Raw genomic sequence first — 56588 nt, 5'->3', positions numbered from 1 at the left:
GCGATGAATACCCCATCAAAACCTTCCATCTGCGTCAACAATTCATTGACTTGACTGACCTCCCAACTGGTATGCGCTTGTCGGCGATCACGCAAGAAACTATCGGCCTCATCGAGTACCAATACGGCTCCATCGGATTCGGCTTGTTGGAACATCAAGGCAAGGCGCTGCTCAGATTCACCGACCAAGGATCTAAGCAGATCCGAAGCACGTTTGACGAGCAGTGGCCGTTGAAGCTCATGGGCAACATGAGCCCCAAATGCGCTTTTGCCGGTACCAGGCGGCCCGTAGAGACAGAGACGTCCACGCGGATCTCGGCGCAAGCCCTGCACCAAAGCGTTCAAGTCTTGATCGGCATTCAGACACTCGGGGCGATAGGTCATGACATCCGCCACCGCTTGCGGCGGTATCGGTTCGCGCCCCATAGCCTTCAGTGTGCTGTTGAGCAGCGTTTCCAGAGCCGCCTCGACAGTCTTGGGGTCGCGATACTGAATCGACGCAACATTCTTGACGGCCTGACTCAGCAAGGCGGGCGACAGATCCGGGTGACTGGCCGCGCGCTGTTTCCAGGAGCTTGAAACCGGCAGACGGCGAGTGTAACTCTGGATAATACGTTTTCGTGTCGACAAGGGTGGAATGCCGACCTCGATGACCTGGGTGAATCGGCGCAGATAGGCTTCGTCAAATCCATCGAGGCGATTGCACACCCATAAAGTCGGAAGCGGGTTGTCTTCCAGTGTCGAGTTGATCCATCCCTTGTTCATTTCAGCATTGCCGAAGTGAATGCTCATTGGATGCGGAAAAACGTCTTCCACCTCGTCGAACAACAGCAAGGCTTGGCCGCGCCTTGCCAGTACGGTTTGGGCGAGACGATAACAGCCCAAACGTTGCGCGCTCGACAGCGGCTCGCCGGATTCATCGGCGGTTGGAACAGAGTACAGAGTCACGCCCAGTTGCTTGGCAACGGCACGCGCCAGTTCCGTTTTGCCCGTCCCGGCACGGCCGTACAGCAAGACATTGATACCCTTCCCCTGGAATCGCAGCTCTTGGGCAAGCTTGCGCTGCATCTGATTGATCTCTTGGTGCAGATGCGGATAGTCCGCAAATCGCAGATGAGCGGCCGGAGCCTCGATGATCCAGCGTTCGAGGAATCCCTCGATCTCAGCGCGACTGAAACATAAAGCATCGACCAGACCATCCATCAAGACGAATTTTTGAGGGAGGCATTGACGAGACTTGCGATCGATACTGAGAAGACCGGATCGTACAAGTAGACTGCTCGAAGCAACAGCCTTACGAATCACTGATTCAGATTCGCCGATCAGCTTGGCACTGATCTGGACCAGATGGAGGAAATCCAGCTCACCGAGTGCTCTTGACGCCAGCTTGGCGAGACAGGCATGGGCTTTGAGTGTGGTCGCTAGCCCCAAGACATGGCGCTCGACCGTTGACAGGCCGAGGATATTTGCCAGGTATTGCAAGCCATCGTCTAGCGTGATTCCAAAATGGCCATCGAAGGAGCCGAGTTGTGCATGGCGTGCTTTGAGCGCCTGAATGAGATTCGAGGCGTCGCCATCTGTTTTCAAAAGCGCCTCGTCCAACCCCAGCATCCGCAACATTCGTGCAGCGGATGCGCTGTTCTGGAAGGCATACAAAGCGCCCGATAGACCGTCGAGATCCAGTAGAAGGCTCAGTCCAAAGCGGGCAACGGTCGCGTCATCAAGGGCGGGTGAAGGCAGAAAAGGGGTTTGGTCCGCATCGTAGAAGCTGGCCATGTCGTGCTCCTGAAAGGTTGGGGGGTTAGGCCCGCACCTTCCGGCACGAGCCGACTATGTCATGTAATTCATTGTTTCTAATCGTTTAATAATGGAATGCGGAATTTGTATTATTTGGATCGCTGAGATCCTATGATTTGCAGCTTAGATCAGCGGTGTCGTGGTGCTCCTTGAGGTGGATTGGTGTGCAGCATAGCCACCCAAGCCGTTTATCGTAAGGGAAGGTTGGGGGAAATCTGCCGAAAACTCTCCCCTGACAACTACCGGCGTGGCTCGATGCAGCGTTGGTACAGGGATGACATGTGCCGTAAATCTCGGAATGAGCCGCCGTAAATTACGGAATCAAAGCCCGTAAATCACGGAACGAAGGCCAGCAATCCTTGACGATGAGATCTTGAACGCCAATGGTCAGCGCAGCGTCGTCTCCGCTTCCTGGATCAATCGCGGCAGTTCGATGACGAACCGGCTGCCCCGCCCCTGCGCGCTGTCGAGCTGGATGTGTCCGCCGAGCTTGCCGACCAGGCCATGGATGACCGACAGCCCCAACCCGCTTCCCTTGCCGGGCGCCTTGGTGGTGAAGAAGGGATCGAAGACCCGCTCCCGAACCTCGGGCGTCATGCCCTCGCCATCGTCGCTCACGCTCAAGCAGATCCAGGCCGGTGTCTCGTCCGCCGCGTCGTCGGGACGCCGAACACATTCGATCTCGATCTCGATATGCCCCTGCGCCTCACCGATGGCATCGGCGGCATTGATGCAGAGGTTCATGACGATCTGCTGGATCTGGCTCGGCTCGGCCAGCACCCAGGCTTCGTCGACCCTGGGCGTGAATCCGACCCTCACCCCCACCGGCAGGGTGGCGCGCAGCAGGGCCAGGGTCTCGCGCACCAGCCCCACGACCTCGACCGGAACCGGCGAGTCGGCCAGATCGCGCGCAAAGGTCAGCATACGCGCGATCAGATCGCGGGCGCGAAAACTCGCCTGCTGAATGTAGGCCAGATGCTGTTTTCCGGACGACTCCGGCGCCAGCTCGTCCTCCAGCAATTCGCTGAAGCCGAGGATGGCGCCCAGGATGTTGTTGAAGTCGTGCGCGATCCCGGCGGCGAGCGTGCCGACGGCCTCCAGCCGGCGTGACTGCTCCAGACGGGCATTGACCAGGGTCGTGGCGCGGTGTTCGAGCTGCTCGCGAAAGGCGAGACTATAGGCCATGGTCGCCTCCATCAGGGGCGCGGTGATGCGCGCGGCGACCTGACTCAGCGGCAGCTCCGGATTGGCGCGCGACAGACGCATCAGGGCGTCGTGATGGAGTTCGCCCACCTCTTCGAGCGGGATCTCCAGCGCGATCAGATCGCGCCCGAGATCCGAGGCTTCAGTCAGCGCCATCTCCAGCGCCAGCGCATCCCGGGCGAAGACCGCCCGTTGCAGCACCTCGGCATAGAGCCGCGCGATGTCATTGCTGGACGAGGCTGTGGTATCGGTCGATTCAGGCATGGCGATAGAGCAGCAGACCGGCGTCGTCGTGATCACAGGCCCAGTCGTTGAGCAGTCGCTCGGCAAGTGCGTCCGACGGCCAGACGTCGCCCAGGGCCTCGGCCAGATCGGCGTTCTCGGGCAGACCATCGGAGAACAGCAGCAGCCAGTCGCCCGGCGCGATCGGCAGACGCTCCGGGCGCAGTCCGTCGAACCCGGCGCCGACGATCCCGCGCGCACCGCCGAGACGCTTGGTGCCCGAGCCCTGGATCAGCAGGGTGCGGATGTTGCCGACGGCCGCCTGCACGATGACCGACTCGGCCGGCAGGATGTCGACCACGGACAGCGCCACGCCACGGGTGTCGAGCAGGGCCCGGTCGCAACGGGCGAAGAGTTCGGCCAGAGGCGCTTCGTCATCGTCGCCGGCGATCTGGCGCATGGCGGTGGCCGAGGCGACATGGGCCTCGGCGCCATGACCGAGTCCGTCGGCCAGGGCCAAACGCCAGCGGTCGGGACACATCCACCAGCCGATCTGGTCGCCGCAGAGTGTCTCGCCCGGCATGGCACGCAGCGCCTGACCGATCCGTTCCTGGATCCCGGCCGGTGGTTTGCACGCCGTCAGGCCGCTCGTCAGCGCCATTTGACCGCCCTGACCCGGGTGCCGCCGGGGCGCGTTTCCAGACTGAACTCATCCATCAGACGCTTCACGCCCGGCAGCCCGCAGCCGAGTCCCTTGCCGGTGCTGTAGCCCTCGGTCAGCGCCAGTTCCGGATCCGGGATGCCCGGTCCTTCGTCCTCGGCCAGCAGTTCCAGCCCGATGACGGCGAGCTCCGGATGATCATGCCGCGCGCTTGCCCGCAGCCGGCCGCCGCCGGCATGGGTCAGCACATTGTTGGCCAGCTCGGAGGCCGCCGTGGCGATGTGGTAGGCCGAACTCCGGGAGAACCCCAGACGTTCGGCCAGCAGACGCGCCTGACGGCTGGCCGACATGACATCGGATTCCGAGACGATCAGCACCTCGATCGTCTCCACCGCGAGTCGTGTCGGTTCCAGGGTGTCGCTATCGTTCACGGACACATCCGGCCTCAGCGACGCTTGATCAGCGCAATCGTGACCCGCGTCGATCCGGGCGCCGATTCGATCTGGAACTCGTCGACCAGACGGCGTGTGCCCGGCAGTCCGGCGCCGAGTCCGCCGCTGGTGCTGTAACCGTCGGTCAGCGCCTGTTGCAGATCGCGAATGCCCGGCCCCTGATCCTCGATACGCACCCGGATGCAGCGTTGCCGGTCGTCCGAGCCGTCCTCGATCAGACAGCGGCCCTCACCGGCATACTGGATGACGTTGCGCGCCAGTTCCGAGACGGCGGTGGCCAGCCGGGTCTGATCGGCCTTGCCGAATCCGAGCCGCTCGCAGAGTTCGCGCGCGGCATGGCGCGCCGTGACGACGTCGAGCGTGGAACGGATCGGCAGACATTCGGGATCGAGCGGCTCAGACATCCTCGTCCCCGACGAAGCGGGTGTCGCCGCGCTTGGCGATCCGGCCCTTGAGCATCTCCAGCGCCTGGCCGAGGTTGAAGGCGCAGTCGGCGCCGAGCAGTCCGCGGCCCATCTCGATCAGGGTCAGGGCCACGAACGGTTGGATGCCGCAGATGACGACCTCGGCCCCGAGCAGCCGCACCATGTTGGCCGTGTCGTTGATGACGCGCGCCATGTAGGAGTCGACCACGTCGAGCGCCGTGATGTCGATGGCCACGCCCAGCGCCTCGATCGCGGCCACGCGCTCGACCAGATCGGACTGGAACTGCATGGCGTCGTTGTCGGTGAGATCGACCTGGATCGAGACCAGGAGGATGCGATCGAGTTGCAGGATGGGGATTCTCATGATGGGCGTGCCTCGTCGATCGGGGCGATGCGGCGGTCGATCAGCAGCAGGGCCTCGGCGAGACCGGCGCGCAGGGTGGCGCGGCTGATGACATCGGCGAAGCGGATGCCGAGCTTGGTCAGCGTCTGAGCGCCCTCGGGGCTGATGCCGGTCATGACGACCCGGCTGCCGAGCAGGCGCGCCGCGTCGATGGTCTTCATCAGATGCTGGGCCACGCTGGTGTCGAGCACCGGCACCCCGGTCAGATCCAGGATGGTGACGCGCGCCTCGTGCAGGGCGATGGCCTCCAGCAGACGCTCGGTGATCTGACGCGCGCGCTGGGTGTCGATGACGCCGACCAGAGGCAGCAGCAGCACCTGACTCCAGACCCGGAGCACGGGCGTGGAGAGTTCGAGCAGCGACAGGCTCTGTTCGGCGATGAGCCGTTCGCGGATGTCGACGAAGGACTTGAAGGCGAACAGCGACAGGCCGTCGAACACCCGATCCAGCCACAGCAGATCCTCGATCACCGGCGTTTGCGGATTCGTGTCGATCAGGGCGCGCGCCACGAGCTGTTTGAGCGCGAGCAGGGCGCCGATGGTATCGGACGGATTGGCGAGCTGCCGGGCCTGTTCGGCGATGAGCCGATTCAGGTGTCGCGCCAGATCGGTCTCCGGATCGAGTCTGAAGTCGTCCTCGGGCGCGCCGCTGGTCAGCGTGTTGAGGAGCGCGTCGAAGAGCACCTCGCGCTGGACGTCGAGGCTCGGTGGATGGGGATGATGACGGTCGAAGGTGGCGGCCAGATGCTGCTGCCAGGCGGCGAGGAGTTCGCCGCGCCGGTCGCGTTGGAGGCGTTGGAAGGCTGTGTTCATCAGTGGGCTGTATTCCTTGCCGAAGCGATCGGATCGCCCGGCCAAGTCGCGCGGTTCACCGCATGTATGACTGCCATGTTAGACCATTGTGTCGGAGTGCGTATCCGGCATCCGACTCCGATCGGCGGCTTGTCCCGGCGATCAGAACAGCTCGATGCTGGGCGGCCCGGAGCCGGCCGAGGGACTCGACCCCAGGGCCGGGCGCGCGTGCCGCGACTCGTCCTCCAGATAGTCGACATGCAACTGACTCAGCGCATCGGCCAGTTGCATCAGACTGTCGGAGGGAGCGCCCGCTGCAACCAGCAGGTCGGCGCGCTGGCGCATGGCCGACTGGAGCCGGGAGAGCCGCTGACCGACCACGTCCTGATACTGCAAGAGTCCGAGCATGTCGCCGATCTGCTCGGCCAGGCTGGTGTTGTGCTGGGTGACGACCGAGAACAGCGTCTTGTAGAACTGGCGCATGTCCTCGTAGTTGTCGCGCAGACGATGCACCGAGGCGACCACATGGGTCGCCTGTTCGAGCTGTTGGTCGGAGTCGTGGAGGAAATTGAGCTCCATGCTGCGCTCGGCCGCGCCGAGGGCCTGGTTGAGTCCGGCCTCGATGGTGTCGGCGGCGGCCGTGGCGCGGCTGGCCAGGGCGCGCACCTCGCCAGCGACCACGGCGAAGCCGCGTCCGGCCTCGCCGGCGCGCGCGGCCTCGATGGCGGCATTGAGCGCCAGCAGATTGGTCTGTTTGCTGATGTCCTTGATCGAGGTCGCCAGCCCCTCCAGCTGGCCGATGTCCTTGACGATCGCCTGGATGGCGGCCATGTCGTTGCGGATCTTGGCCGGCAACTCCTGGACGAAGCGCGCGATCTCGCTGATGTCGTCGACGCCGTGGGTGATGTCCTGCTCCATGGCGTTGGCATCCATGTTGGAATGGCGCAGATAGCCGAGCAATGTGCTCGCCGCGTCATTCAGACGGCTGGCGCGCTCGACGACCTCGAGCGCGGAGGTCTCGCTGTCGTGGATGGCCTCGCTGATGCGTTCGTCGAAGGCCTGGTCGAGCGTGGCCGTCTGCAGGAGCGCGGCGCAGCCCGCCTGATGCATCTGCTCGTTGTGCTTGAGCTCGGCGTCGAAGCCGTCGAGCGCCTGACTCATGGCGCCCGTGGTGCGGAAATTGAGCCTGAACACGAACCAGCCGACCAGGAAGTTGGTGATCAGCAGGGTTCCGCCGACCAGGAGCGCCTCCAGCAGCCCCTCGTCGATGCCCCGTCGCACGGCCTCGAAGGCGATCCAGTCGTGCGTCTGATAGACCAGGAGCGAGAGCACCAGCGTGCCGATGAGGGTCAGGGCCGCCATGACCCGGCGCAGTGCGCGCGACTGCGCCAGGGTCGCCTCGACCAGTGAGTGACGCGGTTTGACGAAGGGCATCGGGGCGCGATCCTCAGGCGCCCGGCAGCACTTGCTTGATGACCTTGACCAGATCCGTGCCACCCACCGGCTTGACCAGCCAGCCGGTGGCGCCGAGCTTCTTGGCCTCGTCGCGCTTGGTCTGCTGGCTCTCTGTGGTCAGCGCCAGGATGGGCGTGAAACGCAGTCCGGGCAGGGCGCGCGCGTTGCGGATGAAGTCCATCCCGCCCATGTTGGGCATGTTGATGTCGGTGATGATCAGATCCGGCTTGACGCCGGACTTGAGCTTGGTGAGCGCCTGCACGCCGTCGCCGGCGGTCTCGACCTTGAAGCCGGCCATCTCCAGGCTGGCCTTGAGGCTCATCACCATGGTCGCTGAATCGTCAACCACCAGAATCGTCTTGGACATGGGTCGTGTCTTCCTGAATCAATGCCGCCCGCAGCCAGTCGGCGAGGGCGTCGCGACTCGGCCAGGCGGCGATCTTGGGTCGGGCCGCCATCAGCACCTGGAGATTGGCGGCGTGTAAATGGGTGCAGTCGGTCAGGTCGAGCCGACCGCGCGGATGCTGGATCAGCCAGTCGAGCAGGCTCTCGGCGTCCTCGACGCTGAGCAACTCCCGCACCACGAGCTGATTGTCACTGACTTCGATCGGCATCGGACGGTCCTCCCGCTCAGAGCAGTTCGCGTGGATTGAGGATCAGCAGCACCGAGCCGTCCCCGAGCAGGGCCGAACCGGAATAGCCGGTGAGGTCGCCGAGAAAACCGGCCAGCGGCTTGAGGATGATGTCGATCGTCTCGCGGCAGTCGTCGACGATGATACCCAAGTATTCCTTCTCGATCCGCACCACGAGCACCGCCAGCTCGTCGTCGTCGTTGGCGAGCTGGGGCGCATCGAGCGCCAGCAGGTCGTTGAGCGCCACCAGGGGCACCAGCCGTCCGCGCAGCACCGTGGTCAGACGTTTTTTGATGACGCGGATGTCGCGCCGCGCCACCCGGACCGTCTCGGCTACGGCGTCCATGGGCACGCCGAAGCGCTGTCCGGCCGACTCGATGATCATGACGTTGGTGACGGCCATCGACAAGGGCAGCGAGAGGCGCAGGCGCGTGCCCTCGCCGACGCGACTGCGCAGGTCGATCGAGCCATGCACGCGCGCGATGGCGTTGCGCACCACGTCCATGCCCACGCCGCGCCCGGACAGGTCGCTGATCTGTTCGGCGGTCGAGAAGCCGGCGGCGAAGACCAGATTGACCGCTTCCTGATCGTTGAGCCGTTCGAGCGCGGCCTCGTCGATGATCCCTTTTTCATACGCCTTGCGCCGGATCACATCGGGGTCGATGCCGCGTCCGTCGTCGCTGATCTCGATCAGGACGCGGTCGGATTCCTGACGGGCGCTGATGGTCAGACGACCCTCGGGCGGCTTGCCGGCGGCGCGTCGTTCGGCGGGCGACTCCAGGCCATGATCGAGACTGTTGCGCACGATGTGGATGAGCGGATCGGCGAGCGACTCGATGATGTTCTTGTCGGCCTCGGTCGACTCGCCCTCCATGATCAGGCGCACTTCCTTGCCGAGCTTGTGCGCGATGTCGCGCACCAGGCGCGGGAAGCGCTGGAAGACGAAGGACACCGGCAGCATCCGTACCTGCATGATGGCGTCCTGCATCTCCTCGGCGATGCGGTTGATGACGCCGTACTGGGTCTTGATCTCGCGCGAGAGTTCGCGCACGCCGTACAGATCCTCGGCGCGCGCGGCCAGATAGGGCAGGGCGTTCTTGGCCACCACCATCTCGCCGATCAGGTTCATGAGCCGGTCGATCTTGGCCTGATCGACCTTGAGCGTGCGCAGGTTGGCGAGCTGGTCCTCGGCTCGGCGGCCGAACTTGACCGGCTCATTGACCGCTTCGTCGGGCGTGCTCGCGGCGGTCGGAGCGCTCGCGGTCGTCGTCGGATGGGATGGGGCGGGCGTCACGATCGCCGCGCGCACCGGCTCGGGCGCAGCGGGTTTGGCCTCGGGCCAGGTCTGATGATCGAGCCAGCGCACCAAATAGGTGCCCGAGTCGGTGGCAAGTGCCGCTTCCAGCGCCGTCCCCAGTCCGCTCGTCGCCGGATCTCGGCCCAGACTGGTCAGGATCGCCGCCAGGGTCGAACCGACCGCGCGCAGACGTCCGCCGAGCCAGGCCGGGCTGTCGCCCAGGGTCAGGATCTCGCGTTGAGCCTCCAGCGCCAGACGGATGGATTCGAGCGCTTCAGGGCTGAGTCCGGCCCAAGGTGGCGGCGGCTCGGATTCATCGGAGTCGGGTTCGGTCGCCGTCGATACGCTGGTATCCAGCATCGACGCCGACAGTGGCTGGATTTCGACCTGATCCGGGACATAACGGAAATGCTCGATGAGCGTCTCGACGTCCGTGCTCAGGATCAGCTCGAACTCCAGCACACAGCGATAGGCGTCCAGCTCGGCCAGTCGCGGCCAGTCCTCGCGTGCGCCGACCCGGCGCCAGATCGGTTCGGGAAGCTGGGTGAGCTGGAAGAAGGGATCTTCGCCTTTGAAGAAGCATTCCTCCTCGGGGCGATAGAGCAGCCGGCACAACGACTCGCCGGAGGCAAGAAGGTTCTGGAGATCATCGCGCACGGACTCGGGCAGATCGTCCAGCCAGCCGCCCGTTTCGGACGCGGAACCCGAATCGGCGCCGTTCGAGGCCGAAGCCGCGTCCGGCTGATCGCCAGCATCCGGCGTCTGGATACTCTCGGCCATCAGACCACGCAACGCCTCGCCGAGCCGCACCGCCTCCCGAGCATGACCGCTGGTGCTCGGCGGTTGACCGTCCCCGCTCGCCTCGGCGATCTCGTCGATCAGGAGCGACACGAAGTCCATCGCCTCCAGCAGATGATCGGCCAGATCGCGGCTGAACTCGACCCGTCCGTCGCGCACCGCGTCCATCAGATCCTCGGCCGCATGCAGCACGCGCGTCATCTCGGGGATGTCGAACAGCCCCGAATTGCCCTTGAGCGTGTGCACCAGCCGGAACAGCTCGACCATCAGCGGCCCCTGCTCGGGCTCGGACGCACGTTCGAGTTCGAGCAGCTTGGCGCCGATGGCTTCGAGGAAGTCCCGTCCCTCGGTCAGGAATTGGTTCAGCAAGGCACTCATGACGGATGTCTCTCGCCGAGCAGGGTCTGGACGTGCGCCAGCAACTGGGCCGGTTTGGCCGGCTTGATCAGATAGAGATTGGCCCCGCAGGCATAGGCGAGACGCTGGTCGTTGTCCTCGGCCTCGGTCGAGACCATGATCGCCGGCGCCTGGGGGATGTCCTTGGCGCGCAGCTCGCGCAGAAAGCCATAGCCGTCGAGCTTGGGCATGTTGATGTCGACCAGATAGAGGTCGAATGGTCCCTCGGCGAGGCGCTCCAGTGCCTCCAGCCCATTGACCGCCTCGCTGACCTCGAAGCCGGCCGACTCCAGGATGCCACGGTGATAGAGCCGCACCGTGGCCGCGTCGTCGATGACCAGGATCCGTTTCATCGCGCCTCCCAGGGTTTCTGATAGACGATGGCCTCGGGGAACTTGCGCACCCGGAACAGCGACGAGATCCGGCTCATGGACTCGGAGTGCCCGAGACAGACGAATCCGCCCGGATTGAGCGCGTCATAGAAGGACTCGGCGGTGCGCTTGCGCGAGAGATCGTCGAAATAGATCAACAGATTGCGACAGAAGATGACATCGAAATGGCGGTGCAGGCGCATGTCGGCCGGGTCCGTGACATTGGCGCGGGTGAAGTGCACCGCCTCGCGCAGACTGTCGTCGATCTGGTAGAACTCGCCGACCCGGACGAAATATTTCTTCAGCAGCGGCGCCGGCAGATGCTGGATGGCGCGCGGACTGTAGCGCCCGCGCCGTGCCTGGGCCAGGATGTCGGTGTCGATGTCGGAGGAGACGATCTCGACGTCGAGTTCGTTGATGCGCGGCCAGTGTTCGAGCAGATAGATGGCGATGCCGTAGGGCTCCTCACCCGAGGACGAGGGCACCGACCAGATGCGGATCGGCGTCGAGGTGTTCGCGCGCCGTGCCACCAGCTCCTCCAGCATCGAGTTGACCAGACATTCGAACTGATACTCCTCGCGGAAGAAGTAGGTCTCGTTGACCGTCATCGCGTTGATGAGCGCCTGGAGCTCCTCGCCCGAGGCCTGGAAGCGCAGCATGGTGAAATAGCTGCGGAAGTTCTCGCTGCCGGTGGCCTCCATGCGGTCGAGCAGACGCTTGTCGACGAAATAGCGCTTGCTGTCCTCGAACAGGATGCCGGTCTTGCGATAGAAGAACTCGCGGAATTTCTGGAAATCCTCGTCGCTGATCTGGCACGGCTCGCTCATGGTGTCAGTCCGCGCTGATCCGTTTGAGCGCCAGATCGGCGGCGAATTGGATGTACGGCTCGTCGGCGAAGCGCTGTTTGAGCGCGAGCAGGGCGGGCGTGGCACGTTCCGATCCGACCTCGCCGAGCAGGTCGACCGCCGTGGCGCAGACGTTGACGTGGGCATCCTGGGTGATGACGCGGATCAGCCATTCCTCGACCTGGGGGTGACGCAGGGATTCGAGCACATCGACGGCGAAGATGCGCACGTCGGGGTCCGGGTCTTCAAGCAGACGCCCCATCCAGGGCGCGACCTCCTCGGGCAGTTGCTTCATGGCCTCGATGGCCGCGTTGCGCAGCATCGCATCTTCGCTGCGCAGACACTCGGTCAGGCCCGCGACCGCGATCTCGTCGCCGATCAGGGTGAGACTGGTCAGGATCACGGCGGTCACGCTCGGCTCGGTCTCGCGGCCCAGCCGTTCGACCAGCGCGTGCGAGGACTCGGGATACTGCGCCAGATCGCGCGCCGCCCAGCGCCGCGCCAGTGGATCTGGGTCGTCGAGCGCGGTCAGCAATCCGGGCAGGTCGCGCGGCAGACGTCGCTCGTCCGGGCCGGCGGTCGGTGCGTCGTGAGATTTCTTCAGCCCCATGCGGTCATGACTCCTGGTTAGGAACGCTCGACCCAGATCTGGATCTGATCGGCGATGCGTTCGGCGGGCAGCACCAGATTGGCCCCGCCACGCTCGATCAGCTCCGCCGGCATCCCGAAGACCACGGCGGTCTCCTCGGACTCCGCGATGGTGCGCGCGCCGCGCTTTTTCAACTCAGCGAAGGAATCCGCTCCATCGTGCCCCATGCCGGTGAGTATCACGCCGATGACGTTGGCCGGATCGCAGTGTTCCAGGGCCGAGCGTCCGAGCAGCTCGACCGATGGATGCCAGAGAAAATCCGGATTCTCGGGCCGGGGCAGGGCGGTCAGCTTGCCGACACGCCGCGCCAGCACCATGTCCGCGCCGCCCTTGCCGATGTAGATATGACCCGGCTCGACCGGCGTGGGCCGGCTGACCTCAGAGACTTCCAGCGCGCACAGCCCGTTCATGCGCTCGGCGAAGGGCTTGGTGAAGCTCGGCGGCATGTGCTGCGCGACCAGCACCGGCCAGGGAAAGTCCGCCGGCAGTACGGGCAGGATGTCTTCCAAGGTCCGCGGACCGCCGGTCGAGACCCCGATCAGCACCACGCCATCGCCGCGCGTACCGGCACGGCGGATGGTCGAACGTCTCGGCTCGACCTGGGTCTTGGGTCGGCTCGGCGATACTTCGCCGCGAATGCGCGCCGCCAGCCCGCGCGCGGTCTTGAGTCGCGCCCGCGCCGCCGCGCGCACCTTGGCGATGACCTCGGCCTCGATCTCGACCATCGACAGCGAGATGGTGCCTCCGGGCTTGGGGATGTAGTCCACCGCGCCGAGATTGAGCGCCTCCAGCGTGGCCATGGCCCCCTTCTCGGTGAGCGAGGAGACCATGACCACGGGCACCGGACGCTGCGCCATCAGCAGCGAGAGCGCAGTCAGGCCGTCCATCTCGGGCATGTTGATGTCGAGCGTGATGACGTCCGGCTCGAAGGCCAGATTCTCCTCGACCGCCTCGCGCCCGTTGCGCGCGAGACGGATCTCGAAGTCGCCCTCGGCCTGGAAGATGGCGTTGAGCTGGCGGCGCATCAACGCCGAGTCGTCGACGATCAGTAGCTTGATCAAGGCGAATCAATCCTCTGCCAACGCCGCCAGTTCCTCGCGCTGCTCTTCGGCGATCAGGCGTGAGGTGTCGATGAGCTGGATCATGCGCTTCTGCTGCTCCAGATTGGCCACGCGCGCGATCAGACGCGCCTGCTCCAGCGACAGCCGAGGCGAGCGCTCGATGGCCGTCTTGGGGATCTTGAGCACCTCGGCCACCGAATCGACGATGAAGCCGGTGCGCACCCCGTCGAGCAGGAACACCATGATGCGTTGACGGTCGTTGCGCGGGACCGTGGCCATGCCGAGCCGGCGGCGCTGGTCGATGACCGGCAGCACCGAGCCGCGCAGATTGATCACGCCCTCGACGAATGCCGGCGCCTTGGGCACATGGGTCAGCTCCTCGGGTACGCGCACGATCTCCTGCACGCTCTCGATCGGCACGCCGAATTCCTCCTTGTCGAGCCGGAACACCACCACCTGTTCCTCGTCGTCGTTGTCCTCGTCGTTCACGTCGGTCTCGTCGTCGAGCCGGTCGTCCTCGCGCAGCTGGTCCACGTTGGTCAGGGCCTCCCGGATGGTCGAATGACGGAAGAGATTGTCGGTCGAGATGATCGAGACCAGACGCCGGCCCTCGTCGAGCCGGCAGATCTCGGCGATCTCGGACAGGTCGCCGTGACGCGCCAGCAGTTTGGGCATGGCGTCGACGGCGGACTTGGGCACCCGCAGCACCTCGTTGACGCTGTCGACCACCAGACCGACGGCCATGTCGCCGAGTCGGATGACCAGGATGCGACTGCGCTCGTCGGCCGCGCGCGCGTCCAGATCGAACAGACAGCGCAGCGAGACCAGCGGCAACAGCCGGTTGCGCAGCGTCATCACGCCCAGCACATGGGCCTCGGAACGCGGCACATGCACCACCTGCTCGGGGAACTGCACGATCTCCTGCACGTTCTCGATCGGGATGGCGTATTCCTGCTCGGCGACCTCGAAGCTGACCAGTTGCAGCTCGTCGCTGATGGCCTCCTCGTCGTCGTGCTCGTCCTCGTGCTCCAGACCGCCGAGCGCGCCGGACGCCGTGGAGCGCGCCAGATGGGCGATGGCGGCGAACTCGTTGCGGATGAGCTGCTCGAAGTCGAGCACCATCACCATCGGGAAGCCGCCGACCTCCTTGAGCAGACCGGCCAGCAGCTCGGTCTTGACCGTGGTGGTCAGGGCGCCGACGTCCTCGATGCGGCCCGGCTCCACGCCCACCACGCTGCTGACCCGATCGACGACGAAGCCGAGCGGTTGGCCCAGGTCGATGACCAGGGCGCGCGTGGCGTCGTCGTCCTCACGCTCGGGGAAGCCGAACAGTCGGCGCAGACTGATGATCGGCAGTACCTTGCCGCGCAGATTGGCCAGTCCCTCCAGGGTGGCTGGGGCCAGCGGCACCCGCACCACCTCCGGCACACGGATGATCTCCTGCACCGGGGCCATGTCGACGGCGAAGACCTCGCTGCCGCAGATGAAGATCACGAATTGACGGATGTCGCTCTCGCGCCCGGCGAGGGCGTCGTCCGCACCGGCGTCGCCCGCAGACGCCGCGACGGCGTTGGGTTCGACGTCCAGTGGCTCGACCTGTTCGTTGGTCATGGTGTTCTCCCGCTCGCTGGCGTTCGGACTCAGGCGCTCTGCAACTCATCGGCGAGCGAGGCGATCTCCTCGATGGCGGCGGCCAGTTCCTCGGCGCCCTGCGCCTGCTGCTTGGCGGCGGAGGCGGCCTCGGTGGACGCCTTCTCGGCCTCTTGGGCGGCCGCCGAGATCTGATCGACGCCGGTCTTGACCTGCGCGACGGCCGAGGCGATCTCGCTGGCAGCGGCCAGGATCTCGGTCGTGCTCTTCTCGACCACGCCGATGTCGGCCTCGATGGTGTCGAGTCCGGTTGTGATGGCCTTGGCCTTCTCGGCCTCGGTGGTGGCCGAGGACATGATCTCTTCCAGATCGCGACCGACCACGCCGATCTGATCCTGGACCGCCTTCACCAAGTCCTTGATACGGTCGGCGTTCTCGGCGGAATCATGGGCGAGGTTGCGGATATCGGTGGCCACGACCACGAAGCCCTTGCCGAACTCGCCGGCGCGCGCCGCTTCGATCGAGCCGTTGACGGCCAGCATGTTGGTCTGGATCGAGACCGTGGTGATGGCATCGACGATCTTGTCGATGCGCCGCGAGACCAGTTCCAGATCCTTGATCTGCTTGAGGCTGGAACGCGAGGACGTGACCGAGTCGGCGACCCCTTCGATGAGCGATTCGACGCTCTGCTTGTTGGTGCCGAGCAGCGCGCTGATGGCCTTGACCTTCTCGCCGGCGAGCTGGGCGCGTTGCAGCGCCACTTCCAGCCCCTTCTCGATCTGGGCGATGGCGGCGGCGGATTCCTCGGTGGCCGAGGCCTGAACCTGGGCGCTCTTGCGAATCTGCTCGACGGCGGCCATGACCTGGGCGCCGGAGCGGTTGATCTCCTGCACCGCCGAGGACAGTTCTTCAGCGGCCGAGGCGACTTCCTCGGCGCTCTTGGCGATGTCGGTCGAGTTCTTCAATTCCTCGGCCAGTTCGGACAGGTTCTGCGCCGCCTGTTCGCATTCGGCCAGCGCCTGGGTCTGCTCGGCGACGGTCTTGGCCGTTTCCTCGGACGCGGCCGACTGCTCCTCGGCGGCGGCGGCGATCTCCTCGGTGCCCTTGAGCGCCTGGAGTGCGGCGGCGCTCGACTGCTGAGCGCCGGCGGCGACCTCCTGGATGCCGCGCGTGATCTCGATCGCGTCGATCCGGATCTGTTCGAGCTGGGTGTTGATGGTCTTGCCGTTCTCGACCTCGGTCTTGACCTTCTCGGCCGAGTCGTTGATGCCGTCCGAGATGGTCTTGACCTCGGTCTGGATCTGGCCGACCAGATCCTGGATCTGCTTGGCGCTCTTCTCAGAGGTCTCGGCCAGGGTGCGCACCTCGTCGGCGACCACCGCGAAGCCCTTGCCGTGCTTGCCGGCGCGCGCGGCCTCGATGGCGGCGTTGAGGGCGAGCAGGTTGGTCTGATCGGCGATGCGGGCCACGGCCTTGACGATGTCGCCGATGTTGGCCGCCTGCTGTTCGAGTTCGGCGACCATCTTGACCGAATCGGCCTGACGCTGGGCCGCCACGCCGACGTTGCCGATCAGCCCGGCGACGTCATCACCGACACGCTGAATGAGCGTCTGCGAGGCCTCGACCTTGATCTGCGCGTTCTTGGCACTGTCGAGCTGACGCGCGAGCGCGGTATTGACCTGCTTGAAGGCGGCCAGCGATTCCTGCGCCGCGCCCGAGGCTTCCTCGGCGCCGGTGGCGATCTGGTCGGCCGAGCGCTTCAGCTCTTCGGCGGCGGAAGCGGCCTCATTGATGCCTGAGGCCAGCTGCGCCGTGGCCGAGGCCACGCGCTCGGCGGCCTGCTGCTGCTTGGCCAGGGTGCGCGCCCGCTTGCGCTGGGCCTCGGCCTCGCGCGCGGTGGCCGCGCTGGAGCGAGTCTCGCCGGTCGCGGCGGCGGCGGAAGAACTGGAGGTCTTTTTCACGAGTGCCATGGCAATGTCCTTCGGTGCAGGTCGAGTGGATGGCCCTGGAGGCCAACGGTGCTTTGGATCGCAAGGCGTTCGAGCCGACTGTATGGATGATCTTAAAACCGTGCAGCGACAGGTGGACTGATGCGCGTCAAGTGTGCATGAGTTTTTTGCCTTGACAAGCCAATTATTTTGAGTGCAAGCCTGCCAAGGCAGAGTCCGGCAGCGGACGGGCGATGCCGCTCTCGGCGTCGTACCACATGCAGCGGTTGCGTCCGGCGTCCTTGGCCGTGTAGAGCGCCAGATCCGCCTGAGCGACCAGGATGTAGCAGAGCTGCTCATCGGTCGGAATCATGGCGGCGATGCCGATACTGACACTGACCCGGCCGATGCTGCGGGCGGCGGGGTGGGGGAGGGCGAGTTGTTCGACGGCCAGACGCAGCCGCTCGGCGACCGCGCAGGCGGCGGTGAGATCCGCGTCGGACAGCAGCAGTGCGAACTCCTCGCCGCCATAGCGCGAGACCCGGTCGCCATCGCGTCTCAAGACATCCCGCAGTGTTTGAGCCACCCGGATCAGACAGGCGTCGCCGCCCTGATGGCCGAAATGGTCGTTGTAGGCCTTGAAGCTGTCGACGTCGATCATGAGCATGGCGATCGGACGCTTTTTGTCCTTGGCCTGTCTGAAACGCTGCGCCAGATCCTGATCGAAGCGCCGACGGTTGCCGACACCCGTGAGCGCATCCTGGTAGCTGGTTTCGATCAACTGGTTCGACTGGGCGCGCAGACGCCGCTCGCGGCGCAGGGCGGCCGTCATGTCATGGATCTGGATCAGACAGGCGCAGTGCTCATGACGGAGCGGACTGACATAGATGAGCTGCTGCATACGCTGGTCGCGCTGGCGATCTCCCGGGCGATGATAGAGCGGCAGCAGGCTTGGATTGAGGCTCGGCGCGAGCATGGCCGAGAGCTTGAAGCGCAGCGTATCCGAGATGCTGGATTCGAGACGGCTGCCGCTCACCTCGGGGAAGAGCTCTTCGAGCCGCCGTCCGGCGACATCGGCGAGCGTCAGACCGCTGTGGCGCTTCATCCAGCCGTTCCAGGACACCACCTGCCCCCGGTGATCGAGCAGAATCAGGCCGATTCGCAGGCTGTCGATCAGCTGCGCGCCGAGTGCGATGTCCATCAGCGCATCCCGATACGATCGAGATAGGCATCGAGACAGTCGCGCAGATCCTGCAGCGAGCCGACGCTCAGCAGGAAGATCAGATGTCCCTCAACCAGTTGCTGGCGCATGGTGAGCCGGATCTGGAGCAGGAGGACCAGTCGGTCGGCGTCACCCTCGGCGAAGATCGGCAGCGAGTCGGTGTCGCTGAAATAATGCTCGGGCAGACCGCCGTGCAACTGGATGCCGAACTCATCGGCGAGTGCGCTCATGCAGGCGTTGAGGATGACGTTGCCGATCTCGCACATCGCCTCCTGCTCGAACTCCGCGACCTCCTCGGGCGTCAGTTCCGGATCGAGCATGTTGCTGAGGATGGCGAGCGCATTGCGTTCGGGGAACAGCAGGATGGCCTTGGAGACGAACGGACCCTCGAAGTCGATCGTCACCATGCTCAGCTCCTTGAACTCCGAGCCGATCAGGGTCGCGGTCACTTCGTGGGCATGGATCAGATCGACGAAGGGCGCCGACAGCTCGATCTCGTCGCGCACCATCTGACTGAGGCTGTGTGCCGCGCGCCCCACCCCCAGGTTGAAGAGTTCACCGAGTGCATCGCGATGGAGCTCGCTGAGTTCGGACACCGATTCATTCCTCGAAGAAGGCCACCATGCGCGCCACGGACTCGGGCGTGATCGGCTTGGAGACAAAGTGCACGCCGGCCTTCTCGGCCGCCTGGCGCACATAGTCCTGGATGTTCGCGGTGCAGATGACGACCCGGATGTCGGGGCTGTGGAGCCGGATGCGCCCGGCCGTCTCCAGTCCGCTCATGCCGGGCATGTTGACGTCCAGACTGACCAGGGTCGGCGGATCGCGTTCGATCATCTCCAGGGCTTCGGCCCCGCTCGCCGCCTCGGTGATGCGCCAGTCGGGACGCAGATCCGCGATCAGGCGGTTCAGCATCATGCGAGACATCCGGCTGTCGTCAACGATGAGTAGTGAGTGGTTGTGTGTGCCCATGGTTCTACAAAGTGCGTCGAAGTGTCTTCTTAATATAACCCAGACCAGTGGTTGGAATGGTCGCATGGTCGCGCCGGGTACGCCAGACGGTTTCGCTCGGCGTATGGGCTTCAAGGCGCGGGGCGAATCCCGATCACTTCGATGTGACCGGCCTCCAGGCGCCAGCGGATGTCGAACTCCATGAGACGCAGACCGAATTCGCGTCGTTCCGGATAGCGGTCCATGTAGCCGGGGCGCGGGTCTTGTTCCAGAACCTGGGTGACGAGCGTGCGCAGGGCACGGGCGCCGTCGGGGTCGAAGCGTTCCAGGTCGGCGTCGGCCGTCGGGCTGAAGCGCACCTCGCGCGGGTCCGGCGGCGGCGCGACGGCGAATCCGCCGCGCGCCTCGGGGATCGCGTCGGCATAGGGCACATAGGGCTTGATGTCGAGCACGGGCGTGCCGTCGAGCATGTCGACGCCGCGCAGGCGTAGTGCCAGTCCTCGCTCGTCCCGGATCAGCCCCAGATGCTCGACGGCGGAGAGTCCGATCGGGTTGGGCCGATAGGGGGCGCGGCTGGCGAAGACCCCGACCGATTCGCGTCCACCGAGTCGTGGTGGCCGAACCGTCGGATTCCAACCGGCCTCCAGACAATCCTGATGGAAGACGAAGAGGATCCAGACGTGCGAGAAGCCGTCGAGCGCCTTGAAGGCTTCCTCACGCGCGAACTCGGGCCGGAGTTCCAGCCGCGCCTCGGCGGCCGTCACCAGTCCGGGCTGACGCGGGATGCCGAACTTGTCCGTGTAGGGCGAGCGGATATGGCCGATGGGTTGGAAATGCATGGCGGATGGAGATCGGTCGTGGCCGCTCGCACGTAGGTTCACACTCAGGGGCCGAGCAGGAAGGCGATCAGCTCGGCGAGTTGCTGATCGTTCAGGGTGCTCTTGGGCATCTGGGAGCTGGGGATGATCGACTGTGGGTGACGCAGATAGGCGTCGATCCAGGCCGCGTCGCGCTTGGCGGCGAGTCCGTCGAGCGATCCGCCGACATGGGCCATGGGACCGGATGCGCCGTCACGGGTATGACAGAGGTTGCACATCTGCTCGGCGTAGATGGTTTGGCCGCGCTCGCGCATGGCCTCGTCGGCCTCGGCCGCCCGCAGTCCGGTCACCAGCGTCAGCAGGCTCGCCGACAGCAGGATCGCACCGTAACGGTCGATGATCGTATTCATGGCTTCGACTCCTCGGCGCCCGCTGGCGCCGTCGATTCGCGGACCTCGGCGGCGCCGGCGTCCGTCGTCCCAGGCGGTGAGAGACGCGCGAGCAGATCCCGATGTCCGACGTGGATGTGACAGGTCACGCACTGCATCCGGGTTCCCGTCTCCAGGCCCGCGAAATAGGTCTGATGTCCGAAGAGCGCCTCCGGCGTCTGATCGATCGCCCGTTCGAGGTGCTTGTGGCACGTGAGACAGCCCGAATCATACACATAGGATTCACGCTGTGAGAGTCGGCCGATCCAGTCCGGTTCCCGGAAGAAGGCAACCGGCTCGGCCAGCAGATCCTTGATCCCGGTCTCGGCCTTGGCGACCAGATAGACCCAGGGGCTGTCGTGCGGCAGATGGCAGTCGGCGCACGCGGCACTCACCCCGCCTGGATTGCGCCCGCCATGCACGTCCAGCGCATGGGTCTCGGCGAAGGGCCGCATCGAATGGCAGAGGCCGCAGAAGGTCTCGTCCGAGGTGGCCTGGATGACGCGCTCGGTGAGGCTCCAGGAACCGGCCATCACCACGACCAGCACGGCGACGGCTCCAAACCCGATCAGCGACCACTTGAGTGTTTTCATGGCAGAACCTCCGTCCGGGTCAGAGATCATAGAGACTCAGCATGATGGCCGCGCGCGTGATCTCGCCGACGACACGCCCATCCTCCATCACCGGCAGGACGCCGACATCGGCGCGGGTCATGAGTCGCAACGCCTCGCGCGTGGTGCGCTCCGGTGTGACCACCTCCAGATCGCGTCGCATCAGGGCGCTGACCGGATGCTCCCAACCGGCGTCGTCCCTGACCTTGGCCAACTGTTCCTCGCCGAGCGCCCCGAGCACGCCGCCCTGGTCGTCGAGCACCAGCAGGACCGAGCGATGGCTGTCGCGCAGACGCCCGGCCGCCACGCGCAGGCTGTCCTGGGGCGCGAGCGCCAGTCGCACCGGCGACATCAGGTCGCTCACCCGCTGGCTCTCGGGTTCGGCCTCGGCGATGAGCTGGCGTACCCGAGCGCGTGCCTCCTCAGCCGGCATCTTGAGCGCCGCCGAGCCGGCGCCCGGATGTCCGCCGCCGCCGAGCTGGCGCACCAGGGCGCCGACGTCGAACAGGCGCGGATTGCCGCGTCCGACCACCACCGTCTTGTTGGCGGTGATGGGGAAGATGCCGAAGGCCACGTCCAGCCCCTTGATCTCCTGGAACTTGCTGACGACGCGCGCGAGGTTGTTGAGTCCCTTGTCGGCGTCCTGCACACAGAGTCCCAGGTGGACGCCCTCGATCGCGAACTGCTCGGAGTCCGACAGCATCCGGTTGAAGAGTTCGAGATGACGCTCGTCGAGGGCGCTGTCCAGATAGGCGGCCACCACGTTCAGGTCCGCACCGTTCTCCAGCAGATAGGCCGTCATGCGCGCATCACGGGCCGTGGTGGACGGATAGGTCAGACCGCCGGTGTCGTCATAGATTCCGAGCAGGAACAGGGTGGCGTGCATGGGGGCGAAGGCGCGATCCGCTTCCTGGATGCACTCCAGGAGCAGGGTGACGGTCGCGCCGACCTCCTCGCGATGCAGTTCGCCGGCCTGGATCGAGCCGGGGGCCATGTGATGATCCCAGACGATGGTCTCCAGGTCCGTCCGTTCGGCGAGCATGCGCAGATCGTCGAGGCGCTCCCAACTGCCGGTGTCGGTGACGATCAGCCGGTCGACGGCCGCCGGATCGATGGCGCGGCGCGGTTTGAGCTGGAGCAGATCCCAGTGCACGGTCAGGAACTCGCGCACCGCCGGCTGGACCTGACTCGGCACCATCCGCGTCACGCCCGGATAGAGGAAGGAGGCCGCCACCATGGAGGCCAGGGCGTCGAAATCCGAATTGATATGGGTCGTGACGATCTGCATGACGATTCCCGATCCTCATGGTCGCTGTCATATCCGCCGTGATTCCGTGGCGCGGCGGGGGCCTGGGCCGAGAATGGCGGAAGGGTGCGGGAGTCGAACCCACCCGGGAGCGTCTGACACCCCCAACCGGGTTTGAAGCCCGGCCGCCCCACCGGAGACGATGCCCTTCCAATCAGGGAGCGATCTTAACCCCTGGAGCGGCCAGCGGGCTATCGGGACGGACCCGATGGACGTCCTTGAGGCGGCGGGTGAAGCCGAGACGGTCGAAATGTTCCAGGATCTGGATGGCGCGCTTGCGCCCGAGTCCGGTGCGGTCGCGGAAGTCGGCCGCGCGCGCGCCGTCCTGTTCGCGCTCCAGATCGCGCACCACCTCGACGAATTGGTCCAGGGTCTCGGGCAGGAAGAACAGATCGCGCACGACCTGGAACACCTGCCCCTGACCGCCCAGACGGCGCAGCAGCTGCCGCACCTCCGATTCCTCGCGCTCCAGCGTCCGGGCGATGTCGCGCACCCAGGGCGGCTCCAGCGGTGAGGCGTGCAGCAGGCTCAGGATCCGCTCGGCGACGGCCTGTTCGGCGGGTGTCAGGCGCAGATCATGCTCCGGGCGGTGCAGCCAGGCGCCGGTGCGCTTGAGTGCGCCGCGTTCGATCAGTCCGGCGACCAGGGGCTCGAAGACCGGCGGCGGGAGTCGCGGCAGCCAGCGCCGGCGCGCGCGGGCGGCGTCCGGTCCCAGCTCGTCCGGGGACTGGACGTGATGTTCGGCCAGACCGTCCAGCAGGCGTCGTTCCAGCGCTTCCCAAGCCGCAAGGGTCAGGACTCGAGTCTCTCCGCCGGACCGGATCAGGCGACAGTCGGCGGGTAGAGGCGTGCGCAGGTCCGGCTGGTTCCAGGCGCGTTCCAGCTCATCCAGGTCGATCCCGAACTCGGCCTGCTCCAGGAGGCGCGCCAGACGTTCAGCCGGCTCGGGACAGGCGAGCGCGGCCAGTTCGGCGAGCCGCTCGGGCGTTCGGCGTCGGCGCGCGGGCGCCCGGATGTCGAGCACCCGGCCGCCGCCGAGCGTCTGGCGTGCCTCGGCGTCGCGCAGGATGAAACGATCGCCGTAGAGCGCACCGAGCGGGCGCTCTGGCACCAGTTGCACCCAGCCGCGCTCGCCCGGTGCGAGCTGGTCGCTGTCCAGGCGCACCAGATGCGCCATCCGGTGCGCCGCGCCCAGATGCAGGTGGACCGGCGTCCACTGGCGCAGTGGTCGCGGGGCCTGGGGCGAGAGGGTCAGGCAGGCGTCGAAGCGTTCGACCGGAAGCGCCAGCGCCGGGTCGACGATCCAGTCGCCGCGCGCGATCGCGTCCTTGTCGATCCCGGCCAGATTGAGCGCGCAGCGCTGACCGGCTCGGCCCCGCTCGGCCGGTCGGTTCTGGGCGTGCAGTCCGCGCACCCGCACCCGCTGGCCGCCGGGCAGTAGACAGACCTCGTCGCCGACCCGCACCTCACCGGCGAACACGGTCCCCGTGACCAGGGTGCCGGCGCCGTGCAGGGTGAAGCAGCGGTCGACCGCCAGCCGGAAGCGTCCCTGGGTCGCGCGCGGCGGGAAGGCGGTTCCGACCGTGTGCAGATGCCGGCGCAGTGGCTCGATGCCGGTGCCGTCGAGCGCCGAGACCGGGAAGATGGGCAGGCCGGCGAGCGGGCCGGTCGCGAGCAGGGCAGCGATGTCGGCGCTCACCGCCGCGACCCGGTCCGCGTCGACCCTATCGATCTTGGTCAGGGCGACCGCGCCGCGCGCGAGCCCCAAGAGTTCCGCGATCCGCAGATGCTCATGGGTCTGGGGCATGAGCCCGTCGTCGGCGGCCACCACCAGGAGCAGGAAGTCGATCCCGGCCGCCCCGGCCAGCATGGTGTGCACCAGACGCTCGTGGCCGGGCACGTCGATGAAGCCCAGCACCTCGCCGTTGGGCAGGGGCTGGTAGGCATAGCCCAGCTCGATGGTGATGCCGCGCGCCTTTTCTTCTTTGAGCCGGTCGGTGTCCACGCCCGTGAGCGCCTGGACCAGCGCGGTCTTGCCGTGGTCGATGTGTCCGGCGGTGCCGATGATCATGCGGTCGTCAGTGATTGGAGTTGGCGGATGAAGTCGGGCTCGGCCTCGACCGGCAGACAGCGCAGATCCAGACGCAGGGCGCCGTCGGCGAGCCGGCCGATGACCGGCGTGGGCAGGGCGCGCAGGTCCGCTTCCAGTCGGTTGAGTCCGCCGCCGCGCTTGGTCCGGGGGCGGATCACCAGGGAATGACTGGGCAGGCGGTCGACCGGCAGTGAGCCGCTGCCGATCTGCGACAGCGCCGGTTCGGTGTCGACCTCCAGCGGCCGGCCGGCGAGCGCGCGCCGGACGTGCGGCAGCAGCCGCTCGGCCTGGGCGCGGATGTCAGACTCGGGGCGGGTGAGCAGACGCAGGGTCGCCAGACGCTCGTCGAGCCGGTCCGGGTCGCGATAGAGCCGCAGAACGGCCTCCAGCCCCGCCAGGGTCAGCTTGCCGACCCGTAGCGCGCGCTTGAGCGGGTTCTTCTTGAGTCGCCGGATCAGGTCAGCGCGCCCGACCAGGAGGCCGGCCTGGGGGCCGCCGAGCAGCTTGTCGCCGCTGAATGTGACCAGATCGGCCCCGGCGGCGATGGACTCCTGGGGTGTGGGTTCGTGCGGCAGACCATAGCGCGCCAGATCGACCAGGGTGCCGCTGCCCAGATCCACGACGAAGGGCCGGTCGTGACGGTGGGCGAGCGCCGCCAGTTCCGCTTCGGGCACCGAGGTGGTGAAGCCCTGGATGGCGTAGTTGCTGGTGTGGACCTTCATCAGCAACGCCGTGCGCGGCCCGATCGCGTCTTCGAAGTCGCGCAAATGGGTGCGGTTGGTGGTTCCGACCTCGCGCAGTTTGGCGCCGGCGCGGCTCATGATGTCGGGCACCCGGAAGGCGCCGCCGATCTCGACCAGCTCACCGCGCGAGACCAGCACCTCCTTGCGCGAGGCCAGTGTATTGAGCAACAGGAAGACCGCCGCCGCGTTGTTGTTGACCAGGGTCGCGGCCTCGGCGCCGGTCAGCTCGCGCAACAGGGACTCGACGACGTCGTCGCGGTCGCCGCGTCCGCCGCTCTCCAGGTCGTATTCCAGCGCGCAGGGGTGGCGCGCGGCGGTGATCAGCGCCGCGATCGCTTCATCCGGCAGGGGCGCGCGGCCCAGGTTGGTATGCAGCACGGTGCCGGTGAGGTTGTGGACCGGGCGCAGACATGGGCGGGCCTGCTCGGCCAGCCGCGCGTTCAGTTGGGCGATCAGGGCCGGTTCGGTCAGGGTCGTGGGGTCGCATGCGCCGGCGCCGATGGCCTGACGCCGCTCGGCGAGCAGATCGCGGATGGCGGCGGTGGTCGCCTGTCGTCCGTGCTCGGCGAGCATGGGTGCGACCGCCGGATGGCTCAGCAGACGTTCGACCGAGGGCAGGCGGGCGAATGGACTGGAGGCGGCGGGCGTGTCGTCGGTCATTTCAGCCCTGCAACAGCATCAGGTTCACACCGCTGCGCCCGTAGCCTTCCTCGCTCATCAGCCAGTCGAGCGCCAGTGAGGCCAGATCGTCGGCCGTCGGTTCCAGGTCCGGGTTCAGGGTCTGGTAGAGGATCTTGAGATAGGTCCGGCACTCGGGACAGGATTCGGCGCGGATGGCCGAGTCCGGATTCTCGACCGTGTGATAGCCGATGGCGCGCATGTTGTCGCAGTTGCTGCATTTGGTTCGCTCCAGATACCAATGCGAGGCGCACAGCGAGCAGACCAGATAACGCAGTCCGTCGCTCGCTCCGCCCGTGCGGACCGCGGAGACGCTGGGGTGTGAGCCGCAGATCGGGCAGAGGTGGCGCTCGGTCGGCTGGATGGCGAGTCGGGATGGATCGAGCGTCCGGGCCAGTGCCGTCCACTGGACCTGGAGCACGGCGGCGAGGATGGCCGAGGCGGCGATGTCGACCTGGTCCAGATCGAGCGCGAGCAGGGCCTCGGCCTGGGTCTCCAGCCAGTCGTCGCTGCCGGCGCGCAAGCGTTCCAGCACGGCTTGCGCCTGGACGGGTGCGGTTGGGGCGAGCCGTTCGGCCAGGGCGCGGACCTGATTACGCCAGCCCGGATCGCGGATCAGGCCCTGGGGCGCGAGCGGCGGAACATCCCGCTCGGCACAGTGTGCCAAGTGCGCCGCTTCCAGCTTAGGAGTGCGGTCGACCGACGTCGCCAGTGCTTCCTGCTGCCAGTCGGCGATGGCGGCGACGAAGGTCAGGTAATCGCCGAGACTGTGCCCAGGCGCGATCCGGCGCAGACGCTCGGCGCGGGTCGCGAAGATTTGAGCGTCCGGCAGCAGCAGACGCGGAATCTCGGCAGAGAAGGACTCGATCTCGCCGGGTTGCAGGATGCGGGTGGATGACATGGCTGGTCCTGGTGTCGGTCTTGATGCAGTGTCGATCAGACATCGCGACCCTTGGTTTCGTCGACGTCGGACAAGGCGTGGCGTTCATCGATCGCAGCGCGCTCGCGTTCGATCTCGCGGCAGAGTTCCTCTTCGCTCGGCAGTACCGGACGGCATGTACCGCTGGCGGGCCTCCGATCCATCGATCCGCGGCATCAGGCGGTAATGGGGCCGGCTCAATTCGTGACGCAGTGCGTCACAATTTGGGAAACCTCAAATAACGCCTTGGATGTCGGTTTTAGAGAAATCTTGCCCAACAAACAGCAAGCGGCATTCATACTGCTTGGCGACCGCGTAAGCAAAGCAGTCGCCGTAATTCAAAGACGCAGGATGATTTCCCTTGCCCCAGCACTCATAGGCAAGCGCGACGCGCCGAGCAGCGTTTGCCGTGACCGGGACGACATCGAAACCCAGCCCATCGATCAGCTCAGCCATGGCCCCGCCGACATGACGACGTTCCGCCACAATCAGAGCTTCGGCGACAGTAGCGGCGGAAATCAGCAATTCATCCTCGGTTTCGAGCGCCGTCATACAAGCCTCAGCTTCCGGCTCATTCAGCAGAATCGACATCAGGGCCGAGGTATCGACAACGATCATTCGGGCAGACCATCTTCACCGTAGAGGAAGTCCTGACTATGCGCGGCGCTCGGTCCTTCCGTAGGGATCGCCGATGCACGCAGACGCTCCATCAGTACTCTTCGGCTCCGAGCATCCGGTGTGGATTTGATTGGAACCAGACGCACTTTGGCCTGACCGTAGCGGGTCAGAATCACATCGTCTCCAGCCTCGGCGCGACGCACCAGTTCCGTCAGTTGTCCCTTGGCTTCGGTCACTGAAATCTGCATCGGATGCTCCTGAAGCGGTAGCGCTCGAATTGAGTCGGATGTGATCCTAGACCATCCAATGGTCCGTTACAATCGCATCTGCGCTACTCCCTGATCGACGAGGGGGCGTATGGGCCGGAGCAGCGGGCGGAGTGCTCATCAGTCTTGCGCGAGAAACCCCGTCCTTGACTGGCGGGGAGGAATAGCGCACCGCGCGTAGCGCGGTTAGGTGTTGCGGCCCGCCTCGCGTCCTCCGTTACAGGTTTGGTGTGAATGGTGTAGCCATAGCCGTCGGCGCGTTGCAGCACACGGCAATAGCGATGCGACAGGCCCTCGACCGTGCCGCCGGGCGTCTGGACGTTGAACGATCCGGTGCGCCGGATGGCCACGCGCCCGACATGCACGCCGGCTTTCTTGCCCTTGAGCACCTCGGCGCGCACCCAATCGCCGGTCTGGAAGCCCTGGACGCGCTTGTGGCGGATAAGATAGCCACGCGGGAAGCCGTTGTTGAACGTGCGCGTGCGGCTATAAGCGCCGCGTCCGGTGGCGCGGATGCTCAGGACCGGGCGGTTCCAGTCGCGCACTTGATCGACGGCGCCGACACAGGCGGCATCGAGGGCATGGGTTTTGGGGATGTCCAGGCGCGTGCGATTGAACTTGGTGCGCCCGCCCGAGGCGGTCTCGACCGGCAGGCCCGTGGTCTTGAGCGCGTTCAACAGCGCCCAGCGCGTAGCATTGACGGCGGTGGCGTCCTTGAGCGGCGCTCGGGCCTGGGCTTGGATCTGGTGCAGGAGCGCCGGTTGGCGTTGCAGAAAGTCCTCGATGGACTGGTTCGCCTTGCGCTGATTGCAGGCTCGGCAGGCGAGCGTCAGGTTCGAGACCCGATCCGAGCCGCCCCGCGCGCGTGGAACGATGTGCTCGATCTCCAGCGGCACGTGCATCGCGCCGCAATAGGCACAGGTCCGGCGCCACTTCTCCAGCAGGTATTCACGCACCTCGTAACCGGCCAGTTCGCCCTGTTGGTACTCCACACCGGAGATCTCCGGGTTCTGGAGCGCCTGAGTATCGAACCGCACCAGTTCCTGACTGAGGGCGGTGATCGGGGCGAGCCGGCGCAGGCGCTGCACCCAGTTGACGGTGGTGTCGAGCCGATGCTGTAACGATGGCGGCAACCAGCCCTCACGGCGGGGGCGATTCAAAAAACGCGGCGCCCGGTAGCGCGTCTTCCGAGACCGGCGTGCCCGGCGATAGTGACGCCGACGCGTCAGCGCCTCCCGGATCGCCTGACCGCGATGCACGAGTTCCCCAAACCACAGACCATGCTCCAGGCGCTCGACCGCGCCCGTATCCGCATCGCAGGTTTCGGATTCGCGCACCAGGGCCAGTCCGGTCACGCGACTGCCTGGATCAAGCTTCAAGCGCAGTGGTTGCAGCGCTCCGCCGATCCGATCCTTCAGGCGAATCGTGAACGGGGCCAGACGCACCACCACCGCGCGCCCACGCTCCAGTAACAGCCGCGCGCGTTTCTCCGTGCACGGCATCAGCGGACGTTTCTGTTTGTCGAGAACGAATACCGCCATCGGTCTGTTCCAAAATCTGCCCTTACGGGCCTGGTGACGGAGCCTCGCGGCTCGCTCCCCTCGGGAATGTCTGCAACCGGCTCCCGCCTCGCGGCGGCGATCGGAACCTTCGGCGCTTTACCTTTCGCCTGCATGATTCCGACCTTCCAGGGTCCGGGACTGAGGAAGCATCCCGGAGTGGGTCTCAGCGACCTGGTGCAAACGGAGCGGATGTTCACCGCTGTCCCTGGTCAACCCGGCTTGCGAGTCGCCTCACAAGCCCTCGCCTTCAGGCGGGGGTAGTTGACGCAAACCACCTAGACCTTGAACTGACCCACCAGGGCACTGAGGTTGCGGCCCAGTTCGGTCACTTCGTGCGCGGTATCGGCTGAACTTCTGGCGGCGTGCTCGGAGTGATCCGCGATGTCGGAGATGTGAGTGACATTGCGATTGATCTCTTCGGCGACTGCGCCCTGTTCCTCGGCGGCGGTCGCGATCTGCGAGTTCATCGCCGTGATGGTCCCGACCGCCTCGGAGATGGCGCGCAGGCTGTCGCCCGCTCGCTGCGCGACCTCGACCGCCTGCTTGGTCTGCTCCGCGCTGAGGTTCATCATCTCGACCGTGGCCTTGGTGCCGTTCTGCAGGCGCACTGTCATGTCCTGGATCTCCAGGGTCGACTGTTGCGTGCGGCTCGCCAGGGTGCGCACCTCGTCGGCGACCACCGCGAACCCGCGTCCCTGCTCACCGGCGCGGGCCGCCTCGATCGCGGCGTTCAAGGCGAGCAGGTTGGTCTGATCGGCAATGCCGCGAATCACGTCCAGCACCGAGCCGATACTCGCACTCTCGGCGGCGAGACGCTGCGCCAGCTCGGCCGCGTCGTCCGACAGTCGCGCCAGTTCACCGATGCAGGCGATGGTGCCGTCCACGGTCGAGATGCCTTCCTGCACGCGCCCGTCAGCCATATGCGCCGCCTGGGCCGCATCGGCGGCGTTGCGCGCCACCTCCTGAACGGTCGCGGTCATCTGGTTGATGGCGACGGCGATCTGATCGGTCCCCTGCCGCTGTCCGCGCGCGGACGTGTTGGCCTGGTTGGCGTTCTCGAGCATCCGTTCGGCGGCGGCGATCAGGCGTCCGGTGGCCGCGTCGACGCTTTGGATGATGCCATGGATCTTGCCGACGAACGTGTTGAATCCGGCCGAGAGCTTGCCGACCTCGTCGGCGCTGTCCGCGACGAGACGCCGGGTCAGGTCGCCATCGCCATCGGCGATCTCGAGCAGGGCGTCGGAGGTGTGCGCCAGGGGACGGCTGATGCGGCGCGAGAGCCAGACGCTCGCCACCGTGGACAGGGCGATAAGCAGACCCGCCATCAGTGCCGCCGCGAGGATCCGGGAGGTGATCTCCGCATCGACCTCTCTGGAGATCCGGGCGATCGTCTGGTCGATGTCATCGATATAGAAGCCCGTGCCGACCACCCATTGCCATTTGTCCAGCGCCTCCACATAGCTCAACTTGTCCACCAGGTCGGCTGTCGAGGGCTTGTCCCATTTATACCTGTAGCTGCCTCCGCCGGCCTGCGCCGTTTGGATCAGCGACCGGATCAGGGGTTTTCCGTCCTTGTCCTGCATGTCGATGACATTCTTGCCTTCCAGCTCGGGTTTCGGGCCGAGCACTTCGCAGGTGCCGTCGTAGCGATAGACGAAGATGTAGCCGTCCTGGCCGTAATCGAGTTGACGCAGGATGGTCCGGGCGCGCTCCTGGGCGTCGGCATCGTTGGGACCGGCGGGGTCATAGAGTGTCTTGATCGAGCTGATGGCCAGTTCGACATAGTGCTTCAACTGCGCCTCTTTCTCGGCCATCAGGAGCGCGCGTGTATTCTCGATCCGTTCGGCCCCGGCCTGCCGTTGGCTGGTGATCGTCTGCGTCAGGAGGACACCGACGACGGCGAGTATCGGGGTGATCGAAACCAGCAAGATCTTGGATCTGATCGAGAGTGTTTTCATCAGCATGTTCCTGCGCCTTTTGTGCATCGATCATTGACACGGGTGGCTCGGTCTCGCTCGAACCGAGGCCGTTGACAGGAGGGACTCCAGGAGTCGGGCCGGGAGACCGGCGACCATCGAAGTCTACGCGAATGGAGTGCAAAAAGGAGCCACAGCCATCACCTGCGCTGTGGCTCCTGTGAGAAGGACTCGATCTCGCCGGGTTGCAGGGTGTGCGTGGATGACATGCATGGTCCCGGTTGGAGTGATTGCAAGCATCGGTTACTTCAGCCTGATCGAGACGGTTTCGACCCCAAGGCGAGTGAAGTCCTGTGTGTTATTGGTGATAACGGTCAAGCCGTTTACCAGGGCAGTTACAGCGATGATGGCGTCGGGTGTTTTGCTCTTGAACCGCTGTCTTAGTGAAATGGCTTGCTCGGCAATCGTCTCAGTAAGGCCCATGATCGTGGCATACACCATGAATTCGCGTGCCTGAGCATGAAGTTTGCGATCCTCGGAAAACTTCCCCCATCCCAGAAATTCAATTTTGGTGATGATCGATACGTTGAAGCTCTCGGCGAACCGAGTATGGAGGGTTTCATCATCCGTCAGGCCGTTGAAATAATAGATGACGACATTTGTATCGATCAGGTATCCCATCAATTCCAGCCCTCTCGCAAACCTGCCAGATACTCATCGATGTCTAGACGCGGCTCGCGGGCTGCCCCGAAGAATCGACGCGGATCGAACCCTTCACTAGAGCGCGAAATTTCTCCTGATGCAAGACCTTCTTCTTTTTCTATCTGCTCCAGAACAAAACGCACCAAAAGGAATTTTTCAGAGTGGGGCAGTGCGGCTATGGATGGCAGTAGATCATTTATTCTTTTATTCATATTCCCTTATGTCTCCGGTCAACCCCATTTTTTCTCGAACAAACAAAGATAAAGATTCTATGTCTTGGCGTTCTTTTTCTGGCCCCAAACAAACTCGATAGTAGACAGCGTTGTTGATTAAGGCTTTTTCAACAAAGGCTTTGAATCCGGAATGTTTAATTTGTTGCTCCATTTTTTTTGCGCGCTCGCGATCAGTAAAGCTTGCAACCTGGAGTATCCAGCCGTTTTTTGTCGGAAAATCTAACTCATCAAGGTAGCGCGCAGAAACCCAACCAATAACTCCAGCGTAACTTACTTTGCACCACCTGCTATTGCTTGAGATATAAATGCATTCGTTTAAATGAACTTGTGATAAGTGCGGTATTTTAGAAATAATTTGCCCTTTTGCTGTGCTTGGACTGGTTCGCAAAGCAAGAAAACCATCCCCTGGCGAGTTGATAAAAGCAACTTTTAATTCTACGGATTCAGCTTCGGGATTGACCGCATTATTATCTTGTTTTTCTGGTGGTTGAGGCGCAAAGGATTCTCCAAATACAAAAACACCTCGGCTAGTCGAAAGATGCCAAGGCTCAAGTTTCGCGAGTACATTTTGCCCTAAAAGCAAAGGACTTTCTATAGAGCCGACGGATGCCTCTACATTATGAATTGATTTTTCGCCAATCCGAATATTGCGCAAATTAAATCTCATATTTTCAACGATCGAGCCATCTGCTGTCTTGTAAGACTGCTCTCCCAAGAAATCGGAATCTGAAATAGTGCCAGCTCTCATAAGCGTCAAAGCAACATCTATTGGAATATGTACAGTGCTAGCTCCTGTATCTATAATAAAATTAAGTTCGATAGATTGGTTGATTTTTACAGGTAGATGATAAACCCCTCCTTCCTTAAAAATTTTTATTTCTTCAGCCAGGGTTGATGAGCACATACAGAGAAAAGACAAAAACATCCAAAGTAATGATTTTAGATTCAATTTGACCATGTTGTGATCCTTTAATGCTCAACGCGCGACGACGGACCACAGTGTCCGTCGTCTTGTCTCACCCAAGCGATGCTACGGCTTGGTCACTTCCTCATACCAGGTCCGATGATGCTGCTTGGCCCAGGCGCGGGTGACGGTACCGTACCACATGGCGCGGATGGTGCCCGTGACCCAGATGGCGGCATACACATGCACGAAGATCAGACAGATCATGACCACGGCGGTCGCCGAATGCACCACGGCCGCCCAGCGCACCCACTCGACCGGGAAGTCAAAATAGGCACGCCACAGGACGACCCCCGAGGGAATCAGCAGCAGCATGCAGATCAGCAGCAGCCAGAACAGCAGCTTCTGCCCGCCGTTGTACTTGCCCTGTGCCGGCATCGTCTCGTCGCTGCCGTTGACCATCTCGCCGATGCGCCCGATCCACTGCCAGTCGACCCGACGCATCAGGTTGTAGCGGGTGAAGCGGATCACCATGACCACGAAGGCGAGCGCCATCACCACGCCGATGATGGGATGCAGGATGCGCGTCCAGGCGCCGCCCCCGAACAGCAGGCTGAACGGATAGAAGGCCGGATGGAACAGCGCCAGCCCCGACATCCCGAGCAGGATGAAGCTGATGCCGACGATCCAGTGCACGGCACGCTGGCCGGCGGTGTAGCGGACCAGATCTCGCGGGTCGCGTCTCATGCCTGTTCCTCCTCTTCGTGCTCGGTCTCTTTCTCGATCTCGCGCGAGACCGCGTTCGGACCCTTGGTGACATAGTGGAAGAGACTGGCCAGACCGACCAGCGCCATGGTTGCGATCGCCAGCGGCTTGGCCGCACCCTTCCATAGCTCGACCAGCGGACTGATGGTCGGATCCTTGGGCAGCCCGTAGAGCTCGGGCCGGTCGGCGTGCTGCAGCACGTACATGACGTGCGTCCCGCCGACGCCGGGCGGATCATAGAGCCCGGCCTTGACGAACCCCCGCTCGCGCAGATCCGCCACCCGCGTCTCGGCATGGCGGATCATCTCGTCCTTGCCGCCAAAGGTGATGGCCCCGGTCGGACAGGTCTTGACGCAGGCCGGCGCCAGCCCGACCGCGACCCGATCCGAACAGAGCGTGCACTTGTACGCCTTCTCGTCCTTTTTGGAGAGTCGCGGGATGTCGAAGGGACAGCCGGTGATGCAGTAGCCGCAGCCGATGCAGTGCTCCTGGTGGAAGTCGACGATGCCGTTGCTGTAACGCACGATCGCCCCCGGCGCCGGACACGCGGCCAGACAGCCGGGATCGGCGCAGTGCATGCAGCCGTCCTTGCGGATCAGCCACTCCAGCCGGTCGGGTTCGGGCTCGACCTCGTAGAAGCGCATCAGGGTCCAGGTGGTGTCGTTCAGATCCCTGGGGTTCTGATAGTCGCCGTGGTTGTGCCCGATCTCGCCCTGCAAGTCGTTCCACTGCATGCAGGCGACCTGACAGGCTTTGCAGCCGATGCACTTGGAGATGTCGATCAGCTTGGCCACGTCCAGCGTCTCACGCACCCCAGGCACGGCGGTGGTGGTGGCGGAACGGGCCTGGATATCGAGTGATTGCAGTGCCATGTCCGCCTCCTAGACGACGCGCTGGATCTTTTCGACGTTGACGAGGAACGACTTGAACTCCGGCGTCTGGGTGTTGGCGTCCCCCACGAAGGGCGTCAGGGTGTTGGCCAGATAGCCGTTGCGCGCCACCCCGGTGAAGCCCCAGTGGATCGGGATGCCGACCGTGTGCACCGGCTGGCCGTCCAGGACGAAGGAGCGCAGCCGCTTGGTGACGACCGCCACCGCGACGATGAAGCCGCGCTGTGAGCGCACCCGCACCGGATCGCCCGAGCGGATGCCCAGCTCGGCCCCCAGCGCCTCGCCGATCTCGACGAACTGCTCCGGCTGCACCACCGCGTTGGACCGGCAGTGCTTGGTCCAGTAGTGGAAATGCTCGGTGAGCCGGTAGGTGGTCGCCACATAGGGGAAGCGGTCCGGTTTGCCGAAGTTCTCCCGGTCGCCCTCGAACACCCGCGCCGCCGGATTGGACCGCGCCAGCGGGTTGTCCGGGTGCATGGGATTTTTGGCGAGCGGGGATTCGAGCGGCTCGTAATGCTCGGGGAAGGGACCATCCGCCATCATGTCGCGGGCGAAGAAGCGCGCCACGCCCTCCGGGTTCATGATGAACGGACCCATGCCGTCGGCCGGGTTGGAGTCGGCCTTGAAGTCCGGGATGTCCGACCCGCTCCAGCGCCCGCTGAGCCCATCCCAGGCGACCAGCATCCGGCTCGGATCATAGGGCTTGCCCGCCGGATCGCAGGAGGCTCGGTTGTAGAGCACCCGGCGGTTGGCCGGCCAGGCGAAGGCCCAGTCGAGCGTCTGCCCGATCCCGTAGGGGTCGGAGTTGTCGCGCCGGGCCATGAGGTTGCCCTTCTCGCTCCAGGCCCCGGCGAAGATCCAGCAGCCGCAGGCCGTCGAGCCGTCGTCGCGCAGCTCGGCGAAGCCGTTGAGCTGCTCGCCCTTCTTGACCAATACCTTGGTCGCGTCCTTGGGGTCGGTGACGTCCGCCAGCGCCCGGCCGCTGAACTCGCGCGCCAGCTCATCCGGTGCGGGCGAGTGCGGTTGTTTGTACCTCCAGGCGAGATTCAGGATCGGATCGGGGAAGGCTCCGCCGTCCGTCCGGTACAGCTCGCGCAGCTTGAGGAAGATCCCGGCGATGATCTCCTGGTCGTTGCGCGCCTCGCCCGGCGGGTTGGCCGCCTTCCAGTGCCACTGGAGCCAGCGGCCCGAGTTGACCAGCGAGCCGTCCTCCTCGGCGAAGCAGGTCGAGGGCAGGCGGAAGACCTCGGTGGCGATCCGGGTCGGATCGACGGCGTTGTACTCGCCGTGGTTCTGCCAGAACTCCGAGGTCTCGGTGGCCAGCGGATCGATGACGACCAGATACTTGAGCTTCGACAGGGCGCCGGAGACCTTGATCTTGCAGGGCGCCGAGGCGAGCGGGTTGAAGCCCTGGCAGATGTAGCCGTTCATCCGGCCGGCGTTCATGTCCTCGAACACCTGGAGGATGTCGTGGGTCTTGTCGAGCTTGGGCAGCCAGTGATAGCCCCAGTCGTTGTCGGCCGTCGCCGCGTCCCCGAACCAGGCCTTCATGGTGCTGACGAAGAACTTGGGATAGTTCTGCCAGTAGCTCATCTGACCCGGCCGCAGCGGCTTGGGCGAGCGTTTCTCCAGATAGGCCGTGAAGTCCTGTTCCTTCTCGCCCGGCAGGGTCATGTAACCCGGCAGCAGGTTCGACAGCAGGCCCAGGTCGGTCAGCCCCTGGATGTTGGAGTGGCCGCGCAGGGCGTTCATGCCGCCGCCCGGCTTGCCGATGTTGCCGAGCAGCAACTGCACCATGGCCCCGGTGCGGATGATCTGCGAGCCCTGCGAGTGCTGGGTCCAGCCGAGCGCATACATGATCGTCATGGCGCGATCCGGCGCCGAGGTCTCGGCGATCATCTCGCAGACCTTGAGGAAGGCGTCGCGTGGCGTGCCGCAGATGCCCTCGACCATCTCGGGCGTATAGCGGGCATAGTGCGCCTTCATCAATTGGTAGACGCAGCGCGGGTCTTGCAGCGTCGGATCGGTGACGACATAGCCGTCCTCGCCGAGCTGATAGCCCCAGGTCGAGCGGTCGTACTTGTGGGTCTCGGCGTCATAGCCGCTGTAGAGGCCATCCTCGAACGCGAAATCCGTCTTCACCAGGAAGCTGAAGTCGGTGTAGTTCCGCACGTACTCGTGATGGATCCTGTCGTGGCTCAGGAGATAGTTGATGAGTCCGGCGAGGAAGGCGATGTCGCTGCCGGCGCGGATCGGGGCGTAGTAATCGGCCACTGCCGCAGAGCGGGTGAAGCGCGGATCGACCACGACCAGCCGGGCCTTGCGATGGGCCTTGGCTTCGGTGACCCACTTGAAGCCGCAGGGATGGGCCTCGGCGGCATTGCCGCCCATGATGAGGACGAGATCGGCGTTCTTGATATCGACCCAATGATTGGTCATGGCGCCACGGCCGAACGTCGGGGCAAGACTTGCCACCGTCGGGCCGTGTCAGACACGCGCTTGGTTGTCGAACGCGAGCATCCCCAAGCTACGGGCGAACTTGTGGGTCAGATAGCCGGTCTCGTTGCTGGAGGCCGAGGCGGCGAGCATCCCGGTGGTCAGCCAGCGGTTGACGGTCTGACCGGCCTCGTTGGTGGCGATGAAGTTGGCGTCGCGGTCCTCCTTCATCAGTTGGGCGATGCGGGTAAAAGCCTCGTCCCAGGAGATCCGCTGCCATTCGCGCGAGTTGGGCGCGCGGTATTCGGGATAGAGCAGCCGGCCCTCGCTTTGGATGAAGTCCTTGAGGCCCGCGCCCTTGGGACAGAGTGTGCCGCGATTGACCGGATGATCCGGGTCGCCCTCGACATGGATGACCTCGGAGCGGACGTTCTTGGAGCCGTCGCCGAGGGTGTAGATGAGGACGCCGCAGCCCACCGAGCAATAGGGGCAGGTGTTGCGGGTCTCGGTGGCGCGCGCCAGCTTGAAGGCGCGCACCTCGGCGAGCGCCTGATCCGGCGAGAAGCCCAGCAGCGCTAGGCTGGTGGTGCCTGCGCCGGCGGCGCAGACCTTGAAGAATTGCCGTCTGGATAGAGTCATCATCCGCTCCTTTGCTCCGGGTGGTCGATGGCGATCGCGTCGCCGTGGCGATTCGGCGATCTTCCATCAGAAATCGCTGAAACACCTTTATTCTGATATGCGAATCAATCACTTGGCCGATCATTCGATCGACGCGACACTGATAACGCAGACTGGATGAAATGTCCATTACCGCACGATCAGTGGTCGCCTTTTTCCCTTCGGATGGCTAAGATCGACCCCCATCGTTCCATTTCCACTCGGTGCCTCATGGACATCAGACTCACCCAGCTCGCCGCCTGTGCGGGTTGAGCGGCGAAACTCGGCCCCGCCGAGCTGTCGCAGGTTCTGCGCGAACTGCCGCTGACCCAGCATCCGGATGTCATCGTCGGCCTGGAGCACCCGGACGACTGCGGCGTCGTGCGCCTGTCGGACGAGCTGGCGGTGGTCAGCACCGTGGATGTCTTCACGCCCGTGGTCGACTCGCCCTTCGATTATGGACGCATCGCGGCGATCAACAGTCTGTCGGATATCTATGCCATGGGCGCGCGTCCGGTCTCGGCGGTCTCGGTCGCGGCCTTTCCGGATACGCGCCTGCCGCTCGCGGTGCTGACCGAAATCCTGCGCGGACTGATCGCCGGGGCGGCGGATTGTGGGGTGCCTGTGGTGGGCGGGCATACGGTGAAGAGTCCCGAGCCGCTGTTCGGGCTGGCCGTGACCGGCATCGCCCATCCGGATCGACTGGTGATCAAGGGCGGCGCGCGGGCAGGGGATGTGCTGGTGCTGACCAAGCCGCTCGGCGTTGGTGTCCTGACTACGGCGCTCAAGAACGAACGGCTCTCGCCTGAGGGAGTCGCGCGTGTCACCGAGCTGATGCTGACGGCCAACGACCGCGCGGCGGCGATCATGGTCCGTCATGGCGCCCGTGCCGCCACCGACATCACCGGCTTCGGCCTGCTGGGTCATCTGCTGGAGATGGCGCGCGGAGCCGGTCTGAGCGCCGAACTGCACTGGCCGGCCATCCCGATCCTGGATGAAGCCCGGACGCTGGCCGAGGCCGGCGTCTTTCCCGGCGGTGCGCGCAACAACCTCAAGGCCTGTCTGGAACAGACCCGGATCGATCCGGCGCTCGCCGAATGGCAGTCGCTCCTGCTCGCCGATCCGCAGACCTCGGGCGGTCTGCTGATCGCCTTTCCGCCCGAGCGGGTGGACGCGGCCCTGGCCGAACTCGGCGCTCAGGGCATTCCGGCCCGTCGCATCGGGCGGATGCTGGAGCCGGACGAGACGGGGATCAGGGTGATGGTGACGCGCTAGCTTCGACGATCATCCCGGCCCCGACCGTATCGTTGGTGCTCTCGTCGATGAGGATGAAAGCACCTGTGGCCCGATTGAGCGCATAGGGATCGGGGCAGATCGGCTGGGCGAGCGTCAGGCTGACGCGGGCGATGTCGTTCATGTCGAGTCGGTCGGCGGACTCCTGTTCCAACCGGTTGAGATCCAGCCGATAGTCGATGCGCTTGACCCTGGCCCGGACCTCGCGGGTGGTATGACGCAGCACATAGGTGCGTGCAGGCGAGAGCGGCGTCTCGGTGAGCCAGCAGACATGCGCCTCCAGCTCGCGCACCGTCGGCGGCGCCTCATCCGGCCGGACCAGCAGATCGCCGCGCGAGATGTCGAGTTCGTCTTCCAGCAGCAGGGTCACTGACTGCTCGTGCATGGCGCTCGACTGACTGACGCCGCCGATCTGGATGTCGCGCACGCGACTGCTCCGTCCCGAAGGCAGCACCATGATTGGATCGCCGACGGCGATCTCGCCCGACTCCACCCGTCCCATGTAGCCGCGATAGTCGTGCAGATCGGGATTGGCCGCGTCGCGCGGACGGCGCACGTACTGCACCGGAAAGCGGAAGGACTCGGGACGCTCGGTGTGGGCGGCCGGCGTCGTCTCCAGCAGTTCCAGCAGGGTCGGTCCTTCGTACCAGTCGAGCCGCTCGCCGCGCTCGACCACGTTGTCGCCGTGGAGCGCCGAGAGCGGGATGAACCGCACGTCCTCGATCCCGAGCCGCGCGGCGAAGTCGAGATATTCGGCGCGGATGCGCTCGAACACCGCCTGATCGTAGTCCACCAGATCCATCTTGTTGACAGCCACCACCAGATGCGGGAGGCCGACCAGATGGGCCAGATAGGAATGCCGGCGCGTCTGGGTCTGCACGCCCCGACGCGCGTCGACCAGGATGATCGCCAGATGGGCGGTCGAGGCGGCCGTGACCATGTTGCGCGTGTACTGCTCGTGCCCGGGCGCGTCGGCGATGATGTACTTGCGCGTGCCGGTCGAGAAATAGCGGTAGGCGACATCGATGGTGATGCCCTGTTCGCGCTCGGCCTGGAGTCCGTCGGTCAGGAGCGACAGATCCAGCTCGCTCAGACCCTTACGTTGCGAGGTCGCGGCGATGGCGTGCAGGGTATCGGCGAGGATCGCCTTGGTGTCGTAGAGCAGACGCCCGATCAGGGTGCTCTTGCCGTCGTCGACGCTGCCGCAGGTCAGGAAGCGCAGCAGACCGTGATCGATGGCGGGAAATTCGTGTGGGGATGACATGGGCCTGTCCTCTCAGAAATAGCCGGCTTTTTTGCGATCCTCCATCGAGGACTCGCTGGCGTGGTCGTCGAGCCGGGTGGCGCCGCGCTCGCTGAGCGTGGTGAGCGCGGTCTCGGACAGGATGGCGTCGAGTGTGTCGGCTTCGGACTCGATCGGCGCGGTGCAGGTGATGTCGCCGACGGTGCGAAAACGCACCCGCAGCTCCTCGACCGTCTCGCCCGGCCGGGCCGGGGTCAGGGGCGTGACCGGGCGCAGCAGCCCGTTAGCGCGCACCACCGGTCGGCGATGGGCGAAATAGATCGACGGCAGTTCCAGCCCTTCGCGCTGGATGTAGTGCCAGACATCCAGCTCGGTCCAGTCGCTGATCGGGAAGGCACGGATGTTCTCGCCCGGATGGACGCGGGCGTTGTAGAGGTTCCACAGCTCCGGGCGCTGGTGCTTGGGATCCCACTGCCCGAAGGCATCGCGAAAGCTCATGATCCGCTCCTTGGCGCGCGCCTTCTCTTCGTCGCGCCGCGCCCCGCCGATGCAGGCGTCGAAACCGAATTCGGCGATCGCCTCCAGCAGCGTCACCGACTGATGACGGTTGCGCGATTCGTTCGGATGCCGGAGCACCACCGAACCGCGCGCCATCGAGTCCTCCACCGAGCGCACGATGAGGCGCGCGTCCAGCTCGGCGGCGCGTCGGTCGCGGAATGCGATCACCTCGGGATAGTTGTGCCCGGTGTCGATGTGCAGCAGCGGAAAGGGCAGGGCGCCGGGACGAAAGGCCTTCTCCGCCAGCCGCAGCAGGCAGACCGAGTCCTTGCCGCCCGAGAACAGCAGCGCCGGGTTGGCGCACTGGCCGACCACCTCGCGCAGGATGTGGATGGCGTCGGCCTCCAGCCAGTCGAGATGGCTGAGGGTGCGGGTGTCGAGTCGGGTCATGCGGCGCTCCTGTCGCGTTCGATCGCTGGATGGGCGGACGGCTGGCGCGGCGCGAACTCACGCCGGTGCAGTCCGCATTCCTTGGTCTCGGGGTTCTCCCACCACCAGCGCCCGGCGCGCACGTCCTCGCCGACCGTGATGGCGCGGGTGCAGGGGGCGCAGCCGATGCTGGGATAACCCTGGTCGTGCAGCGGGTTGTAGGGCACCCGATGGTGCCGGATGAAGGCCCAGACCTCGTGCTCGCTCCAGTCGGCGAGCGGGTTGATCTTCTCCAGACCGTTGGCGGCATCCCATTCGCGCGCCGGCAACTCGGCGCGGGTGACGGATTGCTCGGCGCGCAGACCCGTGACCCAGGCCGACTGACCGGCCAGGGCGCGCTTCAGGGGTTCGAGCTTGCGCACCCGGCAGCAGGCCTGACGCGCGGGCACCGAGTCGTAGAAACCGTCGAGACCGTAGCGGCTCACATAATCGGCGATGGCGTCCGCGTGTGGCGCGTAGCGCTCGATCTGCGTCCCGTAGTGGCGTTCGACCACCTCGATGAGCTCCAGGGTCTCGGCCGGCAGCCGCCCGGTGTCGAGGGTGAAGATCCGGATCGGCAGGCGTTCGCGCCGGATGATCTCGGTCAGCACCATGTCTTCGGCGCCGAGGCTGGTGGCGAACACGATGGAATCCAGCTCGCGGCAGACCTGGGACAGGAGTTCGATCGCGGCGGCTTCACGGGTCGGCAGGGTGTCGGTCGATAGGGAAGGCTGACGTCGTTCAGTCATGGGGTGTCTCCTGAGGGGCGGCGTCCGCCGCCCTGGTCACGATGGATCTGAAGGGTTCGGCGCCCAGTCGCTGCACGGCGGCATCGAAGGTCTCACCCGTCTGCCGGTGTCGGCGATAGAGTGCGATCAGCCCGGCGACCGCCTCGGGCGCCTCGTCGGCGGCCAACGAGGGGCCGAGCGGCTCGGCCAGCCGTGCTTCGCGGCCCGAGCGCCCGCCGATGAGGATCTGGTAGCGGGATTCGCCCTGCTTGCGCAGACCCCGGATACCGATGTGGGCGAGGTTGTGATGGGCGCAGGCGTTCACGCAGCCCGAGATCCGCAGATCGAGCGGGCCGATATCGCGCACGTCATCGGCGTCGGCGAAGCGGGCCTGGATGGCGGCGGCCAGTCCCAGCGAATCGCCGTGCGCCAGATCGCACTCGCGCGCGCCGGGGCAGGCGACCAGGTCGGTGAGCAGACCGCGATTGGGACCGTCCAGGCCGAAGGCGCGCACGTCCTCCCAGAGGGCGAACAGACGGTCCGCGCGCACCTGGGTCAGCAGCAGGTTCTGGGCGGGCGTCAGACGCACCTCGTCGCGGCTTTCGGTCGCGGCCCAGTCGGCGATCCGCTCCAACTGTTCCGGACTCAGGTTGCCGGGCGCCGTGCCGGTACGCTTGGTCGAGAGGGTGACGATGGACTGACCGGCGCGCTTGTGGGGCTGCACATTCTGACTCCGCCAAACCGGATACTCGGTTGATTCATTGGGCGCGGGGGCTGAAACCGGCGTCGCGGCGAATACGGTATCGTCTGCCGGGGCTTCGGCGAACGGGCGTGCGGCGCGCTCGGCCTGGGCCGGTGTCAGAGTGGCCGGTCCATCGCGCAGGGAGGCCCATTCGGACTCGACCCGCGCGCGGAACTCGACCAGACCCAGCCGCTGGACCAGATTCTTGAGCCTTGATTTGTAGGGATCGGTCTGCCGCCCGTCGCGCGCATAGACACGCAGGATCGCCTCGATCCAGGTCAGCAGATGCGGCCAGTGGACGAAGGGCGTCAGCTCCTGGGCCAGTCGCGGTCCGCGTCCCAGCCCGCCGCCGACCAGCACCCGGAAACCCAGCTCGCCGTGCGCGTCGCGCACCAGTTCCAGCCCCAGATCCTGCGCCGCCAGGGTGACGCGATCGGTGCGCGCCCCGTGGATGCCGATCTTGAACTTGCGCGGCAGTTGGCCCATGAGCGGATGAGTCAGACGCCATTGGTCGAGGATCGCGTGCCAGGGGCGCGGGTCTTCCAGCTCGTCGGCGGCCAGCCCGGCGAGCGGATCGACGACGATGCCGCGAATGCCGTTGCCCGAGGTCAGAAAGCTCGACAGTCCGACCTCGGCCAGCTCGGCGAGGATCTGCGGCACGGCGCCGATCGCCGGGCCGGTGAACTGGATGGTCTGGCGTGTGGTGAGATGCACCTCGCCCAGACCGTAGTCGCGGGCGATGCGCGCCAGCCGGCGCAACTGCTCGCTGGAGAGCTGGCCCTGGGGTGCGGCCACGCGCAGCATGGTGGTCTCGCGCAGTCGGTAGAGTCCGTGCAGCAGGCGCAGTGGGCGGAACGCCTCCTCGCTCAGATCGCCGTTCAGATAGGCCTGGGTCTGATCGCGGAAGCGGGTGATGTGCTCCAGGAGGCGGAGCGGCTCATCGGCGTCGTTCAGGTGCATGGGATACTCGCGATTCGTCTCGGGGATGAGGAATGCGGGCCATGCTAGCGAGCGCCGTTAGGACGCAGAAGGAATTTCGAGTTAGATTGATATGACTATTGGTTATTTGGGGTTCGAGCGCGATGAATCTGCAACAACTGCGCTATGTCCAGGAGGTCGCGCGTCAGGGACTCAATGTCTCGGCGGCGGCCGAGGCGCTCTTTACCTCCCAGCCGGGCGTCTCCAAGCAGATCCGCCAGCTGGAGGACGAACTCGGGATCGAGATCTTCCGCCGCCAGGGCAAGCGTCTGGTGGCCGTCACCGAACCGGGTCGCCATGTCCTGGCCATCGCCGCGCGTCTGCTCGGCGAGCTGGACAACCTGCGCCAGGTCGGCGCTGAGTTCGGCCAGGAGACGGCGGGCTGTCTGACCATCGCCACCACCCACACCCAGGCGCGCTATGTGCTGCCGCCGGCGATCCGTGACTTCATCGCGCGCTACCCGGATGTCCGGCTGTCGTTGCGTCAGGGCAATCCGACCCAGGTGTGCGATCTGGTGATCGCCGGCGAGGCCGATCTGGTCATCGCAACCGAGGCCGTGGCCGAGGCGCCCGAACTCCTGAGCCTGCCCTGCTACGCCTGGAACCGCTGTGTCATCGCTCCGCTGGGTCATCCGATCCTGGAGAGCCACCCCCTGTCGCTGGAGGCCATCGCCCGCTGGCCGATCGTGACCTATGACGGCGCCTTCACCGGACGCGGGCTGATGAATCGCGCCTTCCAGACCCACGGACTGGAGCCGCGCATCGTGCTGACGGCGCTCGATGCCGATGTCATCAAGACTTATGTGCGCATGGGGTTGGGGATCGGACTGATCGCCCGCATGGCCCATGACCCCGAGACCGATGTCGGGCTGGGCGTGGTCGATGCGAGCCATCTGTTCGACGCCAGCGTCACCCACCTGGGCATCCGCCGCAAATCCTGGCTGCGGGGCTATGTCTATGCCTTCATCGAGGGTTTCGCACCGCACCTGACGCGCCGGGTGATCGAGCGCGCCCTGAGCGAAGGGGGCAGCGACTATGAAATCTGAGCCGAGTGCTCCGGCGCCTCGATCCTGTCGATCCCCGGCCCGGCCGGGGATCGTCCGGGCGTCCTGGGGTCAGCGTGACGAAGGGCTGTAGATCCGATCGAACACCCCGCCATCGGCGAAGTGCTTCTTCTGCGCGGCCTGCCAGCCGCCGAGATCATCGATCCGCACCAGCTCGACCGCCGCGAACCGGCCCTGGTGCCGGGCCGCCACCTCGGGATCGGTCGGGCGATAGAAATGCTTGGCCGCCAGTTCCTGCCCGTCCTGCGAGTAGAGGAATTCCAGATAGGCGGTTGCGACCGCGCGCGTCCCCTTCTTGTCGACCGTGCGATCGACGACCGTGACCGGCGGCTCGGCCAGGATCGACAGCGAGGGCGCCACGATCTCGAACTGGTCGGCGCCGAATTCCTTGAGCGCCAGGAAGGCTTCGTTCTCCCAGGACAGCAATACATCCCCGATGCCGCGCTGCACGAAGGTCGTGGTCGAGCCGCGCGCGCCGGAATCCAGCACAGGGACGTTCTTGTAGAGCCGGGTGATGTAGTCCTTCACCTTGGATTCGTCGCCGCCGTATTGCTTCGCCGCCCAGGCCCAGGCGGCCAGATAGTTCCAGCGCGCCCCGCCCGAGGTCTTGGGGTTGGGCGTGATGACGGCAACGCCGTCCCGGACCAGATCGCCCCAGTCATTGATGCCTTTCGGATTGCCCTTGCGCACCAGGAACACGATGGTCGAGGTGTAGGGCGCGCTGTTGTGGGGCAGGCGCGATGGCCAGTCCTTGGCCAGGAGGTCGGCCCCGGCGATGGCGTCGATGTCATAGGCCAGCGCCAGGGTCACGACATCGGCGGCCAGACCGTCGATCACCGCACGCGCCTGCTTGCCGGAACCGCCATGCGACTGCTGGATCTTGAGCTTTTCGCCGGTCTTTTCCTGCCAATGCCGGATGAAGATCGGGTTGAGCTCCTGATACAGCTCGCGGGTCGGATCATAGGAGACGTTGAGCAGGGTGGTGTCGGCCTGGGTCGGGGCGAGACTGGCGAAGCCCAGTGCGACGCCTGCAAGCCGTGATTTCAGGGTGATATGGGACTTCATCGTGCATTCCTCCGGGTGGTCATGACTGTGGCCGCTATTTGAACGCCGGTATCGCCCGATACCAACCAAGGAAAATTGCAAAACTTATCCGCGCGGCAGATAGCTTGGGCGCGATATGGCCAGAGCGAATAACCAAATAACCTTTCGTTCGTTTTGGTTATTGCATACTTGCACTACGCTTTGGGGTTCATCGTCCGCCACCGAGGCCATCACCATGACACACCGGATGCCGGTGCCGTTAGGCGCTGCACCACGCTTCAACCCCAGCCGCCAGACCCGGGTGCTGCCGGGCTTCCCGCTGGCGCTCGGCTACACCCTGGTCTATCTGTCGCTGATGGTGCTGATCCCGCTGTCGGCGGTCTTCATCAAGAGCGCGAGCCTGTCGTGGCCCGAGTTCTGGGCCATCGTCTCGAACCCGCGCGTGGTGGCGACCTACCGACTCTCCTTCGGCGCCGCGCTGCTGGCGGCGGCGATCAACGCCGTCTTCGGGCTGATGCTGGCCTGGGCACTGGTGCGGTATGAGTTTCCGGGCAAGAAGCTGATCGACGCCCTGGTCGATCTGCCCTTCGCCCTGCCGACGGCCGTTGCCGGCATCGCGCTCACCGCGCTCTATGCCGGCAACGGTTGGATCGGCTCACTGTTGGAGCCGCTCGGGATCAAGGTCGCCTTCACCCCGCTCGGGGTGCTGGTGGCGCTGGTCTTCATCGGCGTGCCCTTCGTGGTGCGCACCGTGCAGCCGATCCTCGAAGACCTGGAGACCGAACTGGAGGAGGCCGCCGCCAGTCTCGGCGCCAACCGCCGTCAGACCTTCACCCGCGTCCTGCTGCCGGTGCTGCTGCCGGCGCTCCTGACCGGCTTTGCGTTGGCCTTCGCCCGCGCTGTGGGCGAGTACGGCTCGGTCATCTTCATCGCCGGCAACATCCCGATGGTCTCGGAGATCACGCCGCTGATCATCATCACCAAGCTCGAACAGTACGACTATGTCGGCGCGACCGCCGTGGCGGTGGTGATGCTGGTCTTTTCGTTCATCATGCTGCTCGCCATCAATCTGTTACAGGCGTGGAGCGCCAAGCGCACTGGGAGGAATCGCTGATGGCCGTCGCCGGAGTCCTGCATGGGCGTATCGATGCCCGCCGCTATGAAGCCAATGCCGCGACCCGTGAGTCGCCCTGGGTCAGGCGCCTGATCCTCGGTACGGCCCTGAGCTTCTTCGCGCTCTTTCTGCTGATGCCGCTGATCGCGGTCTTCGCCGAAGCGCTGCGCAAGGGCTGGCTGACCTATGTCACCGCGCTCTCCGACCCGGACGCGCTGGCGGCGGTGCGCCTGACGCTGCTGATCGCCGCCATCTCGGTGCCGCTCAATCTGGTGTTCGGCGTCGCGGCGGCCTGGTCGATCGCCAAGTTCGAGTTTCGCGGCAAACGCTTTCTGACCACGCTCATCGATCTGCCGTTCTCGGTCTCGCCGGTGATCGCGGGTCTGATCTTCGTGCTGCTGTTCGGCGCGCATGGCTGGTTCGGGGCCTGGCTGTTCGCGCACGACATCAAGATCGTCTTTGCCGTGCCCGGACTGGTGCTGGCGACGGTGTTCGTCACCTTTCCCTTCGTCGCCCGCGAGCTGATCCCGCTGATGGAGGCGCAGGGCCGCGAGGAGGAGGAGGCCGCCGTGGTGCTGGGGGCGAACGGGTTCCAGGTCTTCTGGCGCGTGACCCTGCCCAACATCAAGTGGGGTCTGCTCTATGGCGTCATTCTCTGTAATGCGCGGGCGATGGGCGAGTTCGGCGCGGTGAGCGTGGTCTCGGGTCACATCCGCGGCCAGACCAACACCCTGCCGCTGCACGTCGAGATCCTCTACAACGAATACAACTTCGCCGCCGCCTTCGCCGTGGCCTCGCTGCTGGCGTTGCTGGCGCTCGTCACGCTGGGACTCAAGTCGCTCGTCGAATGGAAGGCCCGTCAACACGCCCCGGTGGACGCCTGACCCGAACACCGTGATCAGCATTCAGGATTTCAGTATGAGCATCCAGGTCGAACACATCCACAAGTCCTTCGGTTCCTTCGTCGCGCTCGACGATGTCTCGCTCGACTTCCCGAGCGGCGCCCTGACCGCGCTGCTCGGTCCCTCGGGCTGCGGCAAGACCACGCTGCTGCGGGTCATCGCCGGGCTGGAGCGCGCCGACAGCGGTCGGGTCGTCCTCGCCGGTGAGGACGCCTCCGACACCCATGTGCGTCAGCGCCGGGTGGGTTTCGTCTTCCAGCACTATGCGCTGTTTCGGCACATGACGGTGTTCGAGAACGTCGCCTTCGGGCTGCGGGTCAAGCCCAGACGCGAGCGGCCCCGCGAGCCGGAGATCCGCGCGCGGGTGATGCGCCTGCTCGAACTCGTCCAGCTCGCGCCGCTCGCCGATCGCTTCCCGAGTCAGCTGTCCGGCGGCCAGCGTCAGCGTATCGCGCTTGCCCGCGCCCTGGCGGTCGAACCTAAGGTTCTGCTGCTCGACGAGCCTTTCGGCGCGCTCGACGCCCAGGTACGCAAGGAACTGCGCCGCTGGCTGCGCCGGCTGCACGATGAGCTGCACATCACCTCGGTCTTCGTCACCCACGACCAGGAAGAGGCGCTGGAGGTGGCGGATCTGGTGGTGCTGATGAATCGCGGCCGGGTCGAGCAGCAGGGCACCCCGATCGAGGTCTACGAACAGCCGGCCACGCCCTTCGTCTATGGTTTCCTCGGAGCCGTCAATACCTTCCACGGTCGGGTCGAGCGGGACGGTCTGCGCGTCGGCGAGACGACCCTGGCGCACGATTCGGCCCCGCTGGCGCCGGGCGTCGAGGCCATTGCCTTCGCGCGTCCGCACGAACTGGAGATCGTCACCGATCCGGACAGCGCCGAGGGCATCGCCGCTACGGTGTCGCGTCTGCTGAACTTCGGTGCGAATGCCAGAGTCGAGCTCGACAGTCCGGCGTCGACCGCGGACAGCGGCAGACCGATGCACTACGAGGTCGTGCTGCCGCGCGATCAGGTGCAGGCGCTCGGACTGGTCGCCGGACAGCGCGTGCGGCTGGTGCCCTCGCGCATCCGCGTCTTCGAGCACCGGGCGGCCTGAGATGAATCTCCAGCAATTGCGCATCGTGCGCGAGACCGTGCGCCGTCAGTTCAATCTGACCGAGGTGGCCAATGCGCTCTTCACCGCCCAGTCGGGCGTCTCCAAGCACATCAAGGATCTGGAGGACGAGCTGGGCGTGGAGCTGTTCACGCGCCGCGGCAAGCGTCTGCTGGGACTGACCGCGCCCGGCCGGGAACTGCTGCCGATCGTCGAGCGACTCCTGCTCGATCTCCAGAACATCAAGCGGCTGGGCGAGCAGTTCGCGCAACAGGACACCGGACATCTGGCCATCGCCACCACCCACACCCAGGCCCGTTATGCCCTGCCGCCGGTGGTGACACGCTTCAAGTCACACTTTCCCAGGGTGCATCTGGAACTGCATCAGTGCGGCCCGGGCGAGATCGTCGAGCGTCTGCGCTCGGGCGAGGCCGATATCGGCATCGCCACCGAGGCGCTGGCCGACGAACCGGATCTGGTGAGCTTTCCCTTCTATGAGTGGCGCCATGCGCTGATCGTCCCGGAGGGGCATCCGCTGACGGCGGTCGGACCGCTGACCCTAGAGGCGATCACCGAGTATCCGCTCATCACCTACCATCCCGGCTACACCGGTCGGGCGCGCATCGACGCCGCCTTCGCGCGCGCCGGACTTGTGCCGGAGATCGTCATGTCCGCGCTCGACGCCGATGTCATCAAGGCCTATGTCGAACTGGGACTCGGGGTCGGACTCATCGCGGCGATGGCCTGGCACCCCGTCCGCGACGCCGGACTGCGGCTGATCGAACTGCCCGACCTCTTCGAGACCAACACCGCCCGGCTGGGCCTGAGACGCGGGCGCTATCTGCGCGACTATGCCCTGAGCTTCATCCGTGCGTGCGCACCCGAGCTGACGGCGGACAGGATCAGGGAGGCGGTCTTTCCCAAGACGGCGGTCTGACACGGCCGGCTCCAGGGTCTCGATGCTCGGCGGACAGACGCCGATCGATCGGTTCACCAGCCTGCTTTGAATATCCTTGGACCGGAAACGGCCCGATACGGCATCATTGGTTCAACTGACTGTCCCTGAGCACGTCACGCTCGCGCTTCATCCGTTTTGCGACTCATGCCGAACCTGCCGATCCCTGAACAAACGATCAACGACCGCCGCCGTTTCAGCGGCCTAGCGCGACTCTATGGCGAGGAGGGACAGGACCGGCTGACGGCGGCGCATGTCTGTGTCGTGGGCATCGGCGGTGTGGGTTCCTGGGCGGCCGAGGCGCTGGCGCGCAGTGGCGTCGGCAGTCTCACCCTGATCGACCTGGATCATGTCGCCGAATCCAATATCAATCGCCAGATCCAGGCCGCCGACCCCACGCTCGGTCAGGCCAAGGTCAAGGCCATGCGCGCGCGCATCGCCAGCTATGCCCCGGACTGCGACCTCACCTTGATTGAGGATTTCCTGACCCCCGAGAATGCTGCCGAACTCGTCGGCGCCGGTTTCGATCATGTGATCGACGCCATCGATTCGGTGCGCGCCAAGGTGGCCATGATCGCCGTCTGTCATCGGGCCGGCATCCCGCTCGTGACCTGCGGCGCGGCCGGCGGCAAGGCCGATCCGACCCGCATCCGGGTCGACGATCTCGCGCGCACCATCCAGGATCCGCTGCTGTCGCGGGTGCGCGCCCAGTTGCGCAAGTCGCACGGCTTCACGCGCGTGCCGAACAAGCGCTTCGGCATCGAGGCGGTCTATTCCGTCGAGCCGTTACGCCAACCGCCGTCCGGGGCAGTCTGTGACGCGAGCCGTCCGGGGCCGACCGGACTCAACTGCGCGGGCTTCGGTTCAGTGGTCACGGTCACGGCGAGCATCGGCCTGTTCGCGGCAGCGCGCGCGATCAACGCGCTCTCACAGTCACGGACGCGCGCCTGAGTCCACGGCGGACTCGACCTGAGCGAGCCGCTCGCGCAGGAACGGCTCGATCCCGCTCTCGTCCAGGGGTCGTGAGAACAGATAGCCCTGACCATGCGGGCAGCCTTCATCGATCAGGAACGCACGCTGGGCCTGGGTCTCGACGCCCTCGGCCAGCACCTCCAGCGACAGCGAATGGGCCAGCGCGATGACGGCGCGGGTGATGGCCGTGTCGTTGGCATCGTGCGGAATGTCGGAGACGAAGGTCTTGTCGATCTTGAGCGTCGTCAGCGGGAAGCGCTTGAGATGGATGAGCGAGGAGTAGCCGGTGCCGAAGTCGTCGATGGCGACCTTGACGCCGAGTTCGCGCAACCGGTGCAGCACATCACCGGCCTGTTCCACGGATTGCATCACGGTCGACTCGGTGATCTCCAGTTCCAACTGAGCGGCCGCCAGTCCGGTCGTGGTCAGAATCCGGTCGATCAGCGCGACGAGATTCGGCTGATCGAACTGCTTGGGCGAGAGATTGACGCTGATCAGGGTCTCGGCCGTCACCAGCCCGCGATCGAGCCAGTCCTTCATCCGACCGCAGGCCTGTTCGAGCACCCAGGCGCCTATCGCCAGGATGATTCCGGATTCTTCGGCCAGCGGGATGAAGGTCGCCGGCGAGATCAGCCCGGCCTCGGGGTGTTGCCAGCGCACCAGCGCCTCCAGCCCGCGCACCCGGCCGTGCTCCAGATCGACCTGCGGCTGATAGTGCAGCAGGAGCTCACCGCGTTCGAGCGCGCGGTGCAGACTGGATTCGAGCCGCACGCGTTCGACGGCCTTAGCGGTGAGCTCGCGTGAGTAGTACTGGAAGTTGTTGCGCCCGCTCTCCTTGGCGCGATACATGGCCGTATCGGCATTGCGCACCAGATCATCGACCGTGGTCCCATGCTCGGGATAGAGACTGATGCCGACGCTGGCGCCCAGGAAGAGGCTGTGATCGAGCACCTCGAACGGGAGCTTGAACAGATCCAGGATCTTGCTCGCCACGGTTGCGGCGTCCTGGTCGTGCCGGATGTGGTTGAGGATGACGGTGAACTCGTCGCCGCCCATGCGCGCGATGGTGTCGTCCTCGCGAAAGAGTCTGCGCAATCGCTCGGCGACCGCCGTCAGTACCCGGTCGCCATAGCTGTGATCGAAGCTGTCGTTGACCTGCTTGAAGCGGTCGAGGTCGATGAAGAGCACGGCGAACCGGCGCCGATGACGATGCGCCGTATGGATGGACTGACTGAGACGGTCGGCGAACAGCAGCCGGTTGGGCAGGCCGGTGAGCGGGTCGTGCTGGGCGAGATGGGCATAGCTCAGTTCGCGCTCGCGCAGCTCGTCGAGCAGGGCGAGATGTTCGCTGATGTCGCGCGAGACCTCGATGATGGCGCGCACCTCGCCGGCCTCGTCGAACAGCGGGCTGGCCGCGACCTCGTACTGACGCAGTGCGCCGTCCGGGGCGCGATAGTGCCGGATGAGCTTACAGGGTTGGCGTGTATCCCGGACGGTGCGCAGCGGACAGGGATGATCGTCCTGGTTGCAGGGGCGCTGGCGGGCGGCGGCGAGCTTGTAACAGGCGGCGCAATGGTCGATGAACCCTGAGCGTTCGGCGATGTCGCGCGCCGCGCGGTTCATGCGCAACACCTGGTAGTCGATACCGATGACGAGGATCGGATCGTCGATGCCGTCGATCACGTTCTGCAGGAAGCCGCGTTCTTCCTGAAGCGCCTCCTCGAAGCATTTGCGCTCGGTGATGTCGCGCCCGAGCACGATCAGTCCCTTGCGCCGGCCGTCCGGCTCGAACACAGGTACCTTGATGACGTCATAGATCTTGACGACCCCATCGAACCGCTCGATGACTTCCTCGGCGCGCGAGAGCCGACCGGCCTGCCAGGCGGCCTCGTCGGTCGCCTCACAGGCCAGGAACGAGTGACGATATGTGGTGTGGGTGTAGTCGGCCAGCTCGCTGTCGGTCTTGCCGCGATAGTCGACCTCGGTCAGGGCGAAGAGTTCGAGATCGGCCTCGTTGGCTTCGAGCCAGCGCCCGGCGCCATCCTTGAAGCAGATGATGTCGGGCGTGGAGTTGATGAGTACGCGCAGACGCTGCTCGCTCTCCTGCAATTCACGCTCCATGCGTCGGCGGTCGCTGATGTCCTGTGCGAGGCCAAAGAGCAGGGTTTCACCGTTATGTTCGACCAGAGACACCGTGACTTCGACCGGGTAGCAGCTACCGTCACGACGGCGATGCAGCGTCTCCAGACGTGCGTGACGCTCCTGGCGCAAGGATTCGACGAAGGCGCTCCAGCGCTCGGGCGGAAAATTGGGATCCACATCCCAGAGCGCGAGGTCGAACATTTGCTCACGGCTGTATCCGAGCGCCCGCAAGGCGGCGGCGTTCACCTCGACGAAGCGCCCATTGAAATCGGCCCAATAGAGTTCAAGCGGCGTGTGCTCGATGGCAAAGCGCGCCATGTCGTCGGACAGCATGATCAAGGCTCCTGCCGCGCCGGCAATGCTCTAACGCCGAGCCAGGCGCGCGCGGATGAGTTTATCGGTCTCGATCGCCAGGAAACTCGGGAGCAATGTAGCCAAAATCAATGGCCACCACTCGGCCGGGAAGGCTGCGAGCCGGAAGGCGTCGGCCACGGGTGTCACGAAGGTTCCCGTCAGATGCAGCAGCACACTCAGACCGATGCCGCCCAGGAGCCAGGGATTGCCGAGCGGGTCGAGGTGGAAAGCCGAGTCGAACAGCGAGCGCGCCGAGATCAGATAGCCGATCTGGGTCATGAGGATCACCCAGAAAGCCGCCGTCTGCGCCTGGGTCAACAGCAGCGGATCGACCAGCTCGCCCTCGACCACGGCCGCCGTGCCGAAGTAGTGATACACGAAGAAGCTCGGCACGGCGATCATCAGCCCCATGAGCACCACGCGCTGGAGGAAGAGCGCATCGATGATGCGCACGCCCGGATCGCGCGGCGGACGCGACAGCAGATCCTTCTCCTTCGGCTCCATCATCAGCGGCAGCGTCAGCAGCACCGAGTCGATCAGATTGATCCAGAGGATCTGGATGGGTTCGAGCACGAAGCGCTCGGCGAACACAGGCACGAAGGCGGCCATGAAGATCGCGCCCATGATGAGCAGTGCCTGAGCGGCATTGGTCGGCAGGGTGTAGAGGATGGCTTTCTGGAGATTGGTCCAGGCATGGCGGCCTTCCTCGACGGCGTTGACGATGGTGGCGAAGTTGTCGTCGGCCAGCACCATGTCGGCGGCCTCGCGCGCGACCTCGGTGCCGGCGATGCCCATGGCCACGCCGATGTCGGCTTGCTTGAGCGCCGGGGCATCGTTGACGCCGTCGCCGGTCATGGCGACCACCAGACCATTGGCCTGGAAGGCTTCAGCGATGAATTTCTTGTGCTCGGGAGCCACGCGCGCGAACACCGAGACGGTCTTGACGCACTCGCGCAGCGACTCGGGCGACATCTCGGCGAGCTGCACGCCCGTGATCACCTGATCGGCGGTGATGCCGAGTTGGGCGGCCACGGCCTGCGCGGTGTCCGGATGGTCGCCCGTGACCATGACGGTGCGGATGCCGGCGCTCTTGCACTTGGCGACCGCTTCGATCGCCGAGGGCTTGGGCGGATCGATCATGCCCTGGAGTCCGGCGAAGGTCAGGCCGCTGAGGTCGGCATGCAGCAGATCCTCGTGATCGGCATCGACCTCCTTGAAGGCGAAACCGAGGGTACGCAATGCCTGGCGCGCGAAGCCTTGCGCCGCGCTCAGGTAGGATTCGGCGTCGAGCGCGACCGTTTGGCCGTCGGCGTCCAACTGAGTCGAGCACATGCCGAGCACGGTCTCGGGTGCGCCCTTGACGGCGATGAGACGGCGTCCGGCGCGCTCGGTCATGACGGCCATGTATTTGGTCGCCGAGTCGAAGGGGATCTCGGCGAGCCGGTGCGCATCGGCCTTGGTGATACCGGCTTTGGCGGCACTGACCAGCAACGCCAGCTCGGTCGGGTCGCCGACACCGCCGCCTTCGTCCTTCAGATGGGCGTTGTTGCAGAGTACGCCGACCTCCATCAGCGTGCGCAGGGCCGGATGTCCCTCGGCGTCGAGCCGCTCGCCGTCGCGTGCATAGTGTCCGGTCACGTCATAGCCCACGCCCGTGACCTCCAGGGTCTGGGCGCCGACCTGAACGCGCGTGACCGTCATGCGATTCTCGGTCAGGGTGCCCGTCTTGTCCGAGCAGATGACCGAGGTTGCACCCAGGGTCTCGGCCGCCGGCAGCTTGCGGATGAGCGCCTTGCGTGAGGCCATGATGGTGCCCGAGACCGCCAGGATGGCCGTGACCAGCGCCGGCAGCATCTCGGGGATGGCGGCCACCACCAGCGACACGGCGCCGAGGAAGCTGTAGCCCATGTCATAGCCGAGATAGAGGCCATAGACGAAGTTGAAGGCGCCGACGGCGAGAATGGCCTTGATGAGCGTGTGGACGAACTCGCTCATCTTGCGCTGCAAGGGAGTCTGGCCCGCATCGGCGGTTTTGACCATGTCGGCGATCTGACCGAAGACGGTGTTGGCGCCGGTCTCGACCACCAGACCGCGCGCCGTGCCCTGTGTCAGATAGGTGCCGGAAAAACCCATGTTGCGCTGGTCGCCCGGCACCAGATTGTCGCCGGCGATGGGCTGGGTGGACTTCTGCACCGGCACCGACTCGCCGGTCAGGGAGGATTCGTCGACATAGGCGCTGCTGGTGTCGATGAAGCGGATGTCGGCCGGGATCTTGTCGCCGCCCTCCAGGATCACCACATCGCCCGGCACCAGCTCGCGCGAGGGCAGGCGTTGCAGCTCGCCGTCGCGCATCACCAGACACTCGGGCACCATCAGACTGCGCAGGGCATCGAGCGCGCCCTCGGCCTTGCCCTCCTGCACGAAACCGAGGACGGCATTGAGCAGCACCACGCCGAGGATGACCAGGGTGTCGGGCAGCATGTGACTGCCGAGCGCGGTCAGCAGGCCGGTGATGGCCGCCGTCACCAGCAGGATGATCACCATCGAGTCTTTGAATTGCCGCAGGAAACGCATCCAGGCCGGGGTCTTCTTGAAGGCGAGTTCGTTCCAGCCAGCCGCAGCGCGCCGAGCCTCGATCTCAGCAAGCGACAGGCCGCGCTCGTGCGAGGCGTTCAGGGTGTCGAGTGCCTCGTCGACACTCAGGCCATACCAGTTCGGTTTCATCGATTTCTCCACAAGAAAACCCGTTATCGTCTCCGGGGGATGCGACACAGCGTTACAGGGTGCCAACGAGCCGCTGCAATGTAGGCCAAGCCGCATCCCACGCGATCCGCTCTTGCTCCAGGCGGACGTTCTGCCCCCATCGCTGCTGTTTGAGTCCCTGGTAGACTTCCCGCTCAGTCTCGTTCAGAAGCGTCAGTTCCGCCGCTGCATGTTGTTCCTTCTCATCCACCCACAAGGCTTTGTGACGGAGCAAGGTGTCTTCGTCCATAAGGACGGACCGCAGGCCTGGAAGATAGGAACGGGCCCGGTGCAAGATCGCAAATCCATGGGTATCCAGATCGCCCCAGTAGATGCACTGGGCATGGGTGAGCCAAGGCAGTTCGGCCAGCACGTTCACGTTGTAGCCAAGCCGCATGAAGACGACAGCGCCCGGCATGTCGGACATGGCCAATCCGGTTTGAAGGTTCTCGACAATAAACACATGCGAGGCCGGTAAATGGATACGCCCCAGGTCTTCCACCGGCGCGGTGATGTCTCCCATACCGCTGATCCGGGTTCGCAGCCCCTGATCGAGGA

The 56588-nt window shown here is 65.2% G+C and carries 53 protein-coding genes and 1 tRNA gene (2 of these 54 running past the window's edge); 7 read left to right on the top strand and 47 right to left on the bottom strand.

What is annotated here, in order from left to right; genetic code table 11:
• The 39 genes from HW932_RS05730 to fdnG all read right to left on the bottom strand — a co-directional run.
• Positions 1-1775, bottom strand: partial view of an AAA family ATPase gene (locus tag HW932_RS05730; RefSeq protein WP_246296674.1) — the 5' portion only. It extends 337 nt beyond the left edge of the window; only the first 1775 of its 2112 coding nucleotides appear in the window; the start codon lies at positions 1773-1775; its stop codon lies beyond the left edge, outside the window.
• 408 nt (positions 1776-2183) lie between these two features.
• On the bottom strand, positions 2184-3263 hold the full coding sequence (locus tag HW932_RS05725; RefSeq protein WP_176975527.1) for a sensor histidine kinase: 1080 nt from the start codon (positions 3261-3263) through the stop codon (positions 2184-2186).
• On the bottom strand, positions 3256-3882 hold the full coding sequence (locus HW932_RS05720) for a SpoIIE family protein phosphatase (RefSeq protein ID WP_176975526.1): 627 nt from the start codon (positions 3880-3882) through the stop codon (positions 3256-3258). The genes HW932_RS05725 and HW932_RS05720 overlap by 8 nt, the downstream gene beginning before the upstream one ends.
• Positions 3873-4313, bottom strand: coding sequence for an anti-sigma regulatory factor (locus HW932_RS05715; RefSeq protein WP_343046963.1), 441 nt, complete (start codon positions 4311-4313; stop codon positions 3873-3875). Before HW932_RS05715 ends, HW932_RS05720 begins: the two co-directional genes overlap by 10 nt.
• A gap of 14 nt (positions 4314-4327) precedes the next feature.
• Entirely contained in the window at positions 4328-4738 is a 411-nt protein-coding gene (locus tag HW932_RS05710; RefSeq protein WP_176975525.1) for an anti-sigma regulatory factor, read from the bottom strand.
• A complete protein-coding gene (locus tag HW932_RS05705; RefSeq protein ID WP_176975524.1) occupies positions 4731-5123 on the bottom strand; it encodes an STAS domain-containing protein in 393 nt (130 codons plus the stop codon). Before HW932_RS05705 ends, HW932_RS05710 begins: the two co-directional genes overlap by 8 nt.
• Positions 5120-5974 carry an STAS domain-containing protein gene (locus tag HW932_RS05700; protein ID WP_176975523.1) on the bottom strand — a complete coding sequence of 285 codons (855 nt, stop codon included), beginning with the start codon at positions 5972-5974 and terminating at the stop codon, positions 5120-5122. Before HW932_RS05700 ends, HW932_RS05705 begins: the two co-directional genes overlap by 4 nt.
• Positions 5975-6115: 141 nt before the next feature.
• On the bottom strand, positions 6116-7387 hold the full coding sequence (locus HW932_RS05695; RefSeq protein ID WP_176975522.1) for a methyl-accepting chemotaxis protein: 1272 nt from the start codon (positions 7385-7387) through the stop codon (positions 6116-6118).
• 13 nt (positions 7388-7400) lie between these two features.
• Positions 7401-7775, bottom strand: a complete 375-nt coding sequence (locus tag HW932_RS05690; protein ID WP_176975521.1) for a response regulator — start codon at positions 7773-7775, stop codon at positions 7401-7403.
• Complete coding sequence (locus HW932_RS05685; protein WP_176975520.1) at positions 7750-8022, bottom strand: hypothetical protein; 273 nt, start codon at positions 8020-8022, stop codon at positions 7750-7752. Before HW932_RS05685 ends, HW932_RS05690 begins: the two co-directional genes overlap by 26 nt.
• Positions 8023-8038: 16 nt before the next feature.
• Positions 8039-10513 (bottom strand): chemotaxis protein CheA, encoded by a 2475-nt coding sequence (locus HW932_RS05680; RefSeq protein WP_176975519.1) that lies wholly within the window; start codon positions 10511-10513, stop codon positions 8039-8041.
• Positions 10510-10884: a response regulator gene (locus HW932_RS05675; protein WP_176975518.1), complete on the bottom strand. Its 375-nt coding sequence runs from the start codon at positions 10882-10884 to the stop codon at positions 10510-10512. Before HW932_RS05675 ends, HW932_RS05680 begins: the two co-directional genes overlap by 4 nt.
• The gene (locus tag HW932_RS05670; RefSeq protein ID WP_176975517.1) at positions 10881-11729 is read right to left on the bottom strand and encodes a CheR family methyltransferase; all 849 of its coding nucleotides are present in this window, start codon (positions 11727-11729) and stop codon (positions 10881-10883) included. The genes HW932_RS05675 and HW932_RS05670 overlap by 4 nt, the downstream gene beginning before the upstream one ends.
• Before the next feature lie 4 nt (positions 11730-11733).
• Positions 11734-12357, bottom strand: a complete 624-nt coding sequence (locus HW932_RS05665) for a HEAT repeat domain-containing protein (protein ID WP_176975516.1) — start codon at positions 12355-12357, stop codon at positions 11734-11736.
• Between the two features lie 17 nt (positions 12358-12374).
• Entirely contained in the window at positions 12375-13457 is a 1083-nt protein-coding gene (gene cheB / locus HW932_RS05660) for a chemotaxis-specific protein-glutamate methyltransferase CheB (protein ID WP_176975515.1), read from the bottom strand.
• A 6-nt stretch (positions 13458-13463) separates the two neighbouring features.
• The gene (locus tag HW932_RS05655) at positions 13464-15068 is read right to left on the bottom strand and encodes a chemotaxis protein CheW (protein WP_176975514.1); all 1605 of its coding nucleotides are present in this window, start codon (positions 15066-15068) and stop codon (positions 13464-13466) included.
• A 29-nt stretch (positions 15069-15097) separates the two neighbouring features.
• Entirely contained in the window at positions 15098-17017 is a 1920-nt protein-coding gene (locus tag HW932_RS05650; protein WP_176975513.1) for a methyl-accepting chemotaxis protein, read from the bottom strand.
• Positions 17018-17180: 163 nt separating this feature from the next.
• The gene (locus HW932_RS05645) at positions 17181-18176 is read right to left on the bottom strand and encodes a sensor domain-containing diguanylate cyclase (RefSeq protein WP_176975512.1); all 996 of its coding nucleotides are present in this window, start codon (positions 18174-18176) and stop codon (positions 17181-17183) included.
• The gene (locus HW932_RS05640) at positions 18176-18793 is read right to left on the bottom strand and encodes a chemotaxis protein CheX (protein WP_176975511.1); all 618 of its coding nucleotides are present in this window, start codon (positions 18791-18793) and stop codon (positions 18176-18178) included. Before HW932_RS05640 ends, HW932_RS05645 begins: the two co-directional genes overlap by 1 nt.
• A 4-nt stretch (positions 18794-18797) precedes the next feature.
• Positions 18798-19169 carry a response regulator transcription factor gene (locus tag HW932_RS05635; RefSeq protein ID WP_176975510.1) on the bottom strand — a complete coding sequence of 124 codons (372 nt, stop codon included), beginning with the start codon at positions 19167-19169 and terminating at the stop codon, positions 18798-18800.
• A gap of 110 nt (positions 19170-19279) precedes the next feature.
• Positions 19280-19987 carry a tRNA (N6-threonylcarbamoyladenosine(37)-N6)-methyltransferase TrmO gene (gene tsaA / locus HW932_RS05630; protein ID WP_176975509.1) on the bottom strand — a complete coding sequence of 236 codons (708 nt, stop codon included), beginning with the start codon at positions 19985-19987 and terminating at the stop codon, positions 19280-19282.
• 44 nt (positions 19988-20031) lie between these two features.
• A complete protein-coding gene (locus tag HW932_RS05625; RefSeq protein ID WP_176975508.1) occupies positions 20032-20376 on the bottom strand; it encodes a c-type cytochrome in 345 nt (114 codons plus the stop codon).
• Positions 20373-20987: a cytochrome c3 family protein gene (locus HW932_RS05620; protein WP_176975507.1), complete on the bottom strand. Its 615-nt coding sequence runs from the start codon at positions 20985-20987 to the stop codon at positions 20373-20375. Before HW932_RS05620 ends, HW932_RS05625 begins: the two co-directional genes overlap by 4 nt.
• Positions 20988-21006: 19 nt before the next feature.
• Complete coding sequence (locus HW932_RS05615; protein ID WP_176975506.1) at positions 21007-22293, bottom strand: CBS domain-containing protein; 1287 nt, start codon at positions 22291-22293, stop codon at positions 21007-21009.
• A 74-nt stretch (positions 22294-22367) separates the two neighbouring features.
• Positions 22368-22463 (bottom strand) — tRNA-Sec (locus HW932_RS05610).
• Positions 22464-22465: 2 nt separating this feature from the next.
• Positions 22466-24382, bottom strand: coding sequence for a selenocysteine-specific translation elongation factor (selB, locus tag HW932_RS05605; protein WP_176975505.1), 1917 nt, complete (start codon positions 24380-24382; stop codon positions 22466-22468).
• A complete protein-coding gene (gene selA, locus HW932_RS05600; protein WP_176975504.1) occupies positions 24379-25806 on the bottom strand; it encodes an L-seryl-tRNA(Sec) selenium transferase in 1428 nt (475 codons plus the stop codon). Before selA ends, selB begins: the two co-directional genes overlap by 4 nt.
• A gap of 1 nt (position 25807) precedes the next feature.
• A complete protein-coding gene (gene fdhE / locus HW932_RS05595; protein ID WP_176975503.1) occupies positions 25808-26725 on the bottom strand; it encodes a formate dehydrogenase accessory protein FdhE in 918 nt (305 codons plus the stop codon).
• Positions 26726-26760: 35 nt separating this feature from the next.
• Positions 26761-26907 (bottom strand): hypothetical protein, encoded by a 147-nt coding sequence (locus tag HW932_RS05590; RefSeq protein ID WP_176975502.1) that lies wholly within the window; start codon positions 26905-26907, stop codon positions 26761-26763.
• A 70-nt stretch (positions 26908-26977) separates the two neighbouring features.
• Entirely contained in the window at positions 26978-27361 is a 384-nt protein-coding gene (locus tag HW932_RS05585) for a type II toxin-antitoxin system VapC family toxin (protein WP_176975501.1), read from the bottom strand.
• A complete protein-coding gene (locus HW932_RS05580) occupies positions 27358-27609 on the bottom strand; it encodes a type II toxin-antitoxin system Phd/YefM family antitoxin (protein ID WP_176975500.1) in 252 nt (83 codons plus the stop codon). Before HW932_RS05580 ends, HW932_RS05585 begins: the two co-directional genes overlap by 4 nt.
• An 83-nt stretch (positions 27610-27692) precedes the next feature.
• Positions 27693-29168 carry an RNA-guided endonuclease IscB gene (gene iscB / locus HW932_RS05575; RefSeq protein ID WP_246296673.1) on the bottom strand — a complete coding sequence of 492 codons (1476 nt, stop codon included), beginning with the start codon at positions 29166-29168 and terminating at the stop codon, positions 27693-27695.
• Positions 29169-29464: 296 nt separating this feature from the next.
• Positions 29465-31147: a methyl-accepting chemotaxis protein gene (locus HW932_RS05570; protein WP_176975499.1), complete on the bottom strand. Its 1683-nt coding sequence runs from the start codon at positions 31145-31147 to the stop codon at positions 29465-29467.
• Positions 31148-31408: 261 nt separating this feature from the next.
• Positions 31409-31786 (bottom strand): type II toxin-antitoxin system VapC family toxin, encoded by a 378-nt coding sequence (locus HW932_RS05565; RefSeq protein ID WP_176975498.1) that lies wholly within the window; start codon positions 31784-31786, stop codon positions 31409-31411.
• The gene (locus HW932_RS05560; protein WP_176975497.1) at positions 31786-32019 is read right to left on the bottom strand and encodes a hypothetical protein; all 234 of its coding nucleotides are present in this window, start codon (positions 32017-32019) and stop codon (positions 31786-31788) included. The genes HW932_RS05565 and HW932_RS05560 overlap by 1 nt, the downstream gene beginning before the upstream one ends.
• Positions 32012-32998: a retroviral-like aspartic protease family protein gene (locus HW932_RS05555; protein ID WP_176975496.1), complete on the bottom strand. Its 987-nt coding sequence runs from the start codon at positions 32996-32998 to the stop codon at positions 32012-32014. The genes HW932_RS05560 and HW932_RS05555 overlap by 8 nt, the downstream gene beginning before the upstream one ends.
• A 72-nt stretch (positions 32999-33070) precedes the next feature.
• Positions 33071-33691, bottom strand: a complete 621-nt coding sequence (locus HW932_RS05550; protein ID WP_176975495.1) for a formate dehydrogenase subunit gamma — start codon at positions 33689-33691, stop codon at positions 33071-33073.
• On the bottom strand, positions 33688-34581 hold the full coding sequence (gene fdxH / locus HW932_RS05545) for a formate dehydrogenase subunit beta (protein ID WP_176975494.1): 894 nt from the start codon (positions 34579-34581) through the stop codon (positions 33688-33690). The genes HW932_RS05550 and fdxH overlap by 4 nt, the downstream gene beginning before the upstream one ends.
• Positions 34582-34590: 9 nt before the next feature.
• Complete coding sequence (fdnG, locus tag HW932_RS05540) at positions 34591-37674, bottom strand: formate dehydrogenase-N subunit alpha (RefSeq protein ID WP_176975493.1); 3084 nt, start codon at positions 37672-37674, stop codon at positions 34591-34593.
• A gap of 249 nt (positions 37675-37923) precedes the next feature.
• On the opposite strand from fdnG, the gene selD reads away from it, so the two are divergent.
• A complete protein-coding gene (selD, locus tag HW932_RS05535) occupies positions 37924-38967 on the top strand; it encodes a selenide, water dikinase SelD (RefSeq protein WP_425485096.1) in 1044 nt (347 codons plus the stop codon).
• Here selD and cysN read toward each other — a convergent pair.
• The 4 genes from cysN to HW932_RS05515 are packed head-to-tail and all read right to left on the bottom strand — an operon-like array spanning position 38945 to position 43624.
• Positions 38945-40249 carry a sulfate adenylyltransferase subunit CysN gene (cysN, locus tag HW932_RS05530; RefSeq protein WP_176975492.1) on the bottom strand — a complete coding sequence of 435 codons (1305 nt, stop codon included), beginning with the start codon at positions 40247-40249 and terminating at the stop codon, positions 38945-38947. The two genes, selD and cysN, sit on opposite strands and share 23 nt — an antisense overlap.
• Positions 40250-40261: 12 nt before the next feature.
• Positions 40262-41176, bottom strand: coding sequence for a sulfate adenylyltransferase subunit CysD (cysD, locus tag HW932_RS05525; RefSeq protein ID WP_176975491.1), 915 nt, complete (start codon positions 41174-41176; stop codon positions 40262-40264).
• Entirely contained in the window at positions 41173-41943 is a 771-nt protein-coding gene (locus HW932_RS05520; RefSeq protein ID WP_176975490.1) for a phosphoadenylyl-sulfate reductase, read from the bottom strand. The genes cysD and HW932_RS05520 overlap by 4 nt, the downstream gene beginning before the upstream one ends.
• A complete protein-coding gene (locus HW932_RS05515) occupies positions 41936-43624 on the bottom strand; it encodes a nitrite/sulfite reductase (RefSeq protein ID WP_176975489.1) in 1689 nt (562 codons plus the stop codon). The genes HW932_RS05520 and HW932_RS05515 overlap by 8 nt, the downstream gene beginning before the upstream one ends.
• Positions 43625-43746: 122 nt before the next feature.
• Between HW932_RS05515 and HW932_RS05510 the strand changes: the two genes are divergently transcribed.
• Positions 43747-44688 carry a CysB family HTH-type transcriptional regulator gene (locus tag HW932_RS05510; protein WP_176975488.1) on the top strand — a complete coding sequence of 314 codons (942 nt, stop codon included), beginning with the start codon at positions 43747-43749 and terminating at the stop codon, positions 44686-44688.
• A gap of 69 nt (positions 44689-44757) precedes the next feature.
• Here the strand turns inward: HW932_RS05510 and HW932_RS05505 are convergent, their stop codons facing one another.
• Positions 44758-45771 carry a sulfate ABC transporter substrate-binding protein gene (locus tag HW932_RS05505; RefSeq protein WP_176975487.1) on the bottom strand — a complete coding sequence of 338 codons (1014 nt, stop codon included), beginning with the start codon at positions 45769-45771 and terminating at the stop codon, positions 44758-44760.
• Positions 45772-45985: 214 nt separating this feature from the next.
• Between HW932_RS05505 and cysT the strand changes: the two genes are divergently transcribed.
• The 5 genes from cysT (at position 45986) to HW932_RS05480 (ending at position 50771) form a co-directional block, all read left to right on the top strand.
• Positions 45986-46864 (top strand): sulfate ABC transporter permease subunit CysT, encoded by an 879-nt coding sequence (cysT, locus tag HW932_RS05500; protein WP_222932233.1) that lies wholly within the window; start codon positions 45986-45988, stop codon positions 46862-46864.
• Positions 46864-47748, top strand: a complete 885-nt coding sequence (cysW, locus tag HW932_RS05495; RefSeq protein WP_176975486.1) for a sulfate ABC transporter permease subunit CysW — start codon at positions 46864-46866, stop codon at positions 47746-47748. The genes cysT and cysW overlap by 1 nt, the downstream gene beginning before the upstream one ends.
• 34 nt (positions 47749-47782) lie before the next feature.
• Complete coding sequence (locus tag HW932_RS05490) at positions 47783-48868, top strand: sulfate/molybdate ABC transporter ATP-binding protein (protein WP_176975485.1); 1086 nt, start codon at positions 47783-47785, stop codon at positions 48866-48868.
• A gap of 1 nt (position 48869) precedes the next feature.
• Positions 48870-49802: a CysB family HTH-type transcriptional regulator gene (locus tag HW932_RS05485; RefSeq protein ID WP_176975484.1), complete on the top strand. Its 933-nt coding sequence runs from the start codon at positions 48870-48872 to the stop codon at positions 49800-49802.
• Positions 49803-49967: 165 nt separating this feature from the next.
• A complete protein-coding gene (locus HW932_RS05480) occupies positions 49968-50771 on the top strand; it encodes a tRNA threonylcarbamoyladenosine dehydratase (protein WP_176975483.1) in 804 nt (267 codons plus the stop codon).
• Here HW932_RS05480 and HW932_RS05475 read toward each other — a convergent pair.
• The 3 genes in view from HW932_RS05475 to HW932_RS05465 are tightly spaced (at most 52 nt apart) and all read right to left on the bottom strand, a layout consistent with a single transcriptional unit that may run on beyond the window.
• The gene (locus tag HW932_RS05475; protein ID WP_176975482.1) at positions 50754-53267 is read right to left on the bottom strand and encodes an EAL domain-containing protein; all 2514 of its coding nucleotides are present in this window, start codon (positions 53265-53267) and stop codon (positions 50754-50756) included. The genes HW932_RS05480 and HW932_RS05475 overlap by 18 nt on opposite strands.
• A gap of 30 nt (positions 53268-53297) precedes the next feature.
• Positions 53298-56012 (bottom strand): cation-translocating P-type ATPase, encoded by a 2715-nt coding sequence (locus HW932_RS05470; RefSeq protein ID WP_176975481.1) that lies wholly within the window; start codon positions 56010-56012, stop codon positions 53298-53300.
• Positions 56013-56064: 52 nt separating this feature from the next.
• On the bottom strand, positions 56065-56588 hold the end of the coding sequence (locus tag HW932_RS05465; RefSeq protein WP_176975480.1) for a DUF3322 domain-containing protein. Its footprint extends 646 nt past the window's final position; only the last 524 of its 1170 coding nucleotides appear in the window; its start codon lies beyond the right edge, outside the window; it ends in the stop codon at positions 56065-56067.

It is taken from the genome of Allochromatium humboldtianum, from assembly GCF_013385175.1.
Lineage (GTDB): Bacteria > Pseudomonadota > Gammaproteobacteria > Chromatiales > Chromatiaceae > Thermochromatium > Thermochromatium humboldtianum.
Note: the sequence above shows the minus strand (reverse complement) of the source record. Positions and strands in the feature narration are given on the sequence as shown.

Coding starts and splice junctions, on each gene's coding strand:
- HW932_RS05480 (WP_176975483.1), top strand. CDS start 49,968: ATGCCGAACCTGCCGATCCCTGAACAAACGATCAACGACCGCCGCCGT.
- selA (WP_176975504.1), bottom strand. CDS start 25,806: ATGACCGACGACACGCCCGCCGCCTCCAGTCCATTCGCCCGCCTGCCC.
- HW932_RS05585 (WP_176975501.1), bottom strand. CDS start 27,361: ATGATCGTTGTCGATACCTCGGCCCTGATGTCGATTCTGCTGAATGAG.
- HW932_RS05520 (WP_176975490.1), bottom strand. CDS start 41,943: ATGACTGAACGACGTCAGCCTTCCCTATCGACCGACACCCTGCCGACC.
- HW932_RS05635 (WP_176975510.1), bottom strand. CDS start 19,169: ATGGGCACACACAACCACTCACTACTCATCGTTGACGACAGCCGGATG.
- HW932_RS05645 (WP_176975512.1), bottom strand. CDS start 18,176: ATGGACATCGCACTCGGCGCGCAGCTGATCGACAGCCTGCGAATCGGC.
- HW932_RS05655 (WP_176975514.1), bottom strand. CDS start 15,068: ATGACCAACGAACAGGTCGAGCCACTGGACGTCGAACCCAACGCCGTC.
- HW932_RS05670 (WP_176975517.1), bottom strand. CDS start 11,729: ATGAGCGAGCCGTGCCAGATCAGCGACGAGGATTTCCAGAAATTCCGC.
- cysN (WP_176975492.1), bottom strand. CDS start 40,249: ATGTCATCCCCACACGAATTTCCCGCCATCGATCACGGTCTGCTGCGC.
- HW932_RS05615 (WP_176975506.1), bottom strand. CDS start 22,293: ATGCAGATCGTCACGACCCATATCAATTCGGATTTCGACGCCCTGGCC.
- HW932_RS05510 (WP_176975488.1), top strand. CDS start 43,747: ATGAATCTGCAACAACTGCGCTATGTCCAGGAGGTCGCGCGTCAGGGA.
- HW932_RS05675 (WP_176975518.1), bottom strand. CDS start 10,884: ATGAAACGGATCCTGGTCATCGACGACGCGGCCACGGTGCGGCTCTAT.
- HW932_RS05620 (WP_176975507.1), bottom strand. CDS start 20,987: ATGAAAACACTCAAGTGGTCGCTGATCGGGTTTGGAGCCGTCGCCGTG.
- cysW (WP_176975486.1), top strand. CDS start 46,864: ATGGCCGTCGCCGGAGTCCTGCATGGGCGTATCGATGCCCGCCGCTAT.
- HW932_RS05690 (WP_176975521.1), bottom strand. CDS start 7,775: ATGTCCAAGACGATTCTGGTGGTTGACGATTCAGCGACCATGGTGATG.
- HW932_RS05555 (WP_176975496.1), bottom strand. CDS start 32,998: ATGGTCAAATTGAATCTAAAATCATTACTTTGGATGTTTTTGTCTTTT.
- HW932_RS05680 (WP_176975519.1), bottom strand. CDS start 10,513: ATGAGTGCCTTGCTGAACCAATTCCTGACCGAGGGACGGGACTTCCTC.
- HW932_RS05560 (WP_176975497.1), bottom strand. CDS start 32,019: ATGAATAAAAGAATAAATGATCTACTGCCATCCATAGCCGCACTGCCC.
- cysT (WP_222932233.1), top strand. CDS start 45,986: ATGACACACCGGATGCCGGTGCCGTTAGGCGCTGCACCACGCTTCAAC.
- HW932_RS05665 (WP_176975516.1), bottom strand. CDS start 12,357: ATGGGGCTGAAGAAATCTCACGACGCACCGACCGCCGGCCCGGACGAG.
- HW932_RS05650 (WP_176975513.1), bottom strand. CDS start 17,017: ATGGCACTCGTGAAAAAGACCTCCAGTTCTTCCGCCGCCGCCGCGACC.
- HW932_RS05570 (WP_176975499.1), bottom strand. CDS start 31,147: ATGAAAACACTCTCGATCAGATCCAAGATCTTGCTGGTTTCGATCACC.
- HW932_RS05550 (WP_176975495.1), bottom strand. CDS start 33,691: ATGAGACGCGACCCGCGAGATCTGGTCCGCTACACCGCCGGCCAGCGT.
- fdhE (WP_176975503.1), bottom strand. CDS start 26,725: ATGTCATCCACCCGCATCCTGCAACCCGGCGAGATCGAGTCCTTCTCT.
- HW932_RS05515 (WP_176975489.1), bottom strand. CDS start 43,624: ATGCACCTGAACGACGCCGATGAGCCGCTCCGCCTCCTGGAGCACATC.
- HW932_RS05695 (WP_176975522.1), bottom strand. CDS start 7,387: ATGCCCTTCGTCAAACCGCGTCACTCACTGGTCGAGGCGACCCTGGCG.
- HW932_RS05725 (WP_176975527.1), bottom strand. CDS start 3,263: ATGCCTGAATCGACCGATACCACAGCCTCGTCCAGCAATGACATCGCG.
- HW932_RS05720 (WP_176975526.1), bottom strand. CDS start 3,882: ATGGCGCTGACGAGCGGCCTGACGGCGTGCAAACCACCGGCCGGGATC.
- HW932_RS05470 (WP_176975481.1), bottom strand. CDS start 56,012: ATGAAACCGAACTGGTATGGCCTGAGTGTCGACGAGGCACTCGACACC.
- HW932_RS05490 (WP_176975485.1), top strand. CDS start 47,783: ATGAGCATCCAGGTCGAACACATCCACAAGTCCTTCGGTTCCTTCGTC.
- selB (WP_176975505.1), bottom strand. CDS start 24,382: ATGATCATCGGCACCGCCGGACACATCGACCACGGCAAGACCGCGCTG.
- HW932_RS05625 (WP_176975508.1), bottom strand. CDS start 20,376: ATGAATACGATCATCGACCGTTACGGTGCGATCCTGCTGTCGGCGAGC.
- HW932_RS05505 (WP_176975487.1), bottom strand. CDS start 45,771: ATGAAGTCCCATATCACCCTGAAATCACGGCTTGCAGGCGTCGCACTG.
- HW932_RS05485 (WP_176975484.1), top strand. CDS start 48,870: ATGAATCTCCAGCAATTGCGCATCGTGCGCGAGACCGTGCGCCGTCAG.
- HW932_RS05590 (WP_176975502.1), bottom strand. CDS start 26,907: ATGGATCGGAGGCCCGCCAGCGGTACATGCCGTCCGGTACTGCCGAGC.
- iscB (WP_246296673.1), bottom strand. CDS start 29,168: ATGGCGGTATTCGTTCTCGACAAACAGAAACGTCCGCTGATGCCGTGC.
- HW932_RS05565 (WP_176975498.1), bottom strand. CDS start 31,786: ATGGGATACCTGATCGATACAAATGTCGTCATCTATTATTTCAACGGC.
- HW932_RS05685 (WP_176975520.1), bottom strand. CDS start 8,022: ATGCCGATCGAAGTCAGTGACAATCAGCTCGTGGTGCGGGAGTTGCTC.
- HW932_RS05475 (WP_176975482.1), bottom strand. CDS start 53,267: ATGCTGTCCGACGACATGGCGCGCTTTGCCATCGAGCACACGCCGCTT.
- HW932_RS05705 (WP_176975524.1), bottom strand. CDS start 5,123: ATGAGAATCCCCATCCTGCAACTCGATCGCATCCTCCTGGTCTCGATC.
- HW932_RS05580 (WP_176975500.1), bottom strand. CDS start 27,609: ATGCAGATTTCAGTGACCGAAGCCAAGGGACAACTGACGGAACTGGTG.
- cysD (WP_176975491.1), bottom strand. CDS start 41,176: ATGACCCGACTCGACACCCGCACCCTCAGCCATCTCGACTGGCTGGAG.
- fdxH (WP_176975494.1), bottom strand. CDS start 34,581: ATGGCACTGCAATCACTCGATATCCAGGCCCGTTCCGCCACCACCACC.
- HW932_RS05700 (WP_176975523.1), bottom strand. CDS start 5,974: ATGAACACAGCCTTCCAACGCCTCCAACGCGACCGGCGCGGCGAACTC.
- HW932_RS05710 (WP_176975525.1), bottom strand. CDS start 4,738: ATGTCTGAGCCGCTCGATCCCGAATGTCTGCCGATCCGTTCCACGCTC.
- tsaA (WP_176975509.1), bottom strand. CDS start 19,987: ATGCATTTCCAACCCATCGGCCATATCCGCTCGCCCTACACGGACAAG.